Annotated in this window: 47 protein-coding genes and 1 pseudogene (2 of these 48 cut by a window edge); 30 read left to right on the top strand and 18 right to left on the bottom strand. The window is 58.9% G+C overall.

Translation table 11 applies throughout. From position 1 onward, the window contains the following. Both thiI and typA read left to right on the top strand, forming a co-directional pair. Positions 1-1,284 carry the 3' portion of a tRNA uracil 4-sulfurtransferase ThiI gene (thiI, locus tag ACA063_RS01530; RefSeq protein WP_162436959.1) on the top strand. The gene continues 171 nt to the left of window position 1, outside the view, so only the last 1,284 of its 1,455 coding nucleotides appear in the window; its start codon lies beyond the left edge, outside the window; its stop codon occupies positions 1,282-1,284. Between the two features lie 139 nt (positions 1,285-1,423). Next, positions 1,424-3,244, top strand: coding sequence for a translational GTPase TypA (gene typA / locus ACA063_RS01535; protein WP_497664519.1), 1,821 nt, complete (start codon positions 1,424-1,426; stop codon positions 3,242-3,244). Positions 3,245-3,417: 173 nt separating this feature from the next. Here typA and ACA063_RS01540 read toward each other — a convergent pair whose 3' ends face one another. Continuing rightward, positions 3,418-3,858, bottom strand: a complete 441-nt coding sequence (locus ACA063_RS01540; RefSeq protein WP_150744945.1) for a YkgJ family cysteine cluster protein — start codon at positions 3,856-3,858, stop codon at positions 3,418-3,420. 259 nt (positions 3,859-4,117) lie between these two features. Between ACA063_RS01540 and ACA063_RS01545 the strand changes: the two genes are divergently transcribed. From ACA063_RS01545 to ACA063_RS01565, 5 genes are all read left to right on the top strand, one after another. Further along, on the top strand, positions 4,118-6,568 hold the full coding sequence (locus ACA063_RS01545; protein ID WP_497664520.1) for a glycogen/starch/alpha-glucan phosphorylase: 2,451 nt from the start codon (positions 4,118-4,120) through the stop codon (positions 6,566-6,568). Between the two features lie 171 nt (positions 6,569-6,739). Then, positions 6,740-10,306, top strand: coding sequence for a DUF2339 domain-containing protein (locus ACA063_RS01550; RefSeq protein ID WP_497664521.1), 3,567 nt, complete (start codon positions 6,740-6,742; stop codon positions 10,304-10,306). Further along, on the top strand, positions 10,303-11,676 hold the full coding sequence (locus ACA063_RS01555; RefSeq protein ID WP_497664522.1) for a DUF3999 domain-containing protein: 1,374 nt from the start codon (positions 10,303-10,305) through the stop codon (positions 11,674-11,676). The genes ACA063_RS01550 and ACA063_RS01555 overlap by 4 nt, the downstream gene beginning before the upstream one ends. A gap of 237 nt (positions 11,677-11,913) precedes the next feature. Beyond that, positions 11,914-12,924, top strand: coding sequence for a class 1 fructose-bisphosphatase (locus ACA063_RS01560; protein WP_497664523.1), 1,011 nt, complete (start codon positions 11,914-11,916; stop codon positions 12,922-12,924). A gap of 2 nt (positions 12,925-12,926) precedes the next feature. Continuing rightward, on the top strand, positions 12,927-13,529 hold the full coding sequence (locus tag ACA063_RS01565) for a DUF924 family protein (RefSeq protein WP_497664524.1): 603 nt from the start codon (positions 12,927-12,929) through the stop codon (positions 13,527-13,529). A gap of 244 nt (positions 13,530-13,773) precedes the next feature. Here the strand turns inward: ACA063_RS01565 and ACA063_RS01570 are convergent, their stop codons facing one another. Both ACA063_RS01570 and ACA063_RS01575 read right to left on the bottom strand, forming a co-directional pair. Further along, positions 13,774-14,538 carry a methyl-accepting chemotaxis protein gene (locus ACA063_RS01570; RefSeq protein ID WP_497666454.1) on the bottom strand — a complete coding sequence of 255 codons (765 nt, stop codon included), beginning with the start codon at positions 14,536-14,538 and terminating at the stop codon, positions 13,774-13,776. Between the two features lie 93 nt (positions 14,539-14,631). Next, positions 14,632-15,666: pseudogene (locus ACA063_RS01575) on the bottom strand (HAMP domain-containing protein); the annotation flags it as partial. 257 nt (positions 15,667-15,923) lie between these two features. Between ACA063_RS01575 and ACA063_RS01580 the strand changes: the two are divergent. Then, complete coding sequence (locus ACA063_RS01580) at positions 15,924-16,178, top strand: outer membrane protein assembly factor BamE (protein ID WP_162441041.1); 255 nt, start codon at positions 15,924-15,926, stop codon at positions 16,176-16,178. Positions 16,179-16,209: 31 nt separating this feature from the next. Further along, complete coding sequence (locus tag ACA063_RS01585; protein WP_162441042.1) at positions 16,210-16,779, top strand: lipocalin family protein; 570 nt, start codon at positions 16,210-16,212, stop codon at positions 16,777-16,779. A gap of 132 nt (positions 16,780-16,911) precedes the next feature. Here the strand turns inward: ACA063_RS01585 and ACA063_RS01590 are convergent, their stop codons facing one another. Then, the gene (locus ACA063_RS01590; protein WP_497664525.1) at positions 16,912-18,276 is read right to left on the bottom strand and encodes a formimidoylglutamate deiminase; all 1,365 of its coding nucleotides are present in this window, start codon (positions 18,274-18,276) and stop codon (positions 16,912-16,914) included. Between the two features lie 147 nt (positions 18,277-18,423). Here ACA063_RS01590 and hutC point away from each other — a divergent pair, with 147 nt between their 5' ends. The 18 genes from hutC to ACA063_RS01680 all read left to right on the top strand — a co-directional run bounded on the left by hutC (position 18,424) and on the right by ACA063_RS01680 (position 40,898). Continuing rightward, complete coding sequence (hutC, locus tag ACA063_RS01595) at positions 18,424-19,134, top strand: histidine utilization transcriptional repressor HutC (protein WP_162441046.1); 711 nt, start codon at positions 18,424-18,426, stop codon at positions 19,132-19,134. Next, entirely contained in the window at positions 19,131-19,700 is a 570-nt protein-coding gene (locus tag ACA063_RS01600) for a HutD/Ves family protein (RefSeq protein ID WP_497664526.1), read from the top strand. Before hutC ends, ACA063_RS01600 begins: the two co-directional genes overlap by 4 nt. Positions 19,701-20,171: 471 nt before the next feature. Further along, on the top strand, positions 20,172-21,854 hold the full coding sequence (hutU, locus tag ACA063_RS01605; RefSeq protein ID WP_194691690.1) for a urocanate hydratase: 1,683 nt from the start codon (positions 20,172-20,174) through the stop codon (positions 21,852-21,854). Between the two features lie 143 nt (positions 21,855-21,997). Further along, positions 21,998-23,470, top strand: coding sequence for a purine-cytosine permease family protein (locus ACA063_RS01610; protein ID WP_497664527.1), 1,473 nt, complete (start codon positions 21,998-22,000; stop codon positions 23,468-23,470). A gap of 69 nt (positions 23,471-23,539) precedes the next feature. Continuing rightward, complete coding sequence (locus tag ACA063_RS01615; RefSeq protein ID WP_497664528.1) at positions 23,540-24,508, top strand: ABC transporter substrate-binding protein; 969 nt, start codon at positions 23,540-23,542, stop codon at positions 24,506-24,508. A gap of 70 nt (positions 24,509-24,578) precedes the next feature. After that, positions 24,579-25,430, top strand: coding sequence for an ABC transporter permease (locus ACA063_RS01620; RefSeq protein WP_162439995.1), 852 nt, complete (start codon positions 24,579-24,581; stop codon positions 25,428-25,430). Further along, the gene (locus ACA063_RS01625; RefSeq protein ID WP_497664529.1) at positions 25,427-26,257 is read left to right on the top strand and encodes a quaternary amine ABC transporter ATP-binding protein; all 831 of its coding nucleotides are present in this window, start codon (positions 25,427-25,429) and stop codon (positions 26,255-26,257) included. Before ACA063_RS01620 ends, ACA063_RS01625 begins: the two co-directional genes overlap by 4 nt. A gap of 136 nt (positions 26,258-26,393) precedes the next feature. Continuing rightward, positions 26,394-27,917 (top strand): histidine ammonia-lyase, encoded by a 1,524-nt coding sequence (hutH, locus tag ACA063_RS01630; protein WP_497664530.1) that lies wholly within the window; start codon positions 26,394-26,396, stop codon positions 27,915-27,917. A 115-nt stretch (positions 27,918-28,032) separates the two neighbouring features. After that, complete coding sequence (hutH, locus tag ACA063_RS01635) at positions 28,033-29,565, top strand: histidine ammonia-lyase (protein WP_497664531.1); 1,533 nt, start codon at positions 28,033-28,035, stop codon at positions 29,563-29,565. 160 nt (positions 29,566-29,725) lie between these two features. Continuing rightward, positions 29,726-30,931 carry an imidazolonepropionase gene (hutI, locus tag ACA063_RS01640; protein ID WP_497664532.1) on the top strand — a complete coding sequence of 402 codons (1,206 nt, stop codon included), beginning with the start codon at positions 29,726-29,728 and terminating at the stop codon, positions 30,929-30,931. A gap of 10 nt (positions 30,932-30,941) precedes the next feature. Continuing rightward, entirely contained in the window at positions 30,942-31,745 is an 804-nt protein-coding gene (gene hutG / locus ACA063_RS01645) for an N-formylglutamate deformylase (RefSeq protein WP_497664533.1), read from the top strand. Between the two features lie 216 nt (positions 31,746-31,961). Further along, the gene (gene pip / locus ACA063_RS01650) at positions 31,962-32,933 is read left to right on the top strand and encodes a prolyl aminopeptidase (protein ID WP_497664534.1); all 972 of its coding nucleotides are present in this window, start codon (positions 31,962-31,964) and stop codon (positions 32,931-32,933) included. Continuing rightward, on the top strand, positions 32,930-33,367 hold the full coding sequence (dtd, locus tag ACA063_RS01655) for a D-aminoacyl-tRNA deacylase (protein WP_497664535.1): 438 nt from the start codon (positions 32,930-32,932) through the stop codon (positions 33,365-33,367). Before pip ends, dtd begins: the two co-directional genes overlap by 4 nt. A gap of 322 nt (positions 33,368-33,689) precedes the next feature. Continuing rightward, the gene (locus ACA063_RS01660; RefSeq protein WP_497664536.1) at positions 33,690-35,528 is read left to right on the top strand and encodes a glucan biosynthesis protein G; all 1,839 of its coding nucleotides are present in this window, start codon (positions 33,690-33,692) and stop codon (positions 35,526-35,528) included. Further along, on the top strand, positions 35,521-38,091 hold the full coding sequence (gene mdoH, locus ACA063_RS01665; RefSeq protein ID WP_497664537.1) for a glucans biosynthesis glucosyltransferase MdoH: 2,571 nt from the start codon (positions 35,521-35,523) through the stop codon (positions 38,089-38,091). The genes ACA063_RS01660 and mdoH overlap by 8 nt, the downstream gene beginning before the upstream one ends. A gap of 192 nt (positions 38,092-38,283) precedes the next feature. After that, positions 38,284-39,081 (top strand): transporter substrate-binding domain-containing protein, encoded by a 798-nt coding sequence (locus ACA063_RS01670; RefSeq protein ID WP_123361163.1) that lies wholly within the window; start codon positions 38,284-38,286, stop codon positions 39,079-39,081. Between the two features lie 130 nt (positions 39,082-39,211). After that, positions 39,212-40,171 (top strand): amino acid ABC transporter permease, encoded by a 960-nt coding sequence (locus ACA063_RS01675; protein WP_497664538.1) that lies wholly within the window; start codon positions 39,212-39,214, stop codon positions 40,169-40,171. Then, positions 40,164-40,898: an amino acid ABC transporter ATP-binding protein gene (locus ACA063_RS01680; RefSeq protein WP_497664539.1), complete on the top strand. Its 735-nt coding sequence runs from the start codon at positions 40,164-40,166 to the stop codon at positions 40,896-40,898. Before ACA063_RS01675 ends, ACA063_RS01680 begins: the two co-directional genes overlap by 8 nt. Before the next feature lie 219 nt (positions 40,899-41,117). Here the strand turns inward: ACA063_RS01680 and ACA063_RS01685 are convergent, their stop codons facing one another. The 12 genes from ACA063_RS01685 to ubiE form a co-directional block, all read right to left on the bottom strand. Beyond that, entirely contained in the window at positions 41,118-41,633 is a 516-nt protein-coding gene (locus ACA063_RS01685) for a fibronectin type III domain-containing protein (protein ID WP_497664540.1), read from the bottom strand. 93 nt (positions 41,634-41,726) lie between these two features. Next, positions 41,727-45,050 carry a fibronectin type III domain-containing protein gene (locus ACA063_RS01690; protein ID WP_497664541.1) on the bottom strand — a complete coding sequence of 1,108 codons (3,324 nt, stop codon included), beginning with the start codon at positions 45,048-45,050 and terminating at the stop codon, positions 41,727-41,729. 245 nt (positions 45,051-45,295) lie between these two features. Continuing rightward, positions 45,296-47,212, bottom strand: a complete 1,917-nt coding sequence (locus tag ACA063_RS01695) for a methyl-accepting chemotaxis protein (RefSeq protein WP_497664542.1) — start codon at positions 47,210-47,212, stop codon at positions 45,296-45,298. A gap of 258 nt (positions 47,213-47,470) precedes the next feature. Beyond that, complete coding sequence (locus ACA063_RS01700) at positions 47,471-48,178, bottom strand: 16S rRNA (uracil(1498)-N(3))-methyltransferase (RefSeq protein WP_497664543.1); 708 nt, start codon at positions 48,176-48,178, stop codon at positions 47,471-47,473. After that, positions 48,175-48,969 carry a twin-arginine translocase subunit TatC gene (tatC, locus tag ACA063_RS01705; RefSeq protein WP_162440009.1) on the bottom strand — a complete coding sequence of 265 codons (795 nt, stop codon included), beginning with the start codon at positions 48,967-48,969 and terminating at the stop codon, positions 48,175-48,177. Before tatC ends, ACA063_RS01700 begins: the two co-directional genes overlap by 4 nt. Beyond that, the gene (tatB, locus tag ACA063_RS01710; RefSeq protein WP_497664544.1) at positions 48,966-49,427 is read right to left on the bottom strand and encodes a Sec-independent protein translocase protein TatB; all 462 of its coding nucleotides are present in this window, start codon (positions 49,425-49,427) and stop codon (positions 48,966-48,968) included. Before tatB ends, tatC begins: the two co-directional genes overlap by 4 nt. Before the next feature lie 10 nt (positions 49,428-49,437). Then, entirely contained in the window at positions 49,438-49,713 is a 276-nt protein-coding gene (locus ACA063_RS01715) for a twin-arginine translocase TatA/TatE family subunit (RefSeq protein WP_497664545.1), read from the bottom strand. 25 nt (positions 49,714-49,738) lie between these two features. Next, complete coding sequence (locus ACA063_RS01720) at positions 49,739-50,071, bottom strand: phosphoribosyl-ATP diphosphatase (RefSeq protein ID WP_007899279.1); 333 nt, start codon at positions 50,069-50,071, stop codon at positions 49,739-49,741. Beyond that, positions 50,064-50,465 carry a phosphoribosyl-AMP cyclohydrolase gene (gene hisI, locus ACA063_RS01725; RefSeq protein WP_162440012.1) on the bottom strand — a complete coding sequence of 134 codons (402 nt, stop codon included), beginning with the start codon at positions 50,463-50,465 and terminating at the stop codon, positions 50,064-50,066. The genes ACA063_RS01720 and hisI overlap by 8 nt, the downstream gene beginning before the upstream one ends. Before the next feature lie 90 nt (positions 50,466-50,555). After that, entirely contained in the window at positions 50,556-52,160 is a 1,605-nt protein-coding gene (ubiB, locus tag ACA063_RS01730) for a ubiquinone biosynthesis regulatory protein kinase UbiB (protein WP_497664546.1), read from the bottom strand. Beyond that, positions 52,157-52,780 (bottom strand): ubiquinone biosynthesis accessory factor UbiJ, encoded by a 624-nt coding sequence (locus tag ACA063_RS01735; protein ID WP_497664547.1) that lies wholly within the window; start codon positions 52,778-52,780, stop codon positions 52,157-52,159. Before ACA063_RS01735 ends, ubiB begins: the two co-directional genes overlap by 4 nt. Continuing rightward, complete coding sequence (gene ubiE, locus ACA063_RS01740; protein ID WP_007948968.1) at positions 52,780-53,550, bottom strand: bifunctional demethylmenaquinone methyltransferase/2-methoxy-6-polyprenyl-1,4-benzoquinol methylase UbiE; 771 nt, start codon at positions 53,548-53,550, stop codon at positions 52,780-52,782. The genes ACA063_RS01735 and ubiE overlap by 1 nt, the downstream gene beginning before the upstream one ends. Positions 53,551-53,704: 154 nt before the next feature. Between ubiE and ACA063_RS01745 the strand changes: the two genes are divergently transcribed. The 3 genes from ACA063_RS01745 (at position 53,705) to ACA063_RS01755 (ending at position 55,575) form a co-directional block, all read left to right on the top strand. Further along, positions 53,705-53,980: a polyhydroxyalkanoic acid system family protein gene (locus ACA063_RS01745; RefSeq protein ID WP_497664548.1), complete on the top strand. Its 276-nt coding sequence runs from the start codon at positions 53,705-53,707 to the stop codon at positions 53,978-53,980. A 241-nt stretch (positions 53,981-54,221) separates the two neighbouring features. Further along, complete coding sequence (locus ACA063_RS01750; protein ID WP_497664549.1) at positions 54,222-54,644, top strand: phasin family protein; 423 nt, start codon at positions 54,222-54,224, stop codon at positions 54,642-54,644. A gap of 10 nt (positions 54,645-54,654) precedes the next feature. Then, positions 54,655-55,575 carry a phasin family protein gene (locus ACA063_RS01755; RefSeq protein WP_497664550.1) on the top strand — a complete coding sequence of 307 codons (921 nt, stop codon included), beginning with the start codon at positions 54,655-54,657 and terminating at the stop codon, positions 55,573-55,575. Between the two features lie 203 nt (positions 55,576-55,778). On the opposite strand, the gene ACA063_RS01760 is transcribed toward ACA063_RS01755, so the two are convergent. After that, entirely contained in the window at positions 55,779-56,399 is a 621-nt protein-coding gene (locus ACA063_RS01760) for a TetR/AcrR family transcriptional regulator (protein WP_162440018.1), read from the bottom strand. Positions 56,400-56,426: 27 nt separating this feature from the next. Next, positions 56,427-57,671, bottom strand: partial view of a class II poly(R)-hydroxyalkanoic acid synthase gene (gene phaC / locus ACA063_RS01765; protein WP_497664551.1) — the 3' portion only. It continues 438 nt past the right edge of the window; 1,245 of the gene's 1,683 nt are visible here — the last part of the coding sequence; its start codon lies off the right edge, out of view — the gene reads right to left on this strand; its stop codon occupies positions 56,427-56,429.

The raw sequence follows: 57,671 nt of genomic DNA on the forward strand, positions 1-57,671 counted from the left end.
GAGCCCAAAGTACTGAAGGAGATGACCGAGCGCCTGAGCTGCATGCCGGGTATCGCACATTTCCTGCAGGTCGATGAGTACCCTTTGGGCGACTTCGACGACATCGTTGCCAAGTGCAAACAGCACTTCGGTGACGCGCTGGCAGGGAAGATTTTTTCGGTGCGCTGCAAGCGTGCCGGCAAGCATGAATTCAGCTCGATGGACGTCGAGAAATATGTCGGCAGCCAACTGCGTCGTCAGTGCGGCGCCGCCGGAATCTCGCTGAAAGAGCCGGAAATCGAAGTTCGCATCGAAATTCGCGACAAACGGTTGTTCGTGATCCACAACCAGCACAACAGCATCGGCGGTTATCCGCTGGGTGCCCTGGAACAGACGCTTGTGCTGATGTCGGGCGGCTTCGACTCCACCGTGGCCGCGTACCAGATCATGCGCCGTGGGCTGATGAGCCATTTCTGCTTCTTCAATCTGGGCGGAAGGGCCCATGAGCTGGGCGTGATGGAAGTCGCGCACTTCATCTGGAAGAAGTACGGAAGCTCCCAACGCGTGTTATTTGTCAGTGTGCCGTTCGAGGAAGTACTGGGAGAAATTCTCGGGAAAGTCGATAACAGTCATATGGGTGTGGTTTTGAAGCGTATGATGTTGCGCGCTGCATCCCGAATCGCTGATCGGCTGGAGATCGAGGCGCTGGTTACCGGCGAAGCGATTTCCCAGGTGTCGAGCCAGACACTGCCGAACCTGTCCGTGATCGACTGCGTGACCGACAAGCTGGTCTTGCGTCCGCTGATCGCCAGTCACAAGCAGGACATCATTGATCTGGCCAACGAAATCGGTACCGCCGATTTCGCCAAGCACATGCCGGAATACTGCGGGGTCATCTCGGTGAACCCCAAGACCCACGCCAAGCGTCCGCGCGTGGAGCATGAAGAGAAAGAATTCGACATGGCGGTTCTTGAGCGTGCGCTCGAGAACGCCAAACTGGTACCGATCGATCGCGTCATCGACGAATTGGGCCAGGACTTGCAGATCGAAGAAGTCAGCGAAGCACTGGCGGGCCAGATCATCATCGACATCCGTCACCCGGATGCCGCTGAAGACGACCCGATGGCAATTGCTGGCATTGAGGTACAGACGATGCCGTTTTATGCATTGAACGCTCGTTTCAAGGAACTGGACCCTACTCGCCAGTACCTGCTGTATTGCGACAAAGGCGTGATGAGTCGCCTGCATGCCCACCATTTGCTCAGTGAGGGGCATGCCAATGTGCGCGTTTATCGACCGAGCTAAGAGCCCGGGGCTGTATGCCTGTGGCCTGCGTCACCGGCCCCCCGACTCTGCCGTCAAGCTGTAACGGCAAGGCCTGACTCTACTGTAAATCGCTGCCAAGACTTGTCAGCACACCGAATCCTCTGATCGAGATACACAAGTGATCGAAAATCTACGCAACATCGCCATCATTGCTCACGTTGACCATGGTAAGACCACCCTGGTAGACAAACTCTTGCGTCAATCCGGCACCCTGGAGCGCAACGAGCTCAACGACGAGCGCGTGATGGACTCCAACGACCAGGAGAAAGAGCGCGGTATTACCATTCTGGCGAAAAACACCGCCATCAACTGGAACGGCTACCACATCAACATCGTGGACACCCCGGGCCACGCCGACTTCGGCGGCGAAGTTGAACGCGTAATGTCGATGGTTGACTCCGTTCTGCTGCTGGTTGACGCTCAAGACGGCCCTATGCCGCAAACCCGTTTCGTGACCAAGAAGGCTTTCGAAGCCGGCCTGCGTCCAATCGTGGTCATCAACAAGGTTGACCGTCCAGGCGCGCGTCCGGACTGGGTTCTGGACCAGATCTTCGACCTGTTCGACAACCTCGGTGCTACCGAAGAACAGCTGGACTTCAAAGTCGTCTACGCCTCGGCCCTGAACGGCATTGCCGGTCTGGAACACACCGACATGGCTGAAGACATGACCCCGCTGTACCAGTCGATCGTCGACAACGTACCAGCACCGAAAGTTGACCGTGACGGTCCGTTCCAGATGCAAATCTCGGCACTGGACTACAACAGCTTCCTGGGCATCATCGGCGTTGGCCGTATCGCTCGTGGTCGCGTCAAGCCGAACACCCAGGTTGTTGCGATCGATGCTGACGGCAAGCGCCGTAACGGTCGTATCCTGAAGCTGATGGGTCACCACGGTCTGCACCGTATCGACGTTGAAGAAGCAGCTGCCGGCGACATCGTCTGCATCAGCGGCTTCGAGTCGCTGTTCATCTCCGACACCCTGTGCGACCCACAGAACGTTGAAGCGATGAAGCCGCTGACCGTTGACGAACCAACCGTTTCCATGACCTTCCAGGTTAACGACTCGCCGTTCTGCGGCCGTGAAGGCAAGTTCGTCACCAGCCGTAACATCAAAGAACGTCTGGACAAAGAACTGCTCTACAACGTTGCCCTGCGCGTTGAAGAAGGCGACACCGCCGACAAGTTCAAGGTCTCCGGCCGTGGTGAGCTGCACTTGTCCGTACTGATCGAAACCATGCGTCGCGAAGGCTTCGAAATGGGTGTTGGTCGTCCGGAAGTGATCATCCGCATGGTTGATGGCGTCAAGCACGAACCGTTCGAAAACGTGACCATCGACCTGCCAGAAGAATCGCAAGGTTCGATCATGGAACAGATCGGTATCCGTAAAGGCGACCTGACCAACATGGTTCCGGATGGCAAGGGCCGTGTGCGCCTTGAGTACAACATCCCGGCTCGTGGCTTGATCGGTTTCCGTAACGAGTTCCTGACCCTGACCTCCGGTGCAGGCATCCTGACCTCGATCTTCGACCGTTACGACGTGATGAAGTCCGGCGACATGTCCGGCCGTCAGAACGGCGTGCTGGTTTCGGTTGCTACCGGTAAGGCTCTGACTTACTCGCTGGAAACCCTGCAAGCTCGCGGCAAACTGTTCCTGGGTCACGGTGAAGACGTGTACGAAGGTCAAATCGTCGGCATCAACAGCCGCGACAACGACCTGGGCGTTAACCCAACCAAAGGCAAGAAGCTCGACAACATGCGTGCCTCGGGTAAAGACGAAACCATCGCTCTGGTTCCGCCTATCCGTTTTACCCTGGAGCAAGCTCTGGAATTCGTTCAAGAAGACGAATTGTGCGAAGTGACTCCTAAGTCCATCCGTCTTCGTAAGAAGATCCTGGGCGAAAGCGAGCGTACCCGCGCTGCCAAGAAGTCCGGTAACTAAGTCATTTAGTTAGCTGACAAAAAAACGCCCCCGACCGCAAGGTCGGGGGCGTTTTTGTTTGTCTGGTGCAAAATCAAAAGATCGCAGCCTCGTTGCACTCGACAGCTCCTACAGGCGTACGCATAACCCTGTAGGAGCTGTCGAGTGCAACGAGGCTGCGATCTTTTTGATGTTTAAAACTTCTCGAGGGTCCGACGGCTACTGCTGGTCTCACGCGCCACTTCTTTGGGCTTGTAAGCGCAATACCCCGGCCGCGGCCCAATTTTTGGGTGATTGCGGCAAGTATCCGGGCGCTTTTCATAAATAGTGCACAGACGACTCTTACGATCCAGGTACAGGCAATCGTTGTTGCTCATGCGCTGGAGGGTGAAGATCTCGGACTTCTGGTTGTAGCGCTCGACAATCCCTTCCTTCTGCAAACGCTTGGCGATGTTCTTCGCCGGTTCGCCGCGCTCGAATTCGTCGACGATGCCGATACGGATCAGATCCTTGATCTTGACCTCGACCGGCAGGGTGCAGCAGCTGGATATGCACGAACCGCACATCGGCGCAGAGTACTTGGCCCAGGTATCGAGGCGATCGATCTCAGCAGCGGCGATCAGATTGGACTTCATCATCGGTTGTTACCAGCGTGTGCATCAGGGCGCGCGATCATACCGGGACTGGTGGATTTTTGAACAACCTTTCGCCAGATTTTTTCGCATACCGCCTCTCAACCGCCATATTTCGGCACGGGCCCTGCATTATTTCCAGCACATGACTCTTTAATGTCGACCTATCTCGCACTAACGGGAAAAACTGCCGAACCAGATTTCCAACGACCTGTCAGACCGTCTAGGCTCAACTACTCCACGCTCGCTCGAGGTCCTATCGATGACTCAAGAACCACTTGTTCGCGAAGCAGAGGTGGCCGCATTTCGCGACGCCGTCTTGACCAAACTCACCTATGCGGTGGGCAAAGACCCCGATCACGCCTTCGACCACGACTGGTTCGAAGCCATTGCCCTGGCCGCGCGCGATCACATGGTCGAGCACTGGATGGATCACACGCGGCAGATCTACCGCAAAGGCCAGAAGCGCGTTTATTACCTCTCCCTTGAATTTCTTATCGGCCGTCTGCTCTACGACAGCCTGAGCAACCTCGGCCTGCTCGACGTTGCCCGCGAAGCCATGACCGAACTTGGCGTCGACATTGAACGCATTCGTTTGCTGGAACCCGACGCAGCCCTGGGCAACGGTGGCCTGGGTCGTCTGGCAGCGTGCTTCATGGAAAGTATGTCGACCCTTGGCATCGCCGGGCATGGCTACGGTATTCGTTACGAGCACGGCTTGTTCCGCCAGGCGATCGTCGATGGTTGGCAACAAGAGCAAACCGAACACTGGCTGGATTTCGGTAACCCATGGGAGTTCGAACGGCCGGAAGTGGTTTACCCCATCGGCTTCGGTGGCAGCGTTGAGACCGTCACCGACGAGACCGGCAAGTCCAAGCAGGTCTGGACGCCGGTGGAAACCGTTCGCGCCATTGCCTACGACACGCCGGTGGTCGGCTGGCGCGGGGCGAGCGTCAACACGCTGCGTCTGTGGCGTGCCCGCGCCATGGAAGATTTGCACCTCGAACGTTTCAACGCCGGTGACCACTTGGGCGCCGTCGCCGAAGTCGCCCGGGCTGAAAGTATTTCCCGCGTGCTCTACCCGGCGGACAGCACGGAAGCCGGTCAGGAGCTGCGCCTGCGTCAGGAGTATTTCTTCGTCGCCGCGTCCTTGCAGGATCTGCTACGGCGCCACCGCAACATGCACACCTCGGTGTTGACCCTGGGCGACCATGCGGCGATCCAGCTCAACGATACTCACCCCTCGATTGCGGTGGCCGAACTGATGCGGCAACTGGTCGACGTCTATGACGTCGCCTGGGATGCGGCGTGGCAGGTCACGGTCGATACGCTCTCGTACACCAACCACACGCTGCTGCCGGAAGCGCTGGAAACCTGGCCGGTCGGCCTAATGGAACGCATGCTGCCACGGCACATGCAGATCATTTACCTGATCAACGCCCAGCACATCGATTCACTGCGGGCCAAAGGCATTCACGACTTCGACGTCTTGCGCGCGGTGTCGCTGATCGAAGAAGACAACGGCCGCCGTGTGCGCATGGGCAACCTTGCGTTCCTGGGCTCCCACAGCGTCAACGGCGTGTCGGGCCTGCACACGCAGCTCATGCGAAAAACCGTGTTCTCCGAACTGCACAAGCTCTACCCGGAGCGGATCAACAACAAGACCAACGGCATCACCTTCCGCCGCTGGCTCTACCAGGCCAACTCTGAACTCACGTCCATGCTGGTCGATGCGTTGGGTGCCGACTTGCTGGATAACGCGGAAGAGCGCCTGCTCGACCTGGAACCTTTCTCCGAGAAACCGGCGTTCCTCAAAGCCTTTGCCGAGCAGCGGCTGCACAGCAAAAAAGCCCTGGCGTACATCATTCATGAGCGACTCGGAGTGGCAGTCAACCCGGCCGCGATGTTCGACGTGCAGGTCAAGCGGATCCACGAATACAAACGCCAGTTGCTCAACCTGCTGCACACCGTGGCGCTCTATCAGGCGATTCGTGCCGAGCCGGAAATCGACTGGGTGCCGCGTGTGAAGATTTTCGCCGGCAAAGCGGCGGCCAGTTACCACCAGGCCAAGCTGATCATCAAATTGACCAACGACATCGCCCGGGTGGTCAACAACGACCCGACCGTGCGCGGCTTGCTCAAAGTGGTGTTCCTGCCCAACTACAACGTCAGCCTGGCGGAGAGCATTATCCCGGCCGCGGATCTGTCGGAGCAGATCTCCACCGCCGGCTTCGAAGCGTCGGGCACCAGCAATATGAAATTCGGCCTTAACGGCGCGTTGACGATCGGTACTCTGGATGGCGCCAACGTGGAAATGTGCGAGCGCATTGGTGCCGAGCATATGTTCATTTTCGGCCTCAGCGCCCAGCAGGTGGAAGCGCGCAAACAGAACCACGAGTTCAATGCGACACCGGACATCGCTGCGTCCCATCGGCTCAATGACGTATTGCAGGCGATTCGCGGCGGGGTGTTCTCACCGGATGATCCGTCCCGTTATTCCGGCTTGATCGATTCCTTGATCGATTACGACCGCTTCTTGGTCTGCGCCGATTTCGATTCCTACTGGGATGCGCAGATGCGTGTCGAAGCGCATTGGCACGATTCTCAAGCATGGTGGCGCTCGGCGGTGCTGAACACGTCGCGGATGGGCTGGTTCTCTTCCGACCGGACGATTCGTGAGTACGCCACGGATATCTGGAAAGCGCTGGAGTAAGTCTTCGCCTGGCTCGATATACTGGCGTGCCGGAAAAGATCGCAGCCTTCGGCAGCTCCTACAGGATCGCGTCTTGCCACGCCTTTGTAGGAGCTGCCGAAGGCTGCGATCTTTTAGCGTCGGGCTGCGCTAATCTTCCCGGATTGGCCAATGCGCTTAGGGATATCGACCATGCAATGGATTTTCATGCTGATAGGGCTGGTGCTCGGCTGGATACTCGACGAGTCGTTCAGCGATGCGCTGCTGGGCGCGTTGCTCGGTCTGGGTATGGGTCAAGCCATCCGTATCAACCGTCTGGATTCGCAAACCGCCACCCAGCACCTGTTGCTCGAGCAAACGCAGGCCACGTTGACTTCGGTTCAGCAGCGGCTTGCATGGCTGGAGACGACTGGCGTCAAAGCGCCTGAAAGCAGCGAACCGGCGCCTGAATTCATTCTCGATGAAATACCCGTTGAGTCTCCGGAGCTGATCTGGGAGCTACCGCCCGAACTCGAACCCGTCACCGCCGCGTCCACTGAAGCGAGTCGACCCCTGCCTGTGGACGCCTGGAAGCCCGAACCGGTCTCCCGCGAACCCCAGGAGCCTGTCGTCCCTCGCGGCCCCAACTTCATCGAGCGTGCAATCAACGGTGCTCGAGCCTGGTTGTTCGGCGGTAACACTGTGCTGCGCGTCGGCGTGGTGCTGTTGTTTCTCGGGCTCGCGTTTCTGCTGCGCTATGCCACTGAAGGCATGGTGGTGCCGATCGAACTGCGTTATGCCGGGGTAGCTGGCGCTGCCTTGGGCTTACTGGGTTTAGGTTGGTGGCTGCGCACGCGCAACAGGCAATACGCGCTCATGTTGCAAGGCACCGGGATCGCGGTGTTGTTCCTGACGGTATTTGCCGCGATGCGCTTGCACCCGTTGCTCGACCCTACTGCAGCATTAGGTTTGCTGGTGGCAGTGACGGTGTTCTCGGCGATCCTCGCCATCACTCAGGATGCATTGGGCCTGGCCGCTGCTGCGGCGCTCGGCGGTTTTGCCGCGCCGATCCTGACGTCGACTGGCGCAGGTAACCATGTCGCCCTGTTCAGCTACTTCGCGTTACTCAACGCCGGCATTCTCGGCATTGCCTGGTTCAAGGCCTGGCGACTGCTGAACCTGATCGGCTTCGTCGGCACCTTCGGCATCGGTTTCGCCTGGGGATTGCGCTCTTATACGCCGGAACTGCTGTGGAGCACCGAGCCGTTTCTTGTCCTGTTCTTCCTGATGTACCTGGCCATCGGCTTGCTGTTTGCCCGGCGCAAACTGCTGGAGATGAGCGACGCGCCCGAGGACGACAGTCGCGAGTCGCTGTTGCGCTGGTCGGCGCGCAAGGGTGATTACGTTGACGGCACGATGCTGTTTGGTCCGCCGGTGGTGGGTTTTGGTTTGCAGTTCGCGCTGGTCCAGCATCTGGAGTTCGCGGCGGCGTTCAGCGCGCTGGCGCTGGGCATGATCTACATGGGTCTGGCGCGTTTACTGAGTGGTGGTCGGGCGTTGCTGTTAGCGGAAACCTGCCTGGCACTCGGTGTGATTTTTACCAGTCTGGCAATTCCGTTGGGACTCGACGCTCGCTGGACCTCGGCCGCTTGGGCTGTGGAGGGTGCAGGGATCTTCTGGCTCGGCCTGCGTCAACAACGACCGTTGGCCCGTGCCTTTGCCTTGCTGCTGCAATTGGGCGCGGCAGTGGCATTTCTAAGCGAGCTGCGCGGCGGCCAAAGCAGCCTGCTCGATGGGGCACCGCTCGGTGCATTGATGCTCGGCGTGGCGCTGCTGTTCAGCTTCTACCAATTGCGTAAAGCGGCGCCGGAACAGACCTCGGAATGGGAACGCAAAGGGCTGCCTGTGTTGGCGTGCCTGGGTTTGACCTTCCTCTATCTGTTGGCGCCGTTGTTCTTCTTCACACAAGGCACGACGATCAGTTGGGCGCTCGCCGGTCTGGCAACATTGTTCGTCGGGCTGCGCCTGCAATCGCGCACCTTCCTGTTCAGCGCATTTGCCGTGCAGTTGCTGGGCGGCGCGTTGTTCCTGATGCGCCTGCAAGGTTCGAGTGGCGAGACAGGTGCCGTATTCAGCGCCGGTTGGAGCGGTTTGCTCAGCGCATCGCTGATCGGCCTGGCGCTGATTGCCGGAATGTTGCTGGCGGCAAGGGACGAGATGGTGCGCAGTGATCCGCGACTGCTGCGCGGTTTGTCGGTGGTGTTGCTGGCGGGGCTGGTGCTGATCAACCTGGCGGTGCTGTTCGTTCTGCCTTGGCAAACAGCGAGCGCCGTGTGGGCGGCGAGCGGGCTCTTCATCATCTGGCTGAGCCTGTATCTGACGCAGCGAGTGAGCTTTATTTTCGGTCTGCTGCTGCAGGTGATCGGCGGCACGGCGTTTTTACTGTCGGGTCCGCAGCTGTTCGGTGCGTTGACCAGCGAGGGTCTGCGACCCCTGGCACACGGCGGTTTCTGGACGCCACTGGTATTGGGTCTGGCGGCATTGATCGGCGCCTGGCGCTTGCAACTTGGCACCCATGCCTCGGCGTTCCATGCGCTCAGCTTGCAGCGTTTGTCCCAGGTGTTGCTGGTGTGGGGCGCGGGTTGGTGGGCGTTGGCGTGGGGGCTGGAAATCCTGCGGTTTGCGCCGGTGGACTTGCAAGCGACCTTGCTTCTGGCCGCCACGGCAGCGAGCGTTGCGTTGTGGACGTGGTTGGCGTTGCGCCTTGTATGGTCATCGCTGGGCTTGCTTTGTCTCTCGCTGATACCGGCGGCCGGTCTCGTGCTGCTCGACGCGTTGTACGCCCGTTTTCACCCGGCTGCCAATGTCGGCTGGCTGGCGTGGGCCGCCGTGTTCGCCGTGCACTTCATCTCTGTGCGGCGCTTGGCGCCCATGCTGGCGCCCCGTGCGATCAGCGCCGCACATGTGCTCGGCGGCTGGCTGCTGATCGGCGTGCTGGCCCTGGAGTTGCGTTACGGCTTGCTGCTGTTGTCCGAGCAATACAACGCCTGGCGCTGGCTGGGCTGGGCGATTCTGCCAAGCCTGTACCTGGTGTTGATGGCCGCCCCGCGCAATTGGCCATGGCCGGTGTCCGCCTATCCTCGTGAATACCGCCTCTACGCAGCGGCACCTTTGGCGTTGCTGATGCTCGGCTGGTTCTGGCTCGCGAATATTGTCAGCGACGGCACCGCCGACCCCTTGCCCTATGCGCCGCTGATCAACCCGCTGGAGCTGGGGCTGCTGTTCGCGTTGTTCGGCGTGTTCGTCTGGTCCCGATACGCCGTGACGCAACTGGCGATCCGCAAGCCCTTCGTTGATCTCGCCAGCCAACTGGTCGCGGGTGTCTCGCTGTTTGCCTTCTTTACCGCGCTGGTGATGCGCACCGCTCATCATTGGGGTGGCGTTCCATTCGAGCTGGATGCACTGCTGGCATCCATGCTGGTGCAGGCGGGGCTGTCGATCGTATGGACCTTGATGGCGTTGAGCTTGATGATTGGCGGCCATCTGCGTCACCGCCGCGAAGTCTGGCTGATCGGTGCGGCGCTGATCGGCGTCGTGGTCGCCAAACTGTTCTTTGTCGAATTGAGTAACCGCGGCGGACTGGCGCGGATCGTGTCGTTCATCGGCGTGGGTGTGTTGCTGTTGGTGGTCGGCTATTTCGCCCCGCTGCCGCCCAAGCGTGCCGAAGCTGTGCCGGAGGCGGATAAACCCGCCCCGCAAACTGAAGGAGTGTCGTCTTGAGTCAGAAGCTGAACCTGGGATGGTTGGGTGCCGTTGCGTTGGGTGTGGCGCTCACGGCCAATGCTCAGGAAAAACCCGTGGATTTCACCACGCAGGTGCCATTGTCGGTGAGCGGGGAAGGGCCGTGGTATCGCCTTGAGCTGCCGTTGAGCGTGCAATTGAATGCACGCCAGACAGATCTCAGCGATGTGCGCGTCTTCAACGCTGCCGGTGAGCCACAGGCCTACGCCTTGGTTCGGGCGTCGGCGCAATCCAGCGAGCAGCGTGTGCTGTCCGATGTGAAATGGTTCCCGCTGTACAGCGCCGCCGATTCCACCGAGCGCGCACCGGGCGTGCGGGTGCAATCGACCGCCAACGGCACGCTGGTCGAAGTGCAGCCTTCCAGCCAATTGGAGGCTGGCGAAGAAGTGCTGCGTGGCTGGTTGCTGGACGCCAGCGCCGTCAAAGCGCCGTTGCAGCAGTTGATCCTCGACTGGACCAGTGATCGCGACGGCTTCCAGCGATTCAGCATCGAAGCCAGCGATGATCTGCAGCACTGGCAATCCTGGGGAGACGGGCAGGTGGCGCGTCTGACGTTTGCCGACGAACGGGTCGAGCAACGTGAAGTCAGTTTGCCGGGGCAGACAGCGCGTTACCTGCGCCTGCTCTGGAGCTCACCACAATCGGCGCCTGCATTGACCTCGGCACAAGTCGAAAGCGTCAGTGCGCGCAACGTGCCGCAGCCGTTGGTCTGGTCGCAACCGTTGGCGGGCAGCAGCGTGAAGGCGGGTGAATACACCTGGCAATTGCCGATGGGATTGAATGTCGAGCGCATTCAGGTCGAGTTGAGTCAGCCCAACAGTCTTGCGCCAGCCGTTGTGTCCGGCCGTCGGGAAAGCAACTTGCCGTGGCAGGCATTAAGCACCGGGTTGCTCTATCGCCTGACCCAGAATGGCCAGGACGTGATGCAAAACGAGCTGCAACTGCCGGGGCAAACCGTGCAGCAGTTGAAGCTTGTCGTGGACGAACGTGGTGGTGGTTTGGGAGCGCAAGCGCCGACGATCCGCTTCGCCGTGCGATCGACGCAGTTGGTGTTCCTGGCGCGCGGCACCGGGCCGTACACGCTGGCGCTGGGCAGTGCGACGGCGAAGGCGGCGAACCTGCCGCTATCGACGTTGATCCCGGATTACAGCGCGGCAAAATGGGCGGCGTTGGGCAAGGCATCGGTCGAAGGCGCAGCCGTTGTGAGTAACACCTCCACAGTGATAGCGGCAGCCACAACTGACACGAACTGGAAGAAGTTCGGGTTGTGGGCGGTGTTGCTGTTGAGCGTGTTGTTTCTGGCGGCGATGGCGTTCAGTTTGTTGCGTAAACCGCCCGTCAAGCCCTGAAGACCGGTTCGGCGCACCATCGCGAGCAGGCTCACTCCCACGATGAGTACGCGTGACACTGTGGGAGCGAGCCTGCTCGCGATAGCAGTTCAATGGTCGGTAAAAATGCCCGTTTCGAACTACGCTAAACCCCGCGCATGAACTCTATTAGGCATCTCACGTCTGATAGGAGGAAATGCGCCCCGACTCGCGTTAAACTGCGCGGGTTTTCAGTCCCCAATTCCACCGGAGCCTTCCATGTCCCGCGTTACCCTGAGTCGCTATCTGATTGAGCAGACCCGTAGCAACAACACGCCTGCCGATCTGCGTTTCCTGATCGAAGTGGTGGCGCGCGCTTGTAAAGAAATCAGCCACGCCGTTTCCAAAGGCGCCCTGGGCGGTGTTCTGGGCAGCATGGGCACCGAAAACGTCCAAGGCGAAGTGCAGAAGAAACTCGACGTGATCTCCAACGAGATCCTGCTCGAAGCCAACGAATGGGGCGGTCACCTGGCCGGCATGGCGTCCGAAGAAATGGACAATGCCTACCAGATCCCGGGCAAATACCCGAAAGGCGCCTATCTGTTGGTATTCGACCCGCTGGACGGTTCGTCGAACATCGACATCAACGCACCGGTCGGTACCATCTTCTCGGTACTGCGTTGCCCGAGCGAATATCTGAGCCAGAACGAAGCGCTGAACGAAAAAGCCTTCCTGCAGCCAGGCACCGAGCAGGTTGCTGCCGGTTATGCCATCTACGGCCCGCAAACCATGCTGGTGCTGACCCTTGGCGACGGCGTGAAAGGCTTTACCCTGGACCGTGAAATGGGCAGCTTCGTACTGACCCACGAAGACATCACGATCCCGGAGTCCACTCAGGAATTCGCGATCAACGCCTCCAACCAGCGTCACTGGGAAGCGCCGGTCCAGCGCTACGTCGGCGAGTTGCTGGCTGGCGAAGAAGGTCCGCTGAAAAAGAACTACAACATGCGCTGGGTCGCCGCGATGGTCGCCGATGTGCACCGTATCCTGACCCGTGGCGGTCTGTTCATGTACCCACGTGACAGCCGCGAACCGTCGAAGCCGGGCAAGCTGCGCTTGATGTACGAAGCCAACCCGATGTCGTTCCTGGTTGAACAGGCTGGCGGCGCTTCCACCGACGGCCACCAGCGCATCCTCGACATTCAGCCTGAAGGCCTGCACCAGCGCGTAGCGGTGTACCTCGGCTCGAAAGAAGAAGTTGAACGCGTCACGGCTTACCACAAGGAATAAACATGACCGCGCCCTGGCAGCCGTTGCTTGAATGGTGGTTCGCAGATTGCGAATCATCCACCGAAGTGGCGGCACAGAAGGGCAAGTTGTGGTTCGGCAAGCGTGACAGCCAGGACCTCGAAGCGCGCGAGCGTTTCGGGGACTTGGTCGAACAGGCACTGGCCGGCGGATTGACCGAGTGGACGCAACGTCCCGAAGGTTGGCTGGCCCTGGTGTTGCTGCTCGATCAAGTTCCGCGAATGATCTTCCGCGACACTCCAAAATCCTTCTCAGGTGATCTCAGGGCTCAGGCACTGGTGGCGCAAGGCATTGCGGCGGATTTCGACCGGCAATTGCGGCCGATCCAGCGGGTGTTTATCTATTTGGTGTTTGAGCATTGCGAGAATCTGACGGTGCAGAACGAGTGCATCTCGCGCTACATCGATCTGGTGGCGCAACAGCCGGAAGGCGACCGGGCGCTGTTTGCCGATTACCTGGATTACGCCGAGAAACATCAGAAGGTGATCGCCCAGTTTGGGCGATTTCCGCATCGCAATGCGGTGTTGGGGCGGGAGTCGACGGCTGAAGAGCTGGAGTTTCTTTCGAAGCCTGGCTCCCGGTTTTAGATGTTCATTGCGACTGATGTCCTCATCGCCAGCAGGCTGGCTCCCACAATAGGTTTGTGTCGATCACAAATCTCCTGTGGGAGCCAGCCTGCTGGCGATGGGGCCAGTGAAAGCGCCTTAGATCCGGAAGCTGCCGACCAGCTGCTTCAACCGCGCCAACAGGCTGGCTCCCACAATAGGTTTGTGTCGATCACAATTCTCCTGTGGGAGCCAGCCTGCTGGCGATGGGGCCAGTGAAAGCGCCTTAGATCCGGAAGCTGCCGACCAACTGCTTCAAGCGCGCCGCCTGCTGTTCAAGGTCCGCACACGCCCGTAAGGTCGACTGCAGGTTCTCCACGCCTTCCTGGTTTAACGTGTTGATCTCGGTAATGTCGACGTTGATCGACTCCACCACAGCCGTCTGTTCTTCCGTTGCCGTGGCCACCGACTGATTCATCCCGTCGATCTCACCGATACGCTGAGTCACGCTACCGAGCCGTTCACCGGCCTGATTGGCAATGCCAACGCTGCTTTCACTCTGGCGCTGGCTGTCGGTCATGGTGCTGACCGCTTCACGCGCACCGACCTGCAATTCCTCGATCATCTTCTGCACTTGCTGCGCCGAATCCTGAGTGCGGTGCGCAAGGTTGCGCACTTCATCAGCCACCACGGCGAAACCACGACCTGCTTCGCCGGCACGGGCCGCTTCGATGGCTGCGTTCAACGCCAGCAAATTGGTCTGCTGCGAGATGCTGGTGATCACTTCCAGGATCTGCCCGATGTTCACGGTGTTGCTGTTGAGCGTTTCGATGTTGCCGCACGAATCGCTGATCTTCGCTGACAATAGCTGCATCGCGGCGATGGTCTTGTCGACCACCTGCTGGCCGTCTTCCGCCAGGGCGCGGGCGTCGCTCGAATGCTGAGAGGCGAGGGCGGCGTTCTGCGCAATTTCCTGCGCGGCGGCACCCAGTTCGTTGATCGCCGCCGCCACGCTGCTGGTGCGTGAGGCTTGCTGGTCGGAATTGAACATCGACGAATTCGAAGCAGCTACCACGCGTAGCGCCACTTCGTTGACCTGACCTGTGGCCGATGCCACTTCGCTGATCGATGTATGGATGCGTTCCACAAAGCGGTTGAACGAAGTGCCCAGGGCGCCGAATTCATCATGGCCGTGGATGGTCAGGCGTTTCGTCAGGTCACCTTCGCCTTCGGCGATGTCGTGCATGGCGCGGCCCATGGTCAGCAGCGGCTGCATCAGGAAGCTGATCAGCATGCCCAGCAGCGCGATGATGATGACCACCGCGATGACCATGGCTATGATCGCCGACGTGCGAAATTCGCTGAGCATCGAGAACGCGGTTTCCTGATCGAGCACCAGCGCCACGTACCAGTCCGCCGACGGCACGCCGTTGACGTGGGTGAAGGAGATGAACTGGCTTGTGCCATCGATCTCGACTTCTTTCATGCCAGCACTGACGTTGGGTGCACCGTTCGGGTAAGCGTCGGCCAGGCTCTTGAGCACCAGTTTGCTGTCTGGATGAATCAGAATCTTGCCATCAGCGCTGACGATGAACGCGTGGCCGTGGCCGCCGAAATTCAGGGAGTTGATGATCGCGCTGACGCTGGACAGGTCGATGTCCGCACCCGCAACGCCGATCATCTGGCCCTGGCGCTGAACAGGAGTGGCCACGGTGATCACCAGTTTGCCGGAGGACGCAGCGATGTACGGTTCGGTGACGATGGTCTGTTGCGCGCTGTTGGCCGCCTTGTACCAGCCACGGGTGCGAGGGTCGTAGTCCGCAGCGCGATTGCCGGCCGGGACTGAGAACATCACGCCATCGTTGCCGCCGAAGTAGCTCAGCTGGAAATTGCTGGTGTAGGCCGGCAGGTCGATAGCGCGCTTGAGGCTGGCCGGGGCGCTGCCGTCCGCGGCGATCTGCTGGGACAGCGATTGCAGCAACTGAATGCGGCTTTCCAGCCAGGTCTGAATGTTGCTGGTGGTCAGACTGCCGAGTTCCTGCATCGACGCTTCGGTACTGCTGCGCAAGGTCTGGCGCTGGCGGTAGTCGTTAAACAGGATGAAACAGGCAAATGCAACGGCCACCACGAGGGCAGCAGCCAACAGGATCTTGTGGCTGAACTTCATGTTTCTGGTCATTAAATGAGCTACCGCGGAGGGGCTGATCAACAGGGGGCTTGCGCTGCTTCTATGTCGACCGGTCGGCGCCAAAGATTAGGCGTCTTTGTCGAAAATCGACGAAATGTTCATTAGCGCGAGAAAGTCGCTGATTTTTCGGCAAATGGCAGACGAGTGGCCCGATAAATAGCCAGTCCTGCGGGGAACCAGATAGGGGTTTTCTCTTCTAAGCTTCTGCTTGGCAGCCATGCCAACCCCTTCGCCCCAGGAGCTACACCATGTCGCTGCGCTCTATCGCCCTGCTTTCGTTCTGCGTGTTGTTGGCCGCATGCAGCAAGGTCAATCAGGAAAACTACTCGAAGTTGTCTGCCGGGATGCCCAAGGCCGAGGTTGAAAACCTGCTGGGTAAACCCGCCGATTGCTCGGGCGCGCTGGGCATGTCCAGTTGCACTTGGGGCGACAAGAACAGCTTTATCAGCGTGCAATACGCCGGTGACAAAGTGTTGATGTTTTCTGGCCAAGGCCTGAAGTAAACCGGGGCTACGCGCCCACGGGAGAAAAACAATGAAGCGGTTATTTTTTGTACTTTTAGCGGGCCTGGTATTGGCCGGCTGCGCCACTTCTGGCGAAGATCCGTTGGCGCCGAAAACCGTCAACAGCGTCAACCTCAAGAAGTATCAGGGCACGTGGTATGAGTTGGCGCGCCTGCCGATGTATTTCCAGCGCAACTGCGCGCAATCCGAAGCCCATTACACGCTCAAGCCCGACGGTAATGTTTTGGTGCTCAACCGTTGCCTGACGGCGGACTGGCAATGGGAAGAAGCCAAGGGCACGGCTTATCCACAGGTGCCGGGCAAGACCGACAAGTTGTGGGTTGAGTTTGATACCTGGTTTTCGCGATTGCTGCCGGGTGTAGCGAAAGGGCAATACTGGGTGTTGTACGTCAGCGACGACTACAAGACCGCCATCGTTGGTGATCCGAGCCGCCGGTATCTCTGGCTGCTGTCCCGGACGCCTTCGGTCAATGGTGTAGTGCGCGAAGAACTGCTGAGCAAGGCGCGTCAGCAGGGTTATGACACCACGCGGCTGATCTGGCGGGCGTCGGATACGCAGATGGCCAAGACCTCGAATTAGCAGCGCGGCTGAAAAAAGATCGTCCGAACGCGGCCCGAGCCTCCGGCAGCTCCTACATTGATCCGGTTGATCGCAATAATGCGGATCAACCTGGACCCTGTAGGAACTGCCGGAGGCTGCGATCTTTTGCATTTAACCGAGGAGATCGCGCAGGACCTGGGTGAAGGCGCGGTTGCTTTCTTCCTCGTCCTCATGATGTCCATCGCGCACAACCCACTGCCCATTGACCAGCACATCCCGCACCTGACGATCGCCGCCGGCAAACAACCAACGGTTCAGAATCCCGTCGCCACTGGCCGTGGCCAGGTATGGATCATTGCCGTCCAGCACCAGCCAGTCGGCACGCTTGCCTACTTCCAGTGCGCCAATCGGCTGGCCCAGCGCCTGCGCACCGCCGTCCAGTGCAGCGTCGTATAGCGTACGGCCGACCATCGGCTGATCCGCGCCATACAACCGGTTACGCCGCTGATCGCGCAGTCGCTGGCCATATTCCAGCCAGCGCAACTCTTCCACCACGCTCAATGACACATGGCTATCGGAACCGATGCCCATGCGCCCGCCCTGCGCGAGAAAATCCACCGCCGGAAAGATCCCGTCGCCGAGGTTGGCTTCGGTGGTCAGGCACAGCCCGGCGATGGCGCGACTCTTGGCCATGAGCGTGACTTCTTCCGGGTTGGCGTGGGTGGCGTGGACCAGGCACCAGCGCTGATCGACTTCAGTGTTTTCGTACAGCCATTGCAACGGACGGCGACCGCTCCAGCTCACGCAGTCATCGACTTCCTTTTGCTGCTCGGCGATGTGGATGTGCACGGGGCATTGCTTGTCGCTGGCGGCGAGCACTTCGCTGATCTGCTGCGGGGTGACCGCTCGCAACGAGTGGAAGCACAAGCCCAGGGATTGCGCCGGTTGCTGCGCCAGGATCGGCTGCAAGCGCGACTGCAGCTTGAGGTAGTTCTCGGTGCTGTTGATAAAACGGCGCTGACCGTCGTTTGGTGCCTGGCCGCCGAAACCGGAGTGGCTGTAGAGCACCGGCAACACTGTCAGTCCGATGCCGGCAGAGGCGGCGGCCTGGCTGACGCGCAGTGCCAGCTCGGCGGGGTCTGCGTAAGGCTGGCCGTTGAGGTCGTGGTGCACGTAATGAAATTCCGCGACGGACGTGTAGCCCGCCTTGAGCATTTCGATGTAGAGCTGACGGGCAATGACGCCGAGCTGGTCCGGGCTGATTTTTCCGACGAGGCGGTACATCAAATCGCGCCAGGTCCAGAAACTATCGTTCGGATTACCCGCCACTTCGGCGAGCCCGGCCATTGCCCGCTGGAACGCATGGGAGTGCAAATTCGGCATGCCCGGAAGAAGCGGGCCACTCAGCCTTTCGGCGCCATCTGCATGGGAATCAGCCTGAATATGAGTCAACACGCCATCGGCGCTGACCTCAAGACGTACGTTATTGGCCCATCCGTTAGGCAGAAGCGCGCGCTCGGCAAAGAAAGCGGACATGGTTCAGCACCCCATCGTGTGTTATTTGTATATACATATACAGACGTTTGCCTGCTCGGTAAACTCCGGCAAGCTAGCAATCTCATCCAGACGATCAAAGGATTAACCGTGCCGACTCCGCCTGCAGTCTCTCCGTTGGCCGCGAACATGGGCGACAGTCCGGCGCCCCTGTACGCCCGCGTTAAACAGATGATTACCCAGCAAATCGACAGTGGTAATTGGCCGCCGCACTATCGCGTTCCGTCGGAAAGCGAGTTGGTCAGCCAGTTGGGTTTCAGCCGAATGACCATCAACCGCGCGCTACGCGAGATGACCGCCGACGGTCTTTTGGTGCGCATGCAAGGTGTCGGCACGTTCGTCGCCGAGCCGAAAAGTCAGTCCGCTTTGTTTGAAGTGCACAACATCGCCGACGAAATCGCCTCTCGCGGCCATCGTCACACCTGCAAAGTGATCACCCTCGAAGAAGAGGCGGCCGGTTCCGAGCGTGCCCTGGCGCTGGACATGCGCGAAGGCCAGAAAGTCTTTCACTCGCTGATCGTGCATTTTGAAAACGATATCCCGGTGCAAATCGAGGATCGTTTCGTCAACGCACTGGTGGCGCCGGACTACCTCAAGCAGGATTTCACCCTGCAAACGCCTTATGCCTATCTGAACCAGGTGGCGCCGCTGACGGAAGGCGAGCACGTGGTCGAGGCGATACTGGCTGAAGCGACCGAATGCAAACTGCTGCAGATTGAAAAGGGCGAGCCCTGCCTGCTGATTCGTCGCCGCACCTGGTCTGGCCGCCAGCCGGTAACAGCCGCTCGCCTGATCCACCCCGGTTCCCGTCATCGTCTGGAAGGTCGGTTCCATAAATGAAAGAAATGAACGTTCTACGCGCCAAGGATTACCCTCGCATGCCGTGGAAAAACGGCGGGGGCAGCACTGAAGAAATCATTCGCGACGCCGGTGCCGGTCTTGATGGCTTCGGCTGGCGCCTGTCGATTGCCGACATCGGCGAGTCGGGCGGGTTTTCCACCTTTGCCGGTTATCATCGAGTGATTACCGTGCTGCAGGGCGACGGCATGACCTTGCGGGTTGACGGTCAGGACACGCGCCCGTTGTTACCGCTGGACCCGTTTTCCTTCAGCGGCGAGAGCCAGGTTTCCTGTGCGTTGGTAGGTGGCCCGATTCGCGACTTCAACCTGATCTATGCACCGCAGCGTTACGATGCACGATTGCAGTGGCTGGATGGCGATCAACGGTTTTTCAGCTCGGCCGGCACATTACTGGTGTTCAGTGTCGCCGATGGCCTGGAAGTGAAGGTCGATCAAAGCGACGCACAGTTGGGTCGCCATGATTGCCTGCAGCTCAACGGTAACGCCGGCCTGCTGGAGATCTCCAGCAATGGCCCATGCTGCGTGATCGAACTGACTGCACGCTGATCCAAAACCCTAAAAGATCGCAGCCTTCGGCAGCTCCTACATGTTCGATGTCCATCCGCAAAATGTGTGGTGTGCATGACCCAGGTAGCAGCTGCCGAAGGTTGCGATCTTTTGATTTTAAGCGTTCCCCTCCGCGCACCACTTTGTTACCGAACGCCCCAGCGTGGCGCAAAACCCCGTCCAGGTAACAGCCGTCACCCTCCGCACAAAAGCCCTCTGCAAAAATTTCATCTCCCTCACAGCCCTTGATCTACCAGTGTTGCAAAGCGTTTCAGCATTTTTCTTGAACAACCATCCAGCAAGTTGGCCGCTTGATTGCATATGCTTGTATGTACAAGTAAAGACGTATGCGTAAGAGTTGTTTGAGGCTCTCCGCAGCGTCCACTGATTCGCTTGTGGCGCAACGATGCGCACAGGCTGGCTTGCCCACTGCCAGGGTTGGTTTGAATTGATCGCTGAGGAGTCTTTTTCGTGACTGACAATAAACCTACGAAGTACCGTGACGTTGAAATCCGTGCCGCCCGCGGTAACACGCTGACCGCCAAAAGCTGGCTGACTGAAGCGCCGCTGCGCATGTTGATGAACAACCTCGACCCGGAAGTCGCCGAGAACCCTAAAGAACTGGTGGTTTACGGTGGTATCGGTCGTGCGGCGCGTAACTGGGAATGCTACGACAAGATCGTCGAAAGCCTGACCAACCTGAACGACGACGAGACCCTGCTGGTGCAATCCGGCAAGCCGGTCGGCGTGTTCAAGACCCACACCAATGCCCCGCGCGTATTGATCGCCAACTCCAACCTGGTGCCGCACTGGGCGAGCTGGGAACACTTCAACGAACTCGACGCCAAAGGCCTGGCCATGTACGGCCAGATGACCGCCGGCAGCTGGATCTACATCGGCAGCCAGGGCATCGTCCAGGGCACCTACGAAACCTTCGTCGAAGCCGGTCGCCAGCATTACAACGATGACCTCAAAGGTCGCTGGGTCCTGACCGCAGGCCTCGGCGGCATGGGCGGCGCTCAGCCACTGGCCGCGACCCTGGCCGGTGCCTGCTCGCTGAACATTGAATGCCAGCAGGTCAGCATCGATTTCCGCCTGAACAGCCGCTACGTCGACGAGCAAGCCAAAGACCTCGACGACGCACTGGCGCGCATCGACAAATACACCAAGGAAGGCAAGGCGATTTCCATCGCGCTGCTGGGTAACGCTGCGGAAATCCTGCCGGAACTGGTCAAGCGTGGCGTGCGCCCGGACATGGTCACCGACCAGACCAGCGCCCACGACCCGCTTAACGGCTACCTGCCGGCCGGCTGGACCTGGGACGAATACCGCGCCCGCGCCAAGACCGAGCCGGCTGCCGTGGTGAAAGCCGCCAAGCAATCGATGGCCGTGCACGTTAAAGCGATGCTCGAATTCCAGAAAATGGGCATTCCGACCTTCGACTACGGCAACAACATCCGCCAGATGGCGCAGGAAGAAGGCGTGGAAAACGCGTTCGACTTCCCGGGTTTCGTACCGGCCTACATCCGCCCGTTGTTCTGCCGTGGCATCGGCCCGTTCCGTTGGGCGGCACTGTCGGGCGATCCGCAAGACATCTACAAAACCGACGCCAAGGTCAAAGAACTGATCCCTGACGACGCGCACCTGCACAACTGGCTGGACATGGCCCGCGAGCGCATCAGCTTCCAGGGTCTGCCGGCGCGTATCTGCTGGGTCGGCCTGGGCCTGCGCGCCAAGCTGGGCCTGGCGTTCAACGAAATGGTGCGCAGCGGTGAATTGTCCGCGCCGATCGTCATCGGCCGTGACCACCTGGACTCCGGTTCCGTGGCCAGCCCGAACCGTGAAACCGAGTCGATGCAGGACGGTTCCGACGCCGTGTCCGACTGGCCACTGCTCAACGCCCTGCTCAACACCGCAAGCGGCGCGACCTGGGTTTCGCTGCACCACGGCGGCGGCGTCGGCATGGGCTTCTCCCAGCACTCGGGCATGGTGATCGTCTGCGACGGCACCGACGAAGCGGCCGAACGCATCGCTCGCGTGCTGCACAACGACCCGGCGACCGGTGTCATGCGCCACGCCGATGCGGGTTACCAGATCGCGATCGACTGCGCCAAGGAACAAGGCCTGAACCTGCCGATGATCACCGGCAAGTAATGCTTGCCCTGTAGGAGCGAGCCTGCTCGCGATGAGGGCGGTACATTCAGTATTTATGCTGACTGACACGCCGCCATCGCGAGCAGGCTCACTCCTACAGGGGATCACACCAACCCAGAATAACAATCCACAGAGGTTGAATCATGGCTGTTAACAACGATCGTGCAGGCAGTAAACCGTTGATCGAGAAACGTTCGATCGACTACATCCCGGAAGCGGAAAGACACGGTCGTCTATTGAGTCAGTTCACCCTGTGGATGGGTGCCAACCTGCAAATCACCGCGATTGTCACCGGGGCCTTGGCCGTGGTGCTGGGCGGTGATGTGTTCTGGTCGTTGATCGGTCTGTTGATCGGTCAACTGCTGGGCGGTGGGGTAATGGCGTTGCATGCGGCGCAAGGGCCGAAGCTTGGTCTGCCACAGATGATTTCCAGCCGGGTTCAGTTCGGTGTTTATGGCGCGGCCATCCCGATCGTGCTGGTCTGCTTGATGTACCTCGGTTTCACCGCCACGGGTACCGTACTTTCCGGCCAGGCGCTGGGCCAGTTGTTTGGCGTCAGCGACAGCGTCGGTATCCTCATTTTTGCCAGTGTCATCGTGCTGGTCACGGTGCTCGGCTATCGGGTGATCCACTGGATTGGCCGTATCGCCAGCGTCATCGGCGTGATTGCTTTCGTTTTCCTGTTCACCCGTCTCATGAGCCAGACGGACGTTGGCGCGCTGCTGGAAATCCGCCACTTCAGCTGGAGCAGCTTCCTGCTTGCCGTGTCACTTGCGGCGTCCTGGCAGATCGCCTTCGGCCCTTACGTGGCTGACTATTCGCGCTACCTTCCAAGCAAGACTTCTTCGGTGAAGACCTTTTTCGCCGCTGGCGCAGGTTCGGTCATTGGCGCACAGGTGGCAATGATCCTCGGCGTGTTTGCCGCTGCATCGTCCAACGGCCAGTTCGCCGGTCACGAAGTGGCCTATATCGTTGGTTTGGGTGGGACCGGTGCCACCGCTGCGCTGCTGTACTTCAGCATCGCGTTCGGAAAGGTCACCATCTCCACGCTCAATTCCTACGGCAGCTTCATGTGCATTGCGACCATCATCAGCGGCTTCCGTGGTGAGCTGAAGGTCACGCGCTTGCAGCGTCTGGTCTTCGTGCTGGTCATCGTAGGGGCTGCGACCCTGATGGCTTTACTCGGTCAACATTCGTTCCTCGGTGCCTTCAAGTCCTTCATCCTGTTTCTGCTGGCGTTCTTCACGCCATGGAGCGCGATCAACCTTGTAGATTACTACTGCATCACCCGCGAGCGTTATGACGTGCCGGCCCTGGCCGATCCGAACGGTCGCTACGGCCGTTGGAACCCCCTGGGTATCAGCGTTTATGTCTTCGGTGTGCTGGTGCAGCTACCGTTCATCTCCACCAAGTTCTATACCGGTCCGCTGGTAGCGACCCTGGGTGATGTGGATATCTCCTGGATCATCGGTCTGGTGCTTCCTGCAGCCCTGTATTACGTGTGTGCAAAAAAATGGCACGGCTCGGTGCCCGATAGACTGATTCTGCCGGTCGAGCAGGACAGTGTTGTGCAACCAGTAACGAGCGGGGCCAGTCGCGCTGCGGCGCGGGCCTGATTGGACGAGGACAGGGCTGGATGCCTCTTGACTGCCGTAAGCCAATTCATGATTAGGAGCGTCACAACAATGAAATCGAACAAGACCCTGCTGACTACATTGCTTTCCATGGGCCTGCTCGCCAGCGCCGGCGCCAGCCAGGCAGCCGGTTGGTGCGAATCGGGTAAACCGGTGAAGTTCGCCGGCCTCAACTGGGAAAGCGGCATGCTGCTGACCGACGTGCTGCAAGTCGTGTTGGAGAAAGGCTACGACTGCAAGACCGACAGCCTGCCGGGCAATTCCATCACCATGGAAAACGCCCTGAGCAGTAACGACATTCAAGTCTTCGCCGAAGAATGGGTGGGGCGTAGTGAAGTCTGGAACAAGGCCGAGAAGGCCGGCAAGGTCGTCGGTGTTGGCGCTCCGGTTACGGGCGCTGTCGAAGGCTGGTACGTACCGCGCTACGTGATCGAAGGCGATGCCAATCGCAAGCTGGAAGCCAAGGCCCCAGACCTTAAGAACATTGCTGATCTGGCCAAGTACGCCAGCGTGTTCAAGGATCAGGAAGAGCCTTCCAAAGGCCGTTTCTACAACTGCCCGGCCGGCTGGACCTGTGAGCTGGACAACAGCGAGATGCTGAAGAGCTACGGGCTGGAAAGCACCTACACCAACTTCCGCCCAGGCACCGGCCCGGCACTGGATGCAGCGGTGCTGTCGAGCTACAAGCGTGGCGAACCGATTCTGTTCTACTACTGGTCGCCAACGCCGCTGATGGGCCAGGTCGACCTGGTCAAGCTTGAAGAGAAACCGGGCGTGGACAAGAGCGTGACCATCAAGGTCGGCCTGTCCAAAACCTTCCACGACGAGGCCCCGGAACTGGTGGCCGTGCTGGAAAAGGTCAACCTGCCGATCGACCTGCTGAACCAGAACCTGGGGCGCATGGCGAAAGAGCGGATTGCTTCGCCGAAGCTGGCGAAAATCTTCCTCAAGGAACATCCTGAAGTCTGGCATGCGTGGGTCAGCGAAGACGCAGCCAAGAAGATCGACGCGGCCTTGTAGGTCCAGCTTCTTCGACTGCCGGCGACGGCAGTCGGGTGCTGCATCGCAACCCCTTGATTGAGAGTCTCTTATGTTTCCCGAAAGCTTTACCTTTTCCATCGCCGACTGGGTCAACGGTTGGGTTGATTCGCTGGTGACCAATTACGGCGATGTGTTCCGGCACATCTCAGACACCCTGTTGTGGGCCATCGTCAACCTTGAAGGCCTGCTGCGTGCGGCGCCCTGGTGGCTGATGCTGGCAATCGTTGCAGGTGTGGCCTGGCACGCGACCCGCAAGATCGTGACCACCGCTGTCATCGTCGGCTTGTTGTTCCTGGTGGGGGCGGTTGGCCTCTGGGACAAGCTGATGCAGACCCTCGCACTGATGATGGTCGCGACGGTGATTTCGGTGCTGATCGGCATTCCGCTTGGCATCCTGTCGGCGCGCAGCAATCGCCTGCGTTCGGTGCTGATGCCGTTGCTCGACATCATGCAGACCATGCCGAGTTTCGTGTACCTGATCCCGGTGCTGATGCTGTTCGGCCTGGGCAAGGTACCAGCGATTTTCGCGACCGTTATCTACGCCGCGCCGCCGCTGATCCGCCTGACCGATCTCGGCATTCGCCAGGTCGACGGAGAAGTAATGGAGGCCATCAACGCCTTCGGTGCCAACCGCTGGCAACAACTGTTCGGCGTGCAACTGCCGCTGGCCCTGCCGAGCATCATGGCCGGGATCAACCAGACCACCATGATGGCCCTGTCGATGGTGGTAATTGCCTCGATGATCGGTGCCCGTGGCTTGGGTGAAGATGTGTTGGTGGGGATTCAGACCCTCAACGTTGGACGAGGCCTGGAAGCCGGCCTGGCGATCGTGATTCTGGCAGTGGTCATCGACCGCATTACTCAGGCGTATGGTCGGCCACGGCATGAGGTGAGCAAATGAGCAACGAAGCCATCAGCAAGATCGAAGTCAAAAACGTCTTCAAGATTTTCGGCAACCGTTCCAAGGATGCGCTGGCCATGGTTGGCCAAGGCAAAACCAAGGATCAGGTGCTCTCCGAAACCGGCTGCGTGGTCGGTGTGAACGACTTGTCGTTGAGCATCGGTACCGGTGAGATCTTCGTGATCATGGGCCTGTCGGGCTCCGGCAAATCGACGCTGGTTCGCCACTTCAATCGCCTGATCGACCCCACCAGCGGCGCGATCCTGGTGGACGGCGTGGACATCCTGCAATACGACATGGAAGCCCTGCGCGAATTTCGTCGGCACAAGATCAGCATGGTTTTCCAGAGCTTCGGCCTGCTGCCGCACAAGACCGTGGTGGACAACGTCGCCTACGGCCTGAAAGTGCGCGGCGAGAGCAAACAGATGTGCACCGAACGCGCCCTGCACTGGATCAACACCGTGGGCCTCAAAGGCTACGAAAACAAATACCCGCACCAGCTCTCGGGCGGCATGCGCCAGCGTGTGGGCCTGGCCCGCGCCTTGGCGGCGGACACTGACATCATCCTGATGGACGAAGCGTTCAGCGCCCTCGACCCGCTGATCCGTGCGGAGATGCAGGACCAGTTGCTGGAGCTGCAAAAGACCTTGCACAAGACCATCGTCTTCATCACCCACGACCTCGACGAGGCCGTGCGCATCGGCAACCGCATTGCGATCCTCAAGGACGGCCAGCTGATCCAGGTCGGCACGCCGCGCGAGATCCTGCATTCGCCAGCAGATGAGTATGTCGACCGGTTCGTGCAGCGACGGGCTGCGGTGGTTTAGATAATTTGTGTTGGCTGGGCTGGCCTCATCGCGAGCAGGCTCACTCCTACAGTTGGAATGCGTAACCCCTGTAGGAGTGAGCCTGCTCGCGATAGCGGCGGTGAAGCTGCATCAATATTCCGGATTGAGGTCAATGATGTCCCAGGCTGAAAAAATCGTTATCACCGAAGCACAGGTAACCTGGCAGAACGTAGTCGCCGTCGCTCGGCATGGTGCACAACTTGAGCTGTCGGCGCCGATCTGGGCGCGGATCGAGAATGCCCAGGCGATCGTCCAACGCATCGTCACCAGTGGCGAACGTGCCTATGGCATCAACACCGGTCTGGGCGCGCTGTGCAACGTTTCGCTGCAGGACGAACAACTCAGTCAACTGTCGCGTAACACACTGCTCAGTCACGCCTGTGGCGTTGGCGCTCCGCTGGCCGACGAACAGACGCGCGCGATCATGTGCGCGGCCGTCATCAACTTCACGCAGGGCAAGTCCGGCCTGCATCGACGGGTCGTCGAAGCCCTGTTGGCGCTGCTCAATCGCGGCATCACTCCGCAAGTGCCGTCCCAGGGGTCGGTCGGTTACCTGACCCATATGGCCCACATCGGCATCGCGCTGCTGGGCGTCGGCAATGTCAGCTATCGCGGACACATCGTTTCCGCGCAACAGGCCCTCGCCGAAGAAGGCCTGCAGCCGGTTCAGCTTGGCGCTAAAGACGGTTTGTGCCTGGTCAACGGTACGCCGTGCATGACCGGCCTCAGCTGCCTCGCCATTGCCGATGCAACGCGCCTGGTGCAATGGGCCGATGTGATCGGCGCCATGAGCTTCGAGGCTCAACGCGGCCAGATTGCGGCGTTCGACGCCGAAATCATCGCGCTCAAGCCGCACCCCGGCATGCAACAGGTCGGAATCAACTTACGAGCGTTGCTGGATGGCAGTGAAGTGATCGCCTCGAGCAAGGGCATTCGCACTCAGGATGCGTTGAGCATTCGTTCGATCCCTCAGGTCCATGGCGCTGCTCGCGATCAGCTTGAGCACGCGACGAAGCAGATCGAAACCGAACTCAATGCCGCCACCGACAATCCGTTATTGCTGGGCACGCCGGATAATTTCCGCATCATGTCCCAGGCTAACCCGCACGGTCAGTCGGTGGCATTCGCGGCGGATTTGCTGGCCATCGCCATGGCGGAGATCGGCTCCATCGCCGAGCGTCGCCTGGATCGCTTGATCAACCCGCACGTCAGCGGCCTTCCGGCCTTTCTCGTGGCCAACCCGGGCGTGAACTCCGGGATGATGATTGTGCAATACGTCGCCGCTTCGCTGTGCGCGGAAAACCGCCAATTGGCGCAACCGGCTGTGCTCGACAACTACGTCACCTCGGGCCTGCAGGAAGATCACCTGAGCATGGGCACCAACGCCGCGCTCAAGCTGCATCGCGCCCTGGAAAACTGCACGCAGATTCTCGCCATCGAGTACTTGCTGGCGGCCCAGGCGTTCGAGTTCCTGAAAACGCAGCGCTTTGGTGCTGGCACCGAGGCGGCGTGGCGTCTGCTGCGCGAACGTGTCCCGGCTTACGATCAGGATCGCTGGTTGGCGCCGGACATTGCCGCTGCTGCCAGCGTGTTGAAAGAACCGAATTTGCTGCACAAGGCTTTGCCGAATCTCAACTGATTTTCCCAACACCAGCGTGCCAAGGCGCGTCTCCTCAAAAGGCGAGACGCGACGGACAACGGACATATCCGGAGCGTCTGGTTAGTTAGTAAATAACTCTCAAAAGGAGCAAAAAATGACTGCGCTTAACCTGATTCCCGGCCAACTGAGCCTTGCCCAACTGCGTGATATCTATCAGCAGCCGGTCAAAATCACCCTCGACAGCAGCGCTTCGGCCCAGATCGAAGCCAGTGTCGCGTGCGTGGAACAGATCCTCGCCGAGAACCGCACTGCATACGGCATCAACACCGGTTTTGGCCTGCTGGCCTCGACCCGTATCGCCAGCGAAGACCTGGAAAACCTGCAGCGCTCGCTGGTGCTGTCCCACGCCGCCGGTGTTGGCGAACCGATCAGCGACGCGCTGGTGCGGCTGGTCATGGTGCTCAAGGTCAACAGCCTGAGCCGTGGCTTCTCCGGTATTCGCCGGGTGGTGATCGACGCGCTGATCGCCCTGATCAACGCCGAGGTTTATCCCCACATTCCATTGAAAGGCTCCGTCGGCGCCTCGGGTGATCTGGCGCCATTGGCGCACATGTCGCTGGTACTGCTGGGCGAAGGCAAGGCACGCTACAAAGGCGAATGGCTGGAGGCGACCGAAGCGCTGAAAGTAGCTGGCCTGACCCCGCTGACGTTGGCGGCGAAAGAAGGTCTGGCGCTGCTCAACGGTACTCAGGTGTCCACCGCTTATGCGCTGCGTGGTCTGTTCGAAGGGGAAGACCTGTTCGCTGGTGCTGTTGCGCTGGGTGCATTGACGGTTGAAGCCGTGCTGGGTTCGCGCTCACCGTTCGACGCCCGTATCCATGCAGCGCGTGGTCAGAAAGGCCAGATCGACGCCGCGGCCGCTTACCGCGATCTGCTCGGCGAGCGCAGCGAAGTGTCCGACTCGCATCAGAACTGCGAGAAGGTTCAGGACCCGTACTCCCTGCGCTGCCAGCCACAAGTCATGGGCGCCTGCCTGACCCAGTTCCGCCAGGCCGCCGAAGTGCTCGCCGTCGAAGCCAACGCTGTTTCGGATAACCCGCTGGTGTTCGCGGCTGAAGGCGATGTGATTTCTGGCGGTAACTTCCACGCCGAGCCCGTGGCCATGGCCGCTGACAACATGGCGTTGGCGATCGCGGAGATCGGCTCCCTGAGCGAGCGTCGTATCTCGTTGATGATGGACAAGCACATGTCGCAACTGCCGCCGTTCCTGGTGGCCAATGGCGGCGTGAACTCCGGTTTCATGATCGCCCAGGTGACGGCTGCCGCATTGGCCAGCGAGAACAAGGTATTGTCCCATCCGCATTCCGTGGACAGCCTGCCCACCTCGGCCAACCAGGAAGACCACGTGTCCATGGCGCCAGCGGCGGGCAAGCGTCTGTGGGAAATGGCCGAAAACACTCGCGGTGTTCTCGCGGTGGAATGGCTGGCAGCGTGCCAGGGCCTGGACTTGCGTGAAGGCTTGAAGACCTCGGCGAAGCTGGAACAGGCGCGTGGGATTCTGCGTAAAGAAGTGCCGTTCTATGAGAAAGACCGTTTCTTCGCGCCGGACATCATCGCCGCGACTGAGTTGTTGGCGACCCGTTGCTTGAACGAGCTGGTGTCGACGAAGTTGCTGCCGAGCCTGTAAGCCGGCCCCTGTAGGAGCTGCCGCAGGCTGCGATCTTTTGATCTTGCTTTTTAAAAGATCGCAGCCTCGTTGCACTCGACAGCTCCTACAGGGGAATGCACATCCCCTGTGGGAGCGGGCTTGCTCGCGAATCGATTTTGAACAAGACAAGGAATACGGGATGAAAACTCTCTGGCAACACTGCCACGTCGCAACCATGGCGCGGGGCGTCTACTCGATTATCGAGGATGCGGCCATCGTGACGTCCGGTGCGCACATTGAGTGGGTCGGCCCGCGCGGTGAACTGCCGTCCGGCGAGTACCCGGCGGTCAACGATTTGAAAGGGGCCTGGGTTACACCGGGCCTGATCGACTGCCACACCCACACGGTGTTCGGCGGTAACCGCAGCGGCGAATTCGAGCAGCGACTGCAAGGCGTCAGCTACTCGGAAATCGCCGCCAAAGGTGGTGGTATCGCCAGCACCGTTCGCGCCACCCGCGCCGCGACCGAAGACGAACTGTTCGCCAGTGCCGCCAGGCGTCTGAAAAGCCTGATGCGCGATGGCGTTACCAGCATCGAAATCAAATCCGGCTACGGCCTGGACCTGGACAACGAGCGCAAGATGCTGCGCGTGGCCCGTCGCCTGGGCGCCGAACTGCCGGTCAGCGTGCGCACCACCTGCCTGGCCGCTCACGCCCTGCCGCCGGAATACGTGGATCGCGCCGACGCCTACATCGATCACATCTGCGCCGACATGCTTCCGGCGCTGGCCGCTGAAGGTCTGGTGGATGCAGTGGACGCCTTCTGCGAATACTTGGCGTTTTCGCCGGCGCAGGTCGAGCGGGTATTCATTGCCGCACAGGAACTTGGATTGCCGGTGAAGCTGCATGCCGAGCAACTATCGTCGCTGCATGGCTCGAGTCTGGCCGCGCGGTACCACGCCCTGTCTGCCGATCATCTGGAATTCATGACCGAAGACGATGCCATCGCCATGGCGAAGTCCGGCACCGTCGCGGTGTTGCTGCCGGGAGCGTTCTACTTCCTGCGTGAGACCCAGCTGCCACCGATGGACGCCCTGCGCAAACACGGTGTGAAAATCGCCATTGCCAGCGATCTGAACCCCGGCACTTCGCCTGGGCTGTCGTTGCGCCTGATGCTGAACATGGCGTGCACCTGCTTCCGCATGACCCCGGAAGAAGCCCTGGCCGGCGCGACGATTCATGCCGCCACCGCTTTGGGTATGGCTGACACCCACGGTTCGCTGGAGGTCGGCAAGGTCGCAGATTTTGTTGCCTGGCAAATCGATCGTCCTGCCGACCTGTCGTACTGGCTGGGCGGTGATCTGGAAAAACGCGTCGTGCGTCACGGCGTCGAAACGAGCGTTTAGGAGAACAGTTGTGGATAAGGTTCTGAACTTCAAACAAGGCCGTGTGCCGCTGCTGATCAGCATGCCTCACGCCGGCTTGCGCCTGACACCTGCGGTCGAAGCCGGGTTGATCCCCGATGCGCGCAGCTTGCCGGATACCGACTGGCACATCCCCACGCTTTATGAATTTGCCGCTGAACTGGGCGCCAGCACCCTGGCTGCCGAGTACTCGAGATTTGTCATCGACCTGAACCGTCCGTCCGATGACAAGCCTTTATATGCGGGTGCCACGACCGGTCTGTATCCCGCGACGCTGTTCGATGGCATTCCGTTGTTCCGTGAAGGCATGGAGCCGTCGGCGACAGAGCGGGCGACGTACCTGGAGCAGATCTGGACGCCGTATCACAGCACCTTGCAGAACGAGCTGGCTCGACTCAAAGCCGAATTCGGCTATGCATTGCTGTTCGATGCGCATTCGATTCGCTCGATCATCCCGCACCTGTTCGATGGCAAGCTGCCGGACTTCAACCTGGGTACCTTCAATGGTGCCAGTTGCGATCCGCAATTGGCGTCGCAGTTGGAGGCGATCTGCGCTCGTCACGGCGAGTACAGCCATGTGCTGAACGGCCGCTTCAAGGGCGGCCACATCACCCGAAACTACGGCAACCCGGCCGAGAACATTCATGCGGTGCAGCTTGAACTGGGGCAGTGCACGTACATGGAAGAGTTCGAGCCGTTCCGTTACCGGCCTGACCTCGCGGCACCGACTCAGGTGGTGCTGAAGGAATTGCTGCAAGGGTTGCTGGCGTGGGGTCAGCAACGCTACGGTGCTTAACCTGTAGGAGCTGCCGCAGGCTGCGATCTTTTGATCTTCAAATGCAACGTCAAAAGATCGCAGCCTTCGGCAGCTCCTACGAGGGGGCGGGATTGTTCAGGAATATGCGCGCTTACGCCGGGACATGCTCATTCACGTAATTCGGGTTTATGATGCCTCACGGCAGAATAATAGTAGTCCCCCCAGGGATGACCTCGACCCCTTACGGAGCGCGCAATGCAGACTTTGTACCCGCAGATCAAACCCCACGCCCGGCACGATCTGGCCGTCGATGACACCCACACACTCTACGTTGACGAAAGCGGTTCACCGGAAGGTTTGCCGGTGGTGTTCATTCACGGCGGTCCCGGCGCCGGATGTGATGCCCAGAGCCGCCGTTACTTCGATCCGAACCTGTATCGCATTGTCACTTTCGACCAGCGCGGCTGCGGTCGCTCCACGCCCCACGCCAGCCTGGAAAACAACACCACCTGGGATCTGGTCGCCGACCTTGAGCGAATTCGTAAACACCTGGGTATCGAGAAATGGGTGCTGTTCGGCGGTTCCTGGGGCTCGACGCTGGCGCTGGCGTACGCGCAGACCCACCCGGAGCGCGTACACGGCCTGATCCTGCGCGGGATTTTTCTCTGCCGTCCGCAAGAAATAGAGTGGTTCTACCAGGCTGGCGCCAGCCGTCTGTTTCCGGATTACTGGCAGGACTACATCGCGCCGATCCCGATGGACGAGCGCGGCGACTTGCTCACGGCATTCCACAAACGCCTGACCGGCAACGATCAGATCGCCCAGATGCACGCGGCCAAGGCCTGGTCCACATGGGAAGGGCGGACCGCGACCTTGCGTCCGAACCCGCTGGTCGTCGATCGTTTCTCCGAGCCGCAGCGCGCCTTGTCGATCGCCCGCATCGAATGTCACTACTTCACCAACAATGCGTTTCTTGAACCGAACCAGCTGATTCGTGACATGGGCAAGATCGCCCACTTGCCTGGCGTGATCGTCCATGGCCGTTACGACGTCATCTGCCCATTGGATAATGCCTGGGAATTGCACCAGAACTGGCCCAATAGCGAACTGCAAGTCATCCGTGACGCCGGTCATGCGGCCTCCGAACCGGGCATCACCGACGCACTGGTACGTGCCGCCGACTTGATGGCGCGGCGTATGCTCGACCTGGCGCCAGAAGAAGCATGAAGGGGTTGCTGCAGCGCGTGCGAGGCGCGCGAGTCGAAGTAGAGGGTGAGGTGGTCGGCGCGGTCGACCAGGGTTTGTTGGTTTTGGTGGCGGTCGAACCCGACGATACGCGGGCCAACGCCGACAAACTTCTCCATAAACTGCTTAACTATCGGGTGTTCAGTGACGCTGAAGGCAAAATGAATTTGTCCTTGGCCGATGTCGGTGGTGGGCTGCTGCTGGTCTCTCAGTTCACCCTTGCCGCCGACACGCGTAGCGGGTTGCGCCCGGGTTTTTCGACCGCCGCCCCTCCGGCCTTGGGTGAAGAGCTTTTCGACTATCTATTAAACAAAGCGAAACAAGTGCATGGCACTGTGGCATCAGGTAGATTCGGCGCGGATATGCAGGTGCACCTGGTCAATGATGGCCCGGTCACCTTCCTGTTACAGACCTGAAAGCGCTTGAAACAACTTTTTAAGCCCTTTTCGACTGAAAGCAGGGGTTTTTCGCGATAAATACTTTGTTACCCCTGATGCGTTGTAACGCGGCCTGCTAGATAATCGCGCGCTACGGGGATCAGCGTTCGTTGGCCCATTTTTGACTTAGGTAGAGACTTGTCCTGGACCTCTTGGGGAATCATTTTGCCCCATAGGAGTCGGAACAATGCTCGCCAACTTGGCAAGAGTCGTTCGCAGGGTCGGGTTTTCGATACCGTACACCGTGCAGGCACTTTAACTGGCCGTTGGTTTTTTGATCTGTTTTCGGCGAGGGTTGCTCGTGATTGTTAGTCCCTGTAATGCTCCAAAATTGTCTGCCAAACGGTTCCGAAGCGCTCTGGTAGCGGGCTCTGCACTGCTCTGCCTGCTCAGCGCCGGTCAGCTTTGGGCTTTCAGTCTGGATGATGTATCGGCCAAGGCAAAAGAGTTGGCCGGGCAGAAATACGAAGCCCCGCGCAGTAATCTGCCGAACGAATTCCGCGAGATGAAATTCGCGGACTATCAAAAAATTCGCTTCCGCACTGAAAAAGCCGAATGGGCCGATCAAAAAACCCCGTTCAAGCTGTCCTTCTATCACCAGGGTATGCACTTCGATACGCCGGTGAAAATCAACGAAATCACGGCTAACACCGTCGAAGAGATCAAATACGACCCAACTCGTTTCGATTTCGGCGATGTGCAGTTCGATCCTAAGGCCACCGAACAACTGGGTTATGCCGGTTTCCGTGTGCTGTACCCGATCAACAAAGCCGACAAGCAAGACGAAATCATGACCATGCTGGGCGCGAGCTATTTCCGCGTTGTCGGCAAAGGTCACACCTATGGCTTGTCCGCTCGCGGCATGGCCATTGACACTGCTTTGCCGTCCGGCGAAGAGTTTCCGCGGTTCACCGAATTCTGGATTCAACAGCCGAAGCCGGGCGACAAGCACCTGGTGATCTTCGCGCTGCTGGATTCGCCACGAGCGACCGGTGCCTACCGTCTGACCCTGCGTCCGGGCAGCGACACCGTTGTCGACGTCAAGGCGCAAATGTTCCTGCGTGACAAGGTCACCAAGCTGGGCATCGCTCCGCTGACGAGCATGTTCCTGTTCGGTGCCAACCAGCCTTCCAAAGTGCTGAACTACCGTCGCGAGCTGCACGATTCGAGCGGTCTGGCTATCCATGCCGGCAACGGCGAATGGATCTGGCGTCCGCTGAACAACCCTAAACACCTGTCCGTGAGCAACTTCGCAATTGAAAATCCGCGTGGTTTTGGCTTGCTGCAACGTGGCCGCGACTTCAGCCACTATGAAGACCTGGATGACCGTTACGACAAACGTCCAAGTGCCTGGATCGAGCCAAAAGGCGATTGGGGCAAGGGTTCTGTAGACCTGGTGGAGATCCCGACGGCCGATGAAACCAACGACAACATCGTTGCGTTCTGGAGCCCGGAAAAGCTGCCTGAGCCTGGCCAGCCGCTGGACGTCGCTTATCGCATGCACTGGACCATCGACGAAGCTGCGCTGCACGCACCGGACAGCGCCTGGGTCAGCCAGACCTTACGCTCCACAGGTGACGTCAAGCAGTCCAACCTGATCCGTCAGCCGGATGGCAGCGTTGCTTATCTGGTGGACTTCGAAGGTCCGTCCCTGGCGGCTTTGTCGCCGGATACCGACGTTCGCAGTCAGGTCAGCGTTGGCGATAACGCCGAGCTGGTCGAGAACAGCGTGCGCTACAACCCTGAAACCAAGGGCTGGCGCTTGACCCTGCGCATGAAGATCAAGGATCCGGGCAAGTCCACCGAGATGCGTGCGGCCCTGGTGCAGAACATCGTGCCTGCCGATCTCGCCAAGACATCGCTCCCGGTCTCTAACTCTTCTGTGGCCAAGGCCGACAAGGTTGCCGCCAAGCAGCAGGAGAAGGCGGACAAGGAAGCAAAAGAAGCCAAGCAGGCAGAGGCCAAACCGGCCGATGCCAAACCGGCCGATGCCAAGCAGGCAACGGATACCCAAAACAAGGACAACAAAGACGCCAAGCAGCCTGCAGCTGCCGACGCGGCCCCAGCCACACCGGAATCGGCACCGACTGAAGAAGTCCTGACCGAGACCTGGAGCTACCAGTTGCCTGCCGATGAGTAATTCTCAAGTACAGCCAGAGACTCTTGCCGAGTATCTGGCGCATCTGCCGATGACCGACGAGCAGCGCGCGGAACTCGCGGGCTGCCAGTCGTTCAGTGAACTGCATCAACGACTGTCGTCCTCGACGTTCGACGCACCGAGCGAGGCCGCCCAGGCCTCGGTCGGCAAACGCCTGACCTTGAGCACCGCTGAAGAACTGCAAGACGCGGAAATGCTGGTGCTGGATGCCAGTGGCCGGGTGTGCCTCAAGGCAACCCCGCCGATTCGTCGGACCAAAGTCGTGCCGGAGCCGTGGCGCACCAACATTCTGGTGCGCGGCTGGCGTCGCCTGACCGGTCGCACCAATCCGCCGGCTCCGCCGAAGGATGAACGTGTACTGCCGGCCGCTCGCTGGCGCACGGTGGGTTCGATCCGTCGTTACATATTGCTGGTACTGATGCTCGGCCAGACGATCGTCGCCGGCTGGTACATGAAAGGCATCATGCCGTACCAGGGCTGGTCGTTTGTCGACCTCAACGAAGTGCTGCATCAACCACTGTTGCAAACGGCCACGCAAGTACTGCCGTATGCACTGCAGACCAGCATTCTGATTCTGTTCGGGATTCTGTTTTGCTGGGTATCGGCCGGTTTCTGGACAGCGCTGATGGGCTTCCTCGAGTTGCTCACCGGTCACGATAAATACCGCATCTCCGGTAAAAGTGCTGGCAATGAGCCGATCGCCAAGGACGCACGCACCGCGTTGGTGATGCCGATCTGCAACGAAGATGTACCGCGGGTTTTCGCCGGACTGCGAGCGACGTTCGAGTCGGTAGCCGCCACGGGTGACCTGGACCGCTTCGACTTCTTCGTGCTCAGCGACAGTAACGATGCAGACATCTGCGTCGCCGAACAGCAAGCCTGGCTGGACGTCTGCCGTGAAGCCAAAGGCTTTGGCAAGATTTTCTACCGTCGCCGTCGTCGTCGCGTCAAACGCAAAAGCGGCAACCTCGACGACTTCTGCCGTCGCTGGGGCGGTGACTACAAGTACATGGTCGTACTCGACGCGGACTCCGTGATGAGCGGCGAATGCCTGACCAGTCTGGTGCGCTTGATGGAAGCCACGCCGGACGCTGGGATTATCCAGACCGCGCCGCGTGCATCGGGCATGGACACGCTGTATGCACGCATGCAGCAGTTCGCCACCCGTGTTTACGGTCCGCTGTTTACCGCCGGTCTGCACTTCTGGCAGTTGGGCGAATCCCACTACTGGGGTCACAACGCGATCATCCGCATGAAGCCGTTCATCGAGCATTGCGCCCTGGCGCCGTTGCCCGGTAAAGGCGCATTCGCCGGTGCGATTCTGTCCCACGACTTCGTTGAAGCCGCGCTAATGCGCCGTGCCGGCTGGGGTGTGTGGATTGCCTACGATTTGCCGGGCAGCTATGAAGAACTGCCGCCCAACCTGTTGGACGAACTCAAGCGCGACCGTCGTTGGTGCCACGGCAACCTGATGAACTTCCGGTTGTTCCTGGTCAAGGGCATGCACCCGGTTCACCGTGCGGTGTTCCTGACAGGCGTGATGTCTTACCTGTCGGCGCCGTTGTGGTTCTTTTTCCTGGTGCTGTCGACGGCGCTGCTGGCGGTCAACACGCTGATGGAGCCGCAGTACTTCATGGAACCGCGTCAGCTCTATCCGCTATGGCCGCAATGGCATCCGGACAAGGCGGTCGCGCTGTTCTCGACCACGGTCGTGCTGTTGTTCCTGCCGAAGCTGTTGAGCATCATCCTGATCTGGGCCAAGGGCGCGAAAGAGTTCGGTGGCAAGTTCAAGGTGACGATGTCGATGCTGCTGGAGATGCTGTTCTCCATGCTGCTGGCGCCGGTACGGATGATCTTCCACACCCGTTTCGTTCTTGCCGCGTTCCTCGGCTGGGCCGCCACCTGGAACTCGCCACAACGTGACGATGACTCCACGCCGTGGAGCGAAGCGGTAAAACGCCATGGTCCGCAGACCTTGCTGGGCTTTTTCTGGGCGTTGCTGGTGATCTGGCTGAACCCGAGCTTCCTGTGGTGGCTGGTGCCGATCGTCGGTTCGTTGATGTTGTCGATTCCGGTGTCGGTGATTTCCAGTCGTGTCGGCCTGGGCCTCAAGTCCCGTGACGAGAGCCTGTTCCTGATCCCTGAGGAATACAATCCGCCGCAGGCATTGGTGGCCACCGACCAGTACACCCATGAAAACCGCTATCACGCGCTGAACGACGGCTTCATCCGGTCGGTGGTCGATCCACAGCAGAACGCCTTGGCGTGTTCGCTGGCGACCTCCCGTCACGGTCAGGCCGAGCCAATTGAGTGGCTGCGCGTCGAGCGTGTGCGCCACGCGTTGAAGGTCGGGCCTGAAGGCCTGAACAACAACGAGCGCTTACAGCTGCTGAGTGACCCTGTGGCATTGGGTCGTCTGCATGAGCAAATCTGGAACGAAAGTCACCCCGAGTGGCTGGAAGCCTGGCGCAAATCGTTGAAAGCTGATCCCCATGCGCCGTTGTTGCCGCTCAAGCCACTGAGCGTGCAGCCTCAGTTGGCCTAACCCAAAAAACCCCGCGAAAGCGGGGTTTTTTGTTGCAAGATCCTGCTTAAACCCTTGTGCAAACGGCCGAGTACGTTAGCATCCGTTCCCGAATTGGTGCGCCCGGACAACTTTCTGTTCGTATCTGCCGGTTTCTCAAGAGAAACCCGCCGATTGCGTGCCTCACACCGCAATGGTTTTGGGGACTTGATGATGAAGAAGTATCTTTCGATGCTGCTGGTCGGCGTCACGGCTTTGGTTGCAATCAACACGGCGCAGGCCGGTGCCATCGATGACGCGGTCAAGCGCGGCACGCTGAAAGTCGGGATGGACCCGACTTATATGCCGTTCGAAATGACCAACAAGCGCGGCGAAATCATCGGTTTCGAAGTCGACATCCTCAAAGCCATGACCAAGGCCATGGGCGTCAAGCTGGAGCTGGTGTCCACCGGCTACGACGGCATCATCCCGGCCCTGATGACCGACAAGTTCGACATGATCGGCAGCGGCATGACCCTGACCCAGGAACGCAACCTGCGCCTGAACTTCAGCGACCCCTTCATCGTGGTCGGCCAGACCCTGCTGATACGCAAGGAGCTCGAAGGCACCATCAAGTCCTATAAAGACCTGAACACCGCCGACTACCGCATCACCTCCAAGCTCGGCACCACCGGTGAAATGGTCGCCAAAAAGCTCATCTCCAAAGCCAAATACCACGGCTACGACAACGAGCAGGAAGCTGTACTTGACGTGGTCAACGGCAAGGCCGACGCGTTCATCTACGACGCGCCATACAACGTTGTAGCGGTGAACAAGGTCGGTGCCGGCAAGCTGGTGTTCCTCGACAAGCCGTTCACCTACGAGCCGCTGGCCTTTGGTTTGAAGAAGGGTGACTACGACAGCCTCAACTTCATCAACAACTTCCTGCACCAGATCCACGAAGACGGCACCTACGATCGCATCCATGACAAGTGGTTCAAAGACACCGCTTGGCTCAAGGATATGGAATAAGCGCCGGTCAGACTGACCGCGTCGCCTCAATCGCGAGCAGGCTCACTCCTACAGGGGAACGCATTCCTGTGTAGGAGTGAGCCTGCTCGCGATGAGGGCCTCCAAGGCAATACAAATCCCGGAATGTGCAATGAAACAGAAGAAAGCCCAATGGCCATGGCACGTTCTCACCGTGCTCGTGCTAATCGGCCTGGCCGGCGCGTTGTATTACGCCACCTCGCTGATGTCCTACGAATGGCGCTGGAACCGCGTGCCCCAATACTTCGCCTATCACGCCGAAGAGTCCCAGCGCGCCGCGGATATCTCCACCGTCAGCGAACTGGTGCGCAAGGGCGACAAGGCTGAAGTCACCCTGCGCAACGACGCTGGCGATGAACAGCACCTGATCGTGGACGACAACAGCTTGCAAGTCGCTCAAGGCGATGATGTCGCTGAAGGCGATGTCATTGGTGTCACCCGCCATTGGGCGGCGGGTCCGCTGTTGTGGGGCCTTTGGACGACCTTGTGGCTGTCGGTAGTGTCGGGAGTGCTCGGCTTGTTGATCGGCCTCGCCACCGGCCTGTGCCGTCTGTCGAACAACCCGACGTTGCGCGACCTCTCGACGATCTACGTCGAACTGGTACGCGGCACGCCGCTGTTGGTGCAGATCTTCATTTTCTACTTCTTCATCGGCACCGTGATGAACCTGTCCCGGGAGTTCGCCGGGATCGCCGCGCTTTCGCTGTTCACTGGCGCCTATGTTGCGGAGATCATTCGTTCCGGTGTGCAGTCGATCGCCCGAGGCCAGAATGAAGCGGCGCGCTCTCTGGGTTTGAGTGCCGGTCAATCGATGCGACATGTCGTGCTGCCTCAAGCATTGAAGCGCGTACTGCCGCCCTTGGCCGGGCAGTTCATCAGCCTGGTGAAAGACACCTCATTGGTGTCGGTGATCGCGATTACTGAATTGCTTAAAAGCGGCCGCGAAGTCATCACCACCTCGTTCTCGCCGTTCGAGATCCTGTTCTGCGTGGCCGGTCTTTATCTGTTGATCAACCTGCCGCTGTCGAAAATCGCCAGCCGGCTTGAGCGGAGGCTCGCGCAAAGTGATTGAAGTTCGCGATCTGGTAAAAGTCTTCGACACCCGCGGCCAGGTGGTTCGGGCTGTGGATAACGTCACGACGCACGTGAAGCGGGGCGAGGTGCTGGTGGTGATCGGCCCGTCCGGCTCCGGCAAGTCGACCTTCCTGCGGTGCCTCAACGGTCTGGAAGAATTCGATTCGGGTTCCGTGAGTATCGACGGCCTGCAACTGGCCGATCCTAAAACCGACGTGAACGCCTATCGCCGTGAAGTCGGCATGGTGTTCCAGCATTTCAACCTGTTCCCGCACATGACCGTGCTGGAGAACCTCTGCCTGGCGCAAAAGGTTGTGCGCAAGCGTGGCAAGAGAGAGCGCGAGGCGAAGGCGTTGGCGTTGCTGGAAAAGGTTGGAATCGCACAGAAGGCCAACGAATTTCCATCGCGCTTGTCCGGCGGTCAGCAGCAACGTGTGGCGATTGCCCGCGCGCTGGCGATGGAACCGAAGGTCATGCTGTTCGATGAACCGACCTCCGCGCTCGATCCGGAAATGGTCGGCGAGGTGCTGGACGTGATGAAGACGCTGGCCGTGGAAGGCATGACCATGGTCTGCGTCACCCATGAAATGGGTTTTGCCCGGGAAGTGGCGGATCGGGTGTTGTTCTTTGATCACGGCAAATTGTTGGAAGACGCTTCGCCGGACGAGTTCTTTGCCTCGCCGAAGGATCTGAGGGCTCAGGCGTTTTTAAGGCAGGTGCTGTAAGGTTGCTGGCGAATAAGGCCGTGAAGATCACGGCCTGCGGTTGCTGAAAACTTCATCCGCACAGTTTTCAGCGGGATTTCCAAAGGTGCTACGTACAGGGAATAGCGCGGGCCGCTCGTATTTCGACTCCCCATGACGGCATGCCTCATGCAGCCGTCATGGTGGACCGCTTTCATCCAAGCCCGCGAAGTTGGCCTTGCTGGCAGCCTGTACCTTCGATCAACCTCTGATAGAGGCTGGGTCGGAGTATTTCCCATCGCGTATCGCGCGCACCTCGAAGAGATACGTAGTATCCGCTGCCAAATCATTGAACATCAAATTAATTTCCGATATCTCCCGGATGACACGTCCATCCCGAGATAGCTGATAACCCGTAACACCGCCACTCTCCATCGGTGGTTCCCATTGGATAGTTCCTGTCCGATTGGAAAGCCGATTGAACCGCAGGTTGGTCGACGGGTTCATGTTCAAACCTGTGGTGTGAACCGTAAGATACTCAAAATCACCAGCGTTTTCGGCGGTATCCACCGCACAGACGTTGAAGACGTACTTGGTACCACCTTCAAGGTCCATCGCCATGTAACGGATATAGGTATCTGTGCTATCGATGTCTGCGAGCCATTCCTCGCCACGGAATAGCGTAGGTCTGGTTACCCCGACATTATCGGTGGCAGTGCAGCATCTGGAGCCTGCCCGAGGGGCGGCCTCCGTAAAAGTGATTCCGGTGCAGGCCATTCGCCGTGATGGTGATTGTCGAGACAAAACCTTGGGCCCGGCTCCGGGCCCAAGGCAACCGGCTGCAACGCTGAAGCGATGTACTTGCGACGCCTACGGGCTCGTGGCTGGGTCTGAGTCGGTATAGTACCCGTCAACATCCTTTGCCCGCACCACGATTGACCACGGAGTAACCACGTCTTCGGTAATAAAGGCTAGCGTGCCCGAGTGGTGATTGACCTTGCCCACCGGATCGCCGTTTCGCCGAATCTCATAGAAGAAATCTTTATTGCTCGTCGAACCGTCCCACGCTATGTAGGTGCGGCCCATCAGGTCCATAGCCCTGACGTTGGTTGGCTTGGAAGGGCCGCTTGTGTCTATTGTTTTGACCCGCAGTGTATCGGAGTCGGCATAGTTCTCCGCAGCGTCCAGCGCGCGCACCTTGAAATCATAGAAGGTAGCACTGGTTAAGCCACTGACCGTGTAACAAGTGTTGTTAATTGTGGTGATTGGAACGTTGCCGCGGAAAATTACATAGCCCGTGACCGCGACGTTATCACTGGATGCTGCCCACTCCAGCGTGACGGAGTTACCGGTGATGCCGGTGGGTCGCAAGTTTAATGGCTTGGAAGGGGCGGTTGCGTCTGGTGTGGTGACTGGCAGTTCATCGGAATCGGCAAAGTTACCCGCAGCATCCATCGCGCGCACCTTGAAAAAATAGGAAGTACCGTCGGTCAAGCCACGGGCGAGGTACAACGTGATGCCGGTCATGTCGATCGGATCGTTATTGCGGAAGATTTGATAGCCCGTGACCGCGACGTTATCACTGGATGCATTCCACTCCAGGAGGGCGTAGTCGCTTGCGAGGTCGACGGTTCGGAGGTTGGTTGGCTTGGAAGGAGCGATTGAGTCTGTTGTTTTGACTGGCAGTGGATCGGAGTCGGCAAAGTTCCCCGCAGCGTCCAGCGCGCGCACCTTGAAAATATAAGAGGTACCACTGGTTAAGCCACTGATCGTGTAACGGGTGTTGTTAATTGTGGTGATCGGATCGTTGTTGCGGAAAATTACATAGCCCGTGACCGCGACGTTATCACTTGATGCTGTCCACTCCAGCGTGACGGAGTTATCGGTGATGGCGGTGGGTCGGAGGTTGGTTGGCTTCGAAGGGGCTGTTTTGTCGTTATCCACCGTTTCGGAATCGGCAAAGTTTCCAGCAATATCCCGTGCCCGCACCGTGATACGCCAGGGAGTGACCAAGTCTTCAATCGCAAAGTTTAGCGTGCCCGAGTAGTGATTGACCTTACCCACCGGTTCGCCGTTTCGCCAAATCTCATAGAAGAGACCGTCATTGCTCGTCGAACCGTCCCAAAACACGTAGGTCTTGCCTTCCAAGTCCGCGGCCCTGACGTTGGTTGGTTTGGAAGGTAGGGGCCAGCCAATCCTGAATCTTAACTCGTCGGAATCAGTAGAGTTTCCACTCGTATCCAGCGCGCGCACCTTGTATGTGTAGGTTCCGTCAAGGACGGTTTCGCTGAAAACGTTACTGTCAACTGTCCCAATCGGTGTCGTGTTGCGGATGATCTGATAGCCGGCGACTGCGACGTTATCACTGGACGGATCCCACGTCAGCGTGACGGAGTTAGTGTTCGTCGCAGTGGCTGCAAGATTGGCAGGTTTGGTGGGAGGGATCTGGTCGCCGATCGCTGCCAGTGGATCAGAGTCGGAAAAGTTACTACTGGTATCTACAGCGCGAACGACGTAGGTAACCCCAGAAGTTTCATTGACTTGAAGGAAAGTATGCGTGTTCGTACCTATTGGTGTTGGTTCGTTGTTACGATAAACCTCGTAATGTCTGATGGCGACATTATCAATCGATCTTTCCCACGAAAGGTACGATATCTTCGTTCCAACGTCATAGGTCTTGATTCGCAGGTTAAAGGGTCTGCTGGGGCTTGTGATATCTGGAATAGCTATTTTAGCTTCAGCAACAGCACCGATACCATCGGTGAAGTTGGCGACAACCTGGAAGTGATAGGTTCTTCCGTCAGCTAACCCTGTGATCGGATATTGTCTGAGGGTGGAGGGGAGAGTGGCAAGATATGTTCCGTTCTGGAAAACATTGTAGCCGGAGAGGGCATTAGTGTCTGATGGGCTCTCCCATTCCAATTGAACGTCACGGGTGCCTATCTGGTTGATGTAAAAGTGTGAGGCGATAGATTGCGCGGCTTTGAATGCCCTGTCTCGTGTGGCATGGATGCATCGGTCAACGACGCCGGTCCCAGCGAAAAAATCAATTTGAATCATGTTGCCCCGGGTAGGTTGTCGATAATTCGGCGATATAACGTTATTAAAAAATGTATCCCAGAAAATCGCTGAAGAGTCATATCGTACAGGCCCCGAAAGTAAATCGTAGCCGCATGCAAACATAGACCAAAGTTGGTTTGGCAGCGACCCACCCCATACTTGGTCCATGTACCTGGCAATTGAATATTGGCTGTTTTGATCATCCCCCGTCCATTTTTGATTGACTTTTGGCCAGCAAAGTGGATGTGGATAGTTCCACGCGATGATTACATTTTTGCCTGGGTGTCGGCTGCGAATTTGCTTGATCGTCAGGTCGTATGCGTCGGCTGGGATACAACGATCCCTTAGTCCGAACAGCAGTTCATTAAATGCGTACGCCTCATCATCAACGAATACTTCGTGAAAGCCTAAGATCACTATTTCGTCAGGATTTTGCTCTGCGAAATGAGAGACTGCGTTGCGGCATTCGGATAAGTAACGACTTGCGTGAAATCCGTTGTGTTCAAACCTGCGCCCGTACAATCGTAGATCCAGTGCTCGAATACCACCATTCAGTTGATAGGTAAACGAGTCGTCCTGACACGCCGCCCACCAATCAGCCGGCCAACCAGCCCCTTCCTGGTCGACGCCCGCATTATGGGCTAACGGCAATACCAGATCACGTATCTTCAAGTGTTCCAGGGAGGTGCCAATATCCGTCATCCAACGACTGTAATTAGTCAAGGCTATAGGGTGTTGAAACATCAGGTTGTAGCGGATAACGCTGATGGAGTGTTCTGCCATTGTGCCATCGTTACTGACCATCAGGACGAGGGCGAGGTTTGTGTTGTCGCCCAGCTTGGCCAACACGTCAAGTGGCAGTTCGCCACTGAATGCTGATGTACCTGTTGAAGTGCCTGCTGATACGGCCTCTGCCAACTCAATGACACCGCGGCGCCCATCGGCGTATGTGCATTCGCAATGTAGCCATAGTTTTGACTGGTTGTTGATTCCTATCCAAGGCGGAACGGTAACGACAGGGCTGGCCGTGAGGGTGTTGTAGTTCAATACATCATTTTCCGTGTCAGACACGGTGGGCGGTAATAAAAAAGAGTCAGGCGTTTGCGGTTCGTGATCTTGCTCTTGGATTGACATGATGGCACCTGTTTATGCGTTGGTATCAGGATTGATTTAACGCGCTACAAGGCCCATCGACCACTATCAGAACTGTTAGTAGAGAGAGTGATTAAAGTGGTCTATCGTCCAGCATTTTCATTTTACAAACAGTTATTGACGACTCGGTCTAATGTGGGGGCGAGACCGGCTTGCCGGCGAAGACGGCCCCACTCGCGACTTGGCGGGAGCGGGGCTCCCGCGCCACAAGCCTATTGTTATGCCCTTTAAACCTTGAACCGCCCCACCAGCATCTGCAAATGGGTGCCAAGCCGCGCCAGCTCCACGCTAGAGGCCGCGGTCTCTTCACTGGCGGCCGAAGTCTGCTCAGACACGTCGCGCACGTTCAGCACGCTGCGGTTGATCTCTTCAGCCACGGCGCTTTGTTGCTCAGCGGCAGCGGCGATCTGCTGGTTCATCGACTGGATCGCCGACACGGTGCGGGTGATGTTTTCCAGTGAACCACCCGCGCGGCGGGTCAGTTCGACGCTGCTGTCGGTCAAGGCGCGGCTGTTGTCCATGATGGTGGCGACTTGCTGGGTGCCGGCTTGCAGGCCGACGATCAGCTCTTCGATCTCTTCGGTGGACTTCTGGGTGCGCTGGGCCAGGCTGCGGACTTCGTCAGCAACCACGGCAAAGCCGCGTCCGGCCTCACCGGCGCGGGCGGCTTCGATGGCTGCATTGAGGGCCAGCAGGTTGGTTTGCTGGGCCACGGATTTGATCACGTCGAGCACGCTGCCGATCTTGTCGCTTTCGCGCTTGAGATGACCCATGGCTTCGGTGGAGTTGCCCACTTCAAGGGCCAGGCGCTCGATCTGGGCGATGGCTTCGCTCACCACTTTGTCACCTTCGCGGGCTTGCTGATCGGCGGCAACGGCGGCTTCCGAGGCTTCTTCGGCGTTGCGTGCGACTTCCTGCACGGTGGCGGTCATTTCGTTCATGGCGGTCGCGACCTGGTCGGTTTCGACTTTCTGGCTGTTGACGCCGGCGCTGGTCTGTTCGGTGACCGCGGACAATTCTTCGGCGGCGCTGGCGATTTGCGTCACACCGTCGCTGATGCCACTGATCAGTTCGCGCAGACCTTGGGTCATGCTCTGAATGGCGCGCTGCAGCTGGCCAAGTTCGTCCTGGCGCTGGGAGATGAGGTTGTGAGTCAGGTCGCCCGCCGCAATGCGCTCGGCGACTTTTAGAGTCTGGTTCAGAGGAATCACAATTTGACGAGTAATGGCCCAGGCCGCGAGCAAACCAAACGCCAGCGCTAGAAGGGTGGCCAGCAGCAGCATGTTTTTGGCATGCGCGGCATCGGTGTCACGTACGACGGTCTGCGACGCCGTCAGCTTTTTGCTGAGGTCGATCAGGATTTCACCTTGTGCGGCCATGTGTTTCAGAGCTGTGGCGTTTGCTGTCTGCGAGTCTCGGAACTGGCTGACGGCCGCGCGGTAAGCTTTTAGTGATTCAGTGGCGTGTTGCAGGTTGGCGAGGTGCTGTGCCGGCACTTTGGACGGCAGGTTCTCCAGGCTTACCAAAGCCTTGTCGATAGCATCCAGCGCGGGTTGCTCTGCCTCGGCCTTACCGCTGTAGGTGTAACCGCGGACCTGATAGCGCGCTTGTTGGAGCAGCTTGCTCAGCTCGATCACGTTGCTGTAATCGGCAACGCTTTCGCCTTGCAGCATGGATTTTTCCACCGTGGCGACCTGGGCAACGGCATTGTCGGCGGTCGCCCCGAGTTTGCTGCGGGCGTCTTCGCGCGTAACGGTGGCTTGGGTCATGTCGGCAAAGGCGCGCTTGTACTCGGCGACGGCGGCAATTTGCTGGTCAACCATGGCGGCGTCAGCAGGTTGCTCAATCATCGTACGCGCCGTTTTCAGGCTGGTCTCGAGTTTGCCCAGCACTTCGTTGACCGCGCCCGGGCCTTGTTCGCCGCGACGCGTGTCGTAGTTCATTCGGGCAATGCGCAGGTCCTGGCTCAGCTCGATCAGGCTGGAAATGAAACCCAGCTTGTCACCTCGGTTCAGCACGCCGCTCAGACCGGTCCAACCGGTGAAGGTGATCAACGACGTCAGCAGCAAAACGAGGCCGAAACCCACCCCCAGCTTGCGATTGACGCTGACGTTTCCCAGTTTATCGGCTAGCCATTGGTACATGCTGAAACTCCCTCGAACCGCTCATAGGTTTTATGGGAGTTTTATCGGCAGGTGTGCCGGATACTGAAGTCGTGAGAAATGACCTGAAGACCTTCGCATTTCCTGTAGCAGCTGGCGAAGCCTGCGTTCGGCTGCGAAGCAGTCGCCAACCCCTTGAAATCGGTCAGCCTGAAGGACCGCAGTACCCAAACTGGCGACTGCTTTGCAGCCGAACGCAGGCTTCGCCAGCTGCTACAGGGGGCGAGTAAGGGAGGAGTGTCAGAAAAGGCGTGCGAGCAGCGCAGTGACGGCTGTTTCTACCCGAAGAATGCGCTCGCCAAGCTGCACCGGTTGCAGGCCGGACTTGCCCAACAGATCGATCTCGTAGGGAATCCAGCCACCTTCCGGGCCGATGGCCAGGGACACTGGTTCATTCAGGCCGCGAGGACAAGCGGGGTAGTTACCGGGATGGCCCACCAGCCCAAGGGTGCCTTCGCTGATCGCCGGCAGGCGGTCTTCGACGAACGGCTTGAAGCGTTTCTCGATGACGATCTCCGGCAAGACGGTGTCCCGGGCCTGTTCCAGCCCAAGGATCAACTGCTCGCGAATCGCCTCTGGCTCCAGGAACGGCGTTTGCCAGAAGCTCTTTTCGACGCGATAGCTGTTCACCAGGATGATCCGCGGCACACCCATGGCCGCTACGGTCTGAAACACCCTACGGAGCATTTTCGGGCGTGGCAGGGCCAAAATCAGGGTCAATGGCAGCTTGGTCGGTGGCGATTGGTCAAGGGTGACCCGCAATTCGGCCTCATCCGCATCCAGGCGCAGCAGTTCAGCCGAACCCATCAATCCGCCAACGCGGCCTACCCGCAAGCTGTCACCGACTTCAGAGCGGTGGACTTCCTGCATGTGGGTCAACCGGCGATCGCGCAGGATCGCCCGGTCGGCCGCAATGAAATCAGCTTCCTCGAGCAGCAGCAGGTTCACGGTTGGGTCGCTGGCGGCTGGTCGTTGTGATCGTCAACCGGCTGGTCGTCCGGATGCTCGCCACGTTTGCTGATCAGGCTGCCAAACAGGATGCCGATCTCGAACAGCAGCCACATCGGAACGGCCAACAGCGTCTGCGAGAAGATGTCCGGCGGCGTCAGGATCATGCCGACTACGAAGCAGCCGATGATCACGTACGGACGGATTTTCTTCAGGTATTTGACGTCGACCACGCCGATCCACACTAGCAGCACCACGGCCACCGGGATTTCGAACGCTACACCGAAGGCAAAGAACAGCGTCATGACGAAGTCGAGGTAGCTGCTGATGTCCGTCATCATTTCCACGCCAGCCGGGGTGGCGGCGGCGAAGAATTTGAAGATCAGAGGGAATACCAGGTAATAGGCGAACGCCATGCCGGCGTAGAACAACAGAATGCTGGACACCAGCAAAGGCACCGCGATGCGCTTCTCGTGCTTGTAAAGGCCTGGTGCGATGAAGCCCCAGATCTGATGCAGGATGACCGGGATCGCCAAGAACAGCGAGACCATCATGGTCAGCTTCAGCGGTGTCAGGAACGGTGACGAGACGTCGGTGGCAATCATCGTCGCGCCGACTGGCAGGTATTGCCGCAGCGGCGTGGAGACGAAGGTATAGATCTGCTGGGTAAAGGCGAACAAACCGGCAAAGACGATGAAGATCGCCGCTACACAGCGCAGCAAACGGGTACGCAACTCGGTGAGGTGCGAAACCAGCGGCATGTGCTGGTCATTTTCAGGAAGGTCGCTCATGGGGCTCGCGGCGGCAATGGGGTGTCGTGAGGCGCCGTGGTTGTCGGCGCGGCGGCAGGAGCAACAGGTTCAGCGGGAGCCATGACCGGTGCCGGTTCAACGGTTGTCACCGTTTCCGTCGGCGAAGTGGCGGGTGCAGCTTCTGTCGTCGGAGCGTGGATCGTTGGCGTCGTCACCGGTTCGACAGGCTGAACCGGTGTGGCCTCCTGCTGGGTCGGCGAGAAGATCTTCCGCGCCTCCTGCTCCAGCGACAGAATGTGCTCGTTGTGCAGTTGCCGACGAATCTCGTCAGCGCCAATCTCACGTTCAACTTCCTGTTTGATCGCGTTGAAGCTGCGCTTCAGACGCCCGACCCACAGGCCAGCCGTACGCGCAGCACCCGGCAGACGCTCTGGGCCCAATACCAGCAGGGCGACGAGGCCGACGAGCAGCAGTTCAGAGAAGCTGATACCGAACATTAGTCTGTGCTCACACGTCTTTGCGGATTGGCTCTTCGACTTTTTGTGCCTGCACATCGATGGTGTGCGGCTGGTTCACCGGTGTGGCCTGAGGCTGGACGGGCGGAACCGGTTGAGCCGGGGTCACGGTTGGATCAGCCGGTTTTTCGTCATCATTCATGGCTTTGCGAAAGCCCTTGATGGACTCGCCGACGTCAGTCCCGAGGTTTTTCAGTTTCTTGGTGCCGAATACCAAAACGACAACAACCAGGATCACGATCCAGTGTTTCCAGTCAAAAATGCCCATGTTGCTGCTCCTCTCTAATAGTTGTTCAGGCGGACGGGCGCGAGGCTTTCTCGGCGTGTCCGGACAGACCGAAGCGACGGTCCAGTTCATCGAGTACAGCCTGAGGATGCTGCCCCAGTTGGGCGAGCATCACCATGCTGTGGAACCACAGGTCAGCGGTTTCGTAGATCACATCGCTGCAGTCACCGCTGATGGCGGCATCCTTGGCGGCAATGATGGTTTCGACCGACTCTTCGCCGACTTTTTCCAGAATCTTGTTCAAGCCCTTGTGGTACAGGCTGGCGACATAGGAGCTATCGGCGGCGGCGCCTTTGCGCTCTTCCAGCACCTGGGCCAGACGGGTCAGAGTGTCACTCATGTTTGTGTCCTGCGGAATAGATGGCATGCGGGTCTTTCAGGACCGGGTCGACGGTTGTCCAGTCGCCGTTTTCGAAGACGCGATAAAAGCAGCTCTGGCGACCGGTATGACAGGCGATGTCACCGACTTGCTCGACCATCAGAATGATCACGTCGGCGTCACAGTCCAGGCGCATCTCATGCAAGGTCTGCACGTGACCGGACTCTTCACCCTTGCGCCATAGCTTGCCCCGGGACCGGGACCAGTAAATGGCGCGGTTTTCGGCAGCGGTCAGTTCCAGCGCTTCACGGTTCATCCAGGCCATCATCAGGACGCGTCCGGTCTTGTGATCCTGAGCAATCGCGGGCACCAGGCCATCGGCGTCCCACTTGATCTCGTCCAGCCAGTTTTTCATCTTCGACTCCGATGCAGGCTCTCACTTCATTGATCGAGGCCCACGTGAAATTCAGCGTTGAAACAGTGTGCCAGCGTGTTGCGCGACTGGCTATCGGCGAACGACCAGATACAAACCGACAGCCACCATGATTCCGGCCGGCCAGTGCCCCATTTCACCCAGCGGTCCACCGGCAAGCAAAATAGCGCCACCGGCCAGATGAGCGCAGCCAAGCAGCCGCAGGAACCAGTCGTCCTTGCGCTTGTGCCACGGCGGCGGTGGGTCGTAGGCGTGGGGTTGGGACATGCGTTCGAGCAGGTCGCGCGCCATGTTGGCCAGGTGCGGCAATTGTTCAAACTGGCTCTGAACGTTGCCAATCAAGGCTTTCGGGCTGACCCGTTCACGCATCCAGCGCTCGAGGAACGGCTGGGCGGTGTTCCACAGGTCCAGGTCCGGGTACAGCTGACGGCCCAGGCCTTCGATGTTCAACAGGGTTTTCTGCAGCAGCACCAACTGCGGCTGCACTTCCATGTTGAAGCGCCGAGCGGTCTGGAACAGGCGCATCAGTACCTGACCGAAGGAAATATCTTTTAACGGTTTTTCGAAGATCGGTTCGCATACGGTGCGAATCGCGGCCTCGAATTCATTCAGTTTGGTCTCTGCCGGTACCCATCCTGAATCGATGTGCAGTTGGGCGACTCGCCGGTAGTCACGCTTGAAAAACGCGAACAGGTTGCGCGCCAGGTAATCCTGGTCTTCCGGGGTCAGGCTGCCGACGATGCCGCAGTCGATCGCAATGTATTGCGGGCTCCACGGGTTCACGGTGCTGACAAAAATGTTGCCCGGGTGCATGTCGGCGTGGAAGAAACTGTCGCGGAACACTTGGGTGAAGAAAATCTCCACGCCGCGCTCGGCGAGCATTTTCATGTCGGTGCGCTGGTCGGCGAGGGTGGCAAGATCAGTGACCTGAATGCCGTAGATGCGCTCCATCACCAGCACTTTCGGCCGGCACCAGTCCCAATAGACTTGCGGCACGTACAGCAGCTCCGAGCCGTCGAAGTTGCGTTTCAACTGGCTGGCATTCGCTGCTTCGCGCAGCAGGTCGAGTTCGTCGTAGATGGTTTTTTCGTAGTCCAGGACCACGTCCACCGGGTGCAGCAGGCGGGCGTCGGCCGATAGCTTTTCAGCGGCTCGGGCGAGGATGAACAGCCAGGCCAGATCCTGCGCAATGATCGGCTTCAGGCCCGGGCGGATAACCTTGACCACGACTTCTTCGCCGGTCTTCAGTTGCGCGGCATGCACCTGCGCCACCGAAGCAGAGGCCAGCGGCTCGACGTCAAAGCGGCTGAACACTTCGCTGATCTTTTTGCCGAGCTGTTCTTCGATCAGCTTGACCGACACTTGCGAATCGAACGGCGGCACGCGGTCCTGAAGCTTCATCAGCTCATCGGCAATGTCTTCCGGGAGCAAATCGCGACGGGTAGACAGGATCTGTCCGAACTTGATGAAGATTGGCCCCAGGTCCTGCAACGCCAGGCGCAAACGTGCGCCTCGGGTCAGGTCCAGGGTTTTACGCGGGAACCAGCGCCACGGCAGGGCGTAGCGCAGCGCCAGCAGAAACCAGGGCAGCGGCAGGGCGAAGAGAAGGTCATCGAGGCGGTAGCGAATCACAACGCGCTGGATGCGCAACAAACGGCGGACGGCAAGCAGCTTCATGCGTTATCGCTTGGGTCGAGGGATCGGGAAAGGCGCTCGAAACGCGCCTCAAGACGTTCCAGATCGAGTTTGATCTGGTCCAGTTCACTGAAACGGGCTTCGGCTTCGCGCTGACCGACGAGGGTTCGCGATTCTTCGGCCAGGTATTCACCCAGGTTCTGCCCCAGGCTTGTGAATCCTTGCTGGTACCAACGTGCGCGGCTGCGCAGATGACCGCCAACCAGTTGCGTAGCCACCGGTCCCAGCCAGCGCGAGAGTTCGTACTCCCAATCCAGTTCGAGGTCCTGAAGGATCGCCGCCAGTTCCAGCAGCACACCGCTGTCACCGTCGAGCTCGACTTCGGGGCCGTGCAGCACCGCGGTCTTGTCTTTGCTCATCGCCAGTTTCAGCAGGCTTGAGGCGGGTGCACGCAGGGTGCAGTCGGCGCCGGGTTCCCACTGGGAAGCGAGCATCAGGCCTTCGTCACTGGGCAGGATGAACAGCTGGAAGGCCGGGCTGCGGCAATCGACGGCAATCACTCTGCCACTCAAATGCGCGAGCCGTGGCAGTGCCGTGCTGTCGAGACGCAGCACCCGGTTCAGACCGAGTTCAACGCTGGCGAGCAGACCGGCGAGCAACATCAGGGTTTGATGCCGCGGTGCAAGGCAACGATGCCTGCGGTCATGTTGTGGTAGGTCACGCGGTCGAAACCGGCCTCGACCATCATCGATTTCAGGGTTTCCTGATTCGGGTGCATGCGGATCGATTCGGCCAGGTAGCGATAGCTCTCCGAGTCGTTGGTGATCAGCTTGCCCATCAGCGGCATGAAAGCGAACGAATAGGCGTCGTAAGCCTTGGACATCAGCGCGTTGGTCGGTTTGGAGAACTCCAGAACCAGCAGACGGCCGCCCGGTTTCAGTACACGCAACATCGAACGCAGGGCGTCCTCTTTATGTGTCACGTTGCGCAGACCGAAAGCGATGGTCACACAGTCGAAATGGTTGTCCGGGAACGGCAGCTTTTCAGCGTCTGCCTGGACGAACTCAACGTTACCGGCAACACCAAGGTCCAGCAGGCGGTCACGACCGACCTTGAGCATGGATTCGTTGATGTCGGCCAACACCACCTGGCCGGTCGGGCCAACGAGGTGCGAGAATTTTTTGGTCAGGTCGCCGGTTCCACCCGCGATGTCCAGCACGCGATTACCGGTGCGCACGCCCGACAGTTCGATTGCGAAGCGCTTCCACAGACGGTGCATGCCGCCCGACAGGAGGTCGTTCATCAGGTCGTACTTGGCGGCTACCGAGTGAAAAACCTCAGCGACTTTTTCCGCTTTTTGGCTTTCCGGAACGTTTTTGAAACCGAAGTGAGTGGTGGGTTCGGCATCGCTGCCTTTGCGCTGATCAGTCATATCGCTGTCACCAGAAGAGAATGCGGGACATTCTAATCCCGGTGGCCTGCTTTGTCTTGGAGTGGGTAAAGGTAAGATAAGTAAACACCGGGACGTTTTGCCGCAGCGGCGGTCAAGATGCTTCAGGAAGTATTCATCAAGCAGGAGTCATTCGATGGCCCGTATTAGTGTTGAACGTGCCCACGGCCTGGGTAAGGAAGCGGCCCGCGAGAAGGCTGAAAAGCTGGCGCAGAAACTGTCCGACCAATATGGCCTGGAGCCGCAATGGTCCGGCGACACCCTGAACCTAAAACGCTCGGGCGTGAAAGGCACGGTGCAGGTCGGTGAGGATTCGATCAAGGTGGATGTGGAGCTGGGCATACTGATGTCGGCCATGAGCGGCACGATCAAATCGGAAATCGAGAAGGCTCTGGATAAAGCGTTGGTGTGATTTGGAGTAGAACCACATCCAATGTGGGAGCCAGCCTGCTGGCGATTGCGGTTTACCAGTCAACATTGATGTGAAGGATAAATCGCTATCGCCAGCAGGCTGGCTCCCACAATTGTCCTTTGTGAAGTCAAAGATTTATGTCAGTTGTTAGGGTGCCGTTTCTAATTAATCTCACTACTTTGTGCCTGAGCCCGACGCTTTCGCGGGCAGTTCCTCAAACCTTCTGCGCGTGAGGTGCACCATGGCCAAAGTTATTTTGAAGAAAAAAATCGACGTTACGACCACTGCTCTGGGCGATGTCAAATCCTATGCCCGCAAGATCTGGCTGGCAGGCCTGGGTGCCTACACCAAGGTCGGGCAAGAAGGCAGCGAGTACTTTCAGGAGTTGATCAAAGAAGGTCAAACTGTTGAAAAGAAAGGCAAAAAGGTAGTTGCTGAGAAACTTGAAGCAGCTAACACCGAGATTGAAGACGCGAAGAGCGAAGTCAGCACTTTCAAAGGCAAGGTCGAAGTTCAACTCGACAAAGTCGAGAAGGCTTTTGACTCGCGTGTCGCAAGTGCCTTGAATCGTATCGGCATTCCGTCTAAACATGACGTTGAGACGCTGTCTGCTAAGCTCGATGAGTTGACGGCATTGCTCGAACGCGTCGCGCGTAAATCTTAAGGAGAACGGGATGGCTGGTAAAAAGAACACCGAAAAAGAAGGCAGCTCGTGGATCGGGAAAGTCGAAGACTACTCCCGCAAAATCTGGCTGGCTGGTTTAGGCGTGTACTCGAAGATCGACAATGACGGCGGCAAGCTCTTCGATACATTGGTCAAAGACGGCGAGAAAGCCGAGAAGCTCACCAAGAATGCAGTCGGCAAGAAAGTCGACGCTGCCAAGGACTCCGCTACCTCGGCCAAGTCGCGCATTACCGGTGTTAAAGATCGTGCGCTGGGCAAGTGGGACGAGCTGGAAGGTGCTTTTGACAAGCGCCTGAACAGTGCCATTTCGCGCTTGGGCGTTCCAAGCCGCAATGAAGTCAAAGCCCTGCACAGCAAGGTCGATACCCTGACCAAGCAGATCGAAAGACTCACCGGTGCCAAGGTTGCGCCTGTTGCGACGAAAACCGCAGCGGCAAAACCTGCAGCTAAAACGGCAGCGGCTAAACCTGCGGTCAAAACGGCTGCCAAGCCACTGGTCAAGGCAGCTGCCAAAGCAGTGGCCAAACCAGCCGCCAAAGTCGCCGCTAAAACCGCTGCCGCAAAACCGGCAGCCAAAGCAGTGGCCAAGGCCGCGGCCAAACCGGTCGCCGCAAAAGCCGCCGCCAAACCTGCCACCAAACCGGCTGCTAAACCTGCGGCCAAGCCTGCAGCGAAAACGGCAGCAGCCAAACCTGCAGCCAAGCCAGCGGCAAAACCTGCCGCAGCCAAAAAGCCAGCAGTGAAAAAACCGGCGGCACCGAAAGCTACAGCACCAAAACCAGCAGTGGCTGCCGCCAAACCGGCAACCCCGGCACCTGCGGCCAGCACATCAAACTCTGCTGCCGCGCCGACCCCTGCTGCCACCCCGACTGTCGCGCCAGCTCCATCGACGCCAACCAGTCAGTCCTGATTCTCAGGGCTCAAAAAAACGCCCGGCCTGCAAAGGTCGGGCGTTTTAGTTTGCGAATACAGTTTAAGAGTCACCGCAGATCCCCTGTAGGAGTGAGCCTGCTCGCGATTGCGGTGTGTCATTCAACATTGATATTTGACTGGCCCGACGCCATCGCGAGCAGGCTCACTCCTACAGTGAAATATGTTTATCCAGTGACAGGGTTATTCGTGTTCTTCGAGGTACTGCATCGCCATGTGCTCCGTTGCAGCCTTGATCGGTGGCAACAAATGCGGTGCCACCAGCATCATGATCTGATAAACCACCAGCTTCACTTCACCCTCGCGATCCAGAATTCGCTGATAGTCCAGTGAGAACAGCAGCGTCATGGTGATCTGCTCCACCAGTTGCCCCAACGCCTGGGTATCACTGACCAACTGACCCTGAGCCTTCAAGCGTGCCAACAACGAAGCCAGCGTGCGCTTCAGCGCGTTGAGCAGGTTGCGGATGCCTTTGGCGAGTTTCGGCAAGCGTCCGGCAAGGTTCGACAGGTCCTGGAACAGAAACCGGTAATGCGCCAGCCGCTCGACGATCAGGTGCAGGAACAGCCAGTAATCCTCCGGCGCCAGTTCCACATCCGCAGGTGGATCGAGCAGCGGTGCCAGCTCGGCTTGAAAGCGCTCGAACAACCCTAGGATGAGCGGTTCCTTGCCGTGAAAATGGTAGTAGAGGTTGCCAGGGCTGATGCCCATTTCGTTGGCCACTTCCATCGTGGAAACGTTTGGTTCGCCCTTCTGATTGAACAACTGCAAAGCACATTCGAGAATCCGGTCGCGGGTTTTCATCCAGTCTTCTTAATGGTTCGTTGAGCGTCAGCGCACGCGCACATAGGTGCCAGGTGCTGCCTCCATCGGTGGATAGTTCTGGTTGCCAAGCGCCATGTGAGTTTCTTTTTGCGCGCCTGACCGTTCCTGAATCCAGCTCAGCCATTGGGTCCACCAGCTACCGTCGACTTGTTTGGCGTCGTAATACCAGGCGCGTGGGTCGCTGCTCAGTTTGGCGCCTTCGATGTAGTTGGCTTTCGGGTTGCTCGGCGGGTTCAGGATGCTTTGCACATGGCCGCTGTTGGACAGTACGAAACGCCGGTCGCCACCTAACAACAGGGTTGAGCGATACACCGCGTCCCAGGGCGTGATGTGGTCGTTGATACCGGCCACGCTGAAGCTGTCGACCGTGACTTTTTGCAGGTCTATCGGCGTACCGCACACTTCAAGACCGCCTGGGTGACTCAGTGGATTGTGTTTGAAGAAATCCAGCAGATCACCGTGCAACGCTGCCGGCAGCCGTGTGTTGTCGTTGTTCCAATAGAGGATGTCGAACGCTGGCGGCTCTTTGCCCAACAGGTAATTGTTGACGAAGTAGCTCCAGATCAAATCGTTGGGGCGCATCCAGGCGAATACCTTTGCCATGTCGCGCCCGTCCAGCACACCTTTCTGATAGGAGCGGCGCTTGGCCGCTTCCAGCGTCTGCTCGTCGGCGAACAGGGTGGCTGGCGAGTCCATCTGACTGTCGAGCAGGCTCACCAGGTACGTCGCGCTGGAGACGCGCCGCAGTTGTCGTTTGGCCTGCAAATGACCCTGCAGCGCGGCGATGGTCAGCCCGCCAGCGCAGGCGCCCATCAGGTTGACCTCCCGGGCGCCGGTGATTGCCCGGCACACGTTCATGGCTTCTTCCACGGCTTCAACGTAGGACGACAGGCCCCATTCGCGATGTCGCACATCAGGATTGCGCCAGCTGATCATGAACGTCTGCAAACCGTTTTTCAGGGCGAACTGGACGAAGCTGTTACTCGGGCTCAGGTCAAAAATGTAGTACTTGTTGATCTGGGGCGGCACCACCAGCAGGGGTTTGGAATACTGTTTTTCGCTCATCGGCTTGTACTGGATCAGCTCCAGCATGTCATTGCGAAACACCACGGAGCCGGTGGTGGTGGCGACGGTTTTACCGACTTCGAAAGCTTGTTTGGTGACTTGCCTTGGCAGGCCGTCGTTGTGCAGGAAATCGTCAATCAGGTGGCTGGCCCCGCGCACGAGGCTGTTGCCGCCGGAGTTGAAAAT

Source organism: Pseudomonas sp. LBUM1643 (genome assembly GCF_059716215.1).

What these genes read in the sequence shown, in the direction of transcription:
- hutH (WP_497664530.1), top strand. Translation starts at nt 26,394, where the DNA reads ATGTCCCAGGCTGAAAAAATCGTTATCACCGAAGCACAGGTAACCTGG.
- ACA063_RS01615 (WP_497664528.1), top strand. Translation starts at nt 23,540, where the DNA reads ATGAAATCGAACAAGACCCTGCTGACTACATTGCTTTCCATGGGCCTG.
- tatC (WP_162440009.1), bottom strand. Translation starts at nt 48,969, where the DNA reads ATGAGCGACCTTCCTGAAAATGACCAGCACATGCCGCTGGTTTCGCAC.
- ACA063_RS01580 (WP_162441041.1), top strand. Translation starts at nt 15,924, where the DNA reads ATGTCGCTGCGCTCTATCGCCCTGCTTTCGTTCTGCGTGTTGTTGGCC.
- ACA063_RS01610 (WP_497664527.1), top strand. Translation starts at nt 21,998, where the DNA reads ATGGCTGTTAACAACGATCGTGCAGGCAGTAAACCGTTGATCGAGAAA.
- ACA063_RS01560 (WP_497664523.1), top strand. Translation starts at nt 11,914, where the DNA reads ATGTCCCGCGTTACCCTGAGTCGCTATCTGATTGAGCAGACCCGTAGC.
- ACA063_RS01570 (WP_497666454.1), bottom strand. Translation starts at nt 14,538, where the DNA reads ATGTTCAATTCCGACCAGCAAGCCTCACGCACCAGCAGCGTGGCGGCG.
- hutH (WP_497664531.1), top strand. Translation starts at nt 28,033, where the DNA reads ATGACTGCGCTTAACCTGATTCCCGGCCAACTGAGCCTTGCCCAACTG.
- ACA063_RS01620 (WP_162439995.1), top strand. Translation starts at nt 24,579, where the DNA reads ATGTTTCCCGAAAGCTTTACCTTTTCCATCGCCGACTGGGTCAACGGT.
- hisI (WP_162440012.1), bottom strand. Translation starts at nt 50,465, where the DNA reads ATGAAAAACTGGCTGGACGAGATCAAGTGGGACGCCGATGGCCTGGTG.
- tatB (WP_497664544.1), bottom strand. Translation starts at nt 49,427, where the DNA reads ATGTTCGGTATCAGCTTCTCTGAACTGCTGCTCGTCGGCCTCGTCGCC.
- dtd (WP_497664535.1), top strand. Translation starts at nt 32,930, where the DNA reads ATGAAGGGGTTGCTGCAGCGCGTGCGAGGCGCGCGAGTCGAAGTAGAG.
- ACA063_RS01545 (WP_497664520.1), top strand. Translation starts at nt 4,118, where the DNA reads ATGACTCAAGAACCACTTGTTCGCGAAGCAGAGGTGGCCGCATTTCGC.
- ACA063_RS01745 (WP_497664548.1), top strand. Translation starts at nt 53,705, where the DNA reads ATGGCCCGTATTAGTGTTGAACGTGCCCACGGCCTGGGTAAGGAAGCG.
- ACA063_RS01750 (WP_497664549.1), top strand. Translation starts at nt 54,222, where the DNA reads ATGGCCAAAGTTATTTTGAAGAAAAAAATCGACGTTACGACCACTGCT.
- hutI (WP_497664532.1), top strand. Translation starts at nt 29,726, where the DNA reads ATGAAAACTCTCTGGCAACACTGCCACGTCGCAACCATGGCGCGGGGC.
- ACA063_RS01695 (WP_497664542.1), bottom strand. Translation starts at nt 47,212, where the DNA reads ATGTACCAATGGCTAGCCGATAAACTGGGAAACGTCAGCGTCAATCGC.
- ACA063_RS01585 (WP_162441042.1), top strand. Translation starts at nt 16,210, where the DNA reads ATGAAGCGGTTATTTTTTGTACTTTTAGCGGGCCTGGTATTGGCCGGC.
- ACA063_RS01600 (WP_497664526.1), top strand. Translation starts at nt 19,131, where the DNA reads ATGAAAGAAATGAACGTTCTACGCGCCAAGGATTACCCTCGCATGCCG.
- ACA063_RS01760 (WP_162440018.1), bottom strand. Translation starts at nt 56,399, where the DNA reads ATGAAAACCCGCGACCGGATTCTCGAATGTGCTTTGCAGTTGTTCAAT.
- ACA063_RS01720 (WP_007899279.1), bottom strand. Translation starts at nt 50,071, where the DNA reads ATGAGTGACACTCTGACCCGTCTGGCCCAGGTGCTGGAAGAGCGCAAA.
- ubiB (WP_497664546.1), bottom strand. Translation starts at nt 52,160, where the DNA reads ATGAAGCTGCTTGCCGTCCGCCGTTTGTTGCGCATCCAGCGCGTTGTG.
- ACA063_RS01550 (WP_497664521.1), top strand. Translation starts at nt 6,740, where the DNA reads ATGCAATGGATTTTCATGCTGATAGGGCTGGTGCTCGGCTGGATACTC.
- ACA063_RS01670 (WP_123361163.1), top strand. Translation starts at nt 38,284, where the DNA reads ATGAAGAAGTATCTTTCGATGCTGCTGGTCGGCGTCACGGCTTTGGTT.
- ACA063_RS01675 (WP_497664538.1), top strand. Translation starts at nt 39,212, where the DNA reads ATGAAACAGAAGAAAGCCCAATGGCCATGGCACGTTCTCACCGTGCTC.
- ACA063_RS01685 (WP_497664540.1), bottom strand. Translation starts at nt 41,633, where the DNA reads ATGGCCTGCACCGGAATCACTTTTACGGAGGCCGCCCCTCGGGCAGGC.
- ACA063_RS01755 (WP_497664550.1), top strand. Translation starts at nt 54,655, where the DNA reads ATGGCTGGTAAAAAGAACACCGAAAAAGAAGGCAGCTCGTGGATCGGG.
- ACA063_RS01690 (WP_497664541.1), bottom strand. Translation starts at nt 45,050, where the DNA reads ATGTCAATCCAAGAGCAAGATCACGAACCGCAAACGCCTGACTCTTTT.
- hutC (WP_162441046.1), top strand. Translation starts at nt 18,424, where the DNA reads ATGGGCGACAGTCCGGCGCCCCTGTACGCCCGCGTTAAACAGATGATT.
- pip (WP_497664534.1), top strand. Translation starts at nt 31,962, where the DNA reads ATGCAGACTTTGTACCCGCAGATCAAACCCCACGCCCGGCACGATCTG.
- ACA063_RS01590 (WP_497664525.1), bottom strand. Translation starts at nt 18,276, where the DNA reads ATGTCCGCTTTCTTTGCCGAGCGCGCGCTTCTGCCTAACGGATGGGCC.
- ACA063_RS01565 (WP_497664524.1), top strand. Translation starts at nt 12,927, where the DNA reads ATGACCGCGCCCTGGCAGCCGTTGCTTGAATGGTGGTTCGCAGATTGC.
- ACA063_RS01540 (WP_150744945.1), bottom strand. Translation starts at nt 3,858, where the DNA reads ATGAAGTCCAATCTGATCGCCGCTGCTGAGATCGATCGCCTCGATACC.
- ACA063_RS01715 (WP_497664545.1), bottom strand. Translation starts at nt 49,713, where the DNA reads ATGGGCATTTTTGACTGGAAACACTGGATCGTGATCCTGGTTGTTGTC.
- ubiE (WP_007948968.1), bottom strand. Translation starts at nt 53,550, where the DNA reads ATGACTGATCAGCGCAAAGGCAGCGATGCCGAACCCACCACTCACTTC.
- ACA063_RS01735 (WP_497664547.1), bottom strand. Translation starts at nt 52,780, where the DNA reads ATGTTGCTCGCCGGTCTGCTCGCCAGCGTTGAACTCGGTCTGAACCGG.
- mdoH (WP_497664537.1), top strand. Translation starts at nt 35,521, where the DNA reads ATGAGTAATTCTCAAGTACAGCCAGAGACTCTTGCCGAGTATCTGGCG.
- ACA063_RS01625 (WP_497664529.1), top strand. Translation starts at nt 25,427, where the DNA reads ATGAGCAACGAAGCCATCAGCAAGATCGAAGTCAAAAACGTCTTCAAG.